The sequence below is a fragment of the Fontibacillus forbon genome, assembly GCF_046559655.1.
Taxonomy (GTDB): Bacteria; Bacillota; Bacilli; order Paenibacillales; family Paenibacillaceae; genus Fontibacillus.
In genome coordinates this window covers 1,267,102-1,324,772 of the sequence record NZ_JBKGFV010000001.1, presented here as the reverse complement: position 1 = coordinate 1,324,772, position 57,671 = coordinate 1,267,102, and the positions used below count along the sequence as shown (strand labels likewise).

55 protein-coding genes and 2 pseudogenes (2 of these 57 only partly in view) are annotated in these 57,671 nt (G+C 47.8%); 46 read left to right on the top strand and 11 right to left on the bottom strand.

Annotation, left to right across the window (positions count from 1 at the left end; all coding sequences use genetic code 11):
• Positions 1 to 13, top strand: partial view of a hypothetical protein gene (locus ACLB09_RS06130; protein WP_410768863.1) — the 3' end only. Its footprint begins 785 nt before the window's first position; the window shows 13 of its 798 coding nt (coding positions 786–798); its start codon lies off the left edge, out of view; the stop codon is at positions 11 to 13.
• Between the two features lie 77 nt (positions 14 to 90).
• A complete protein-coding gene (locus tag ACLB09_RS06125; RefSeq protein ID WP_410768862.1) occupies positions 91 to 2,361 on the top strand; it encodes a hypothetical protein in 2,271 nt (756 codons plus the stop codon).
• 293 nt (positions 2,362 to 2,654) lie between these two features.
• Here ACLB09_RS06125 and ACLB09_RS06120 read toward each other — a convergent pair whose 3' ends face one another.
• A complete protein-coding gene (locus ACLB09_RS06120) occupies positions 2,655 to 3,374 on the bottom strand; it encodes a hypothetical protein (RefSeq protein WP_410768861.1) in 720 nt (239 codons plus the stop codon).
• Positions 3,375 to 3,534: 160 nt separating this feature from the next.
• Between ACLB09_RS06120 and ACLB09_RS06115 the strand changes: the two genes are divergently transcribed.
• The 3 genes from ACLB09_RS06115 to ACLB09_RS06105 all read left to right on the top strand — a co-directional run bounded on the left by ACLB09_RS06115 (position 3,535) and on the right by ACLB09_RS06105 (position 6,853).
• On the top strand, positions 3,535 to 4,089 hold the full coding sequence (locus tag ACLB09_RS06115) for an ankyrin repeat domain-containing protein (protein WP_410768860.1): 555 nt from the start codon (positions 3,535 to 3,537) through the stop codon (positions 4,087 to 4,089).
• A 33-nt stretch (positions 4,090 to 4,122) separates the two neighbouring features.
• Complete coding sequence (locus tag ACLB09_RS06110) at positions 4,123 to 5,787, top strand: DUF6138 family protein (RefSeq protein ID WP_410768859.1); 1,665 nt, start codon at positions 4,123 to 4,125, stop codon at positions 5,785 to 5,787.
• Between the two features lie 217 nt (positions 5,788 to 6,004).
• Positions 6,005 to 6,853 (top strand): copper amine oxidase N-terminal domain-containing protein, encoded by an 849-nt coding sequence (locus tag ACLB09_RS06105; RefSeq protein WP_410768858.1) that lies wholly within the window; start codon positions 6,005 to 6,007, stop codon positions 6,851 to 6,853.
• An 89-nt stretch (positions 6,854 to 6,942) separates the two neighbouring features.
• On the opposite strand, the pseudogene ACLB09_RS06100 reads toward ACLB09_RS06105, so the two are convergent.
• Positions 6,943 to 8,352: pseudogene (locus ACLB09_RS06100) on the bottom strand (glycoside hydrolase family 1 protein).
• An 87-nt stretch (positions 8,353 to 8,439) separates the two neighbouring features.
• Complete coding sequence (locus ACLB09_RS06095) at positions 8,440 to 9,312, bottom strand: YitT family protein (protein WP_410768857.1); 873 nt, start codon at positions 9,310 to 9,312, stop codon at positions 8,440 to 8,442.
• A gap of 189 nt (positions 9,313 to 9,501) precedes the next feature.
• Between ACLB09_RS06095 and ACLB09_RS06090 the strand changes: the two genes are divergently transcribed.
• The 4 genes from ACLB09_RS06090 to ACLB09_RS06075 all read left to right on the top strand — a co-directional run bounded on the left by ACLB09_RS06090 (position 9,502) and on the right by ACLB09_RS06075 (position 11,129).
• Positions 9,502 to 10,035 carry a TetR/AcrR family transcriptional regulator gene (locus tag ACLB09_RS06090; RefSeq protein WP_410768856.1) on the top strand — a complete coding sequence of 178 codons (534 nt, stop codon included), beginning with the start codon at positions 9,502 to 9,504 and terminating at the stop codon, positions 10,033 to 10,035.
• Positions 10,036 to 10,063: 28 nt separating this feature from the next.
• Positions 10,064 to 10,390, top strand: coding sequence for a DMT family transporter (locus tag ACLB09_RS06085; protein WP_410768855.1), 327 nt, complete (start codon positions 10,064 to 10,066; stop codon positions 10,388 to 10,390).
• A 17-nt stretch (positions 10,391 to 10,407) separates the two neighbouring features.
• On the top strand, positions 10,408 to 10,758 hold the full coding sequence (locus ACLB09_RS06080; protein ID WP_410768854.1) for a DMT family transporter: 351 nt from the start codon (positions 10,408 to 10,410) through the stop codon (positions 10,756 to 10,758).
• 98 nt (positions 10,759 to 10,856) lie between these two features.
• Positions 10,857 to 11,129, top strand: a complete 273-nt coding sequence (locus ACLB09_RS06075; protein ID WP_410768853.1) for a hypothetical protein — start codon at positions 10,857 to 10,859, stop codon at positions 11,127 to 11,129.
• A 42-nt stretch (positions 11,130 to 11,171) separates the two neighbouring features.
• Here ACLB09_RS06075 and ACLB09_RS06070 read toward each other — a convergent pair.
• Positions 11,172 to 11,506: pseudogene (locus ACLB09_RS06070) on the bottom strand (cupin domain-containing protein); the annotation flags it as partial.
• A 173-nt stretch (positions 11,507 to 11,679) separates the two neighbouring features.
• Between ACLB09_RS06070 and ACLB09_RS06065 the strand changes: the two are divergent.
• From ACLB09_RS06065 to ACLB09_RS06005, 13 genes are all read left to right on the top strand, one after another.
• On the top strand, positions 11,680 to 12,075 hold the full coding sequence (locus ACLB09_RS06065) for a MerR family transcriptional regulator (protein ID WP_410769015.1): 396 nt from the start codon (positions 11,680 to 11,682) through the stop codon (positions 12,073 to 12,075).
• 80 nt (positions 12,076 to 12,155) lie between these two features.
• The gene (locus tag ACLB09_RS06060) at positions 12,156 to 13,136 is read left to right on the top strand and encodes an aldo/keto reductase (protein ID WP_410768852.1); all 981 of its coding nucleotides are present in this window, start codon (positions 12,156 to 12,158) and stop codon (positions 13,134 to 13,136) included.
• Positions 13,137 to 13,297: 161 nt separating this feature from the next.
• The gene (locus tag ACLB09_RS06055; RefSeq protein ID WP_410768851.1) at positions 13,298 to 14,290 is read left to right on the top strand and encodes a phage baseplate protein; all 993 of its coding nucleotides are present in this window, start codon (positions 13,298 to 13,300) and stop codon (positions 14,288 to 14,290) included.
• A gap of 381 nt (positions 14,291 to 14,671) precedes the next feature.
• Positions 14,672 to 14,944, top strand: a complete 273-nt coding sequence (locus tag ACLB09_RS06050; protein ID WP_410768850.1) for a hypothetical protein — start codon at positions 14,672 to 14,674, stop codon at positions 14,942 to 14,944.
• 105 nt (positions 14,945 to 15,049) lie between these two features.
• On the top strand, positions 15,050 to 15,454 hold the full coding sequence (locus ACLB09_RS06045) for a hypothetical protein (protein WP_410768849.1): 405 nt from the start codon (positions 15,050 to 15,052) through the stop codon (positions 15,452 to 15,454).
• 90 nt (positions 15,455 to 15,544) lie between these two features.
• On the top strand, positions 15,545 to 16,444 hold the full coding sequence (locus ACLB09_RS06040) for a hypothetical protein (protein WP_410768848.1): 900 nt from the start codon (positions 15,545 to 15,547) through the stop codon (positions 16,442 to 16,444).
• 465 nt (positions 16,445 to 16,909) lie between these two features.
• Complete coding sequence (locus ACLB09_RS06035; protein WP_410768847.1) at positions 16,910 to 19,057, top strand: peptide ABC transporter substrate-binding protein; 2,148 nt, start codon at positions 16,910 to 16,912, stop codon at positions 19,055 to 19,057.
• A 74-nt stretch (positions 19,058 to 19,131) separates the two neighbouring features.
• Entirely contained in the window at positions 19,132 to 20,094 is a 963-nt protein-coding gene (locus ACLB09_RS06030) for an ABC transporter permease (RefSeq protein WP_410768846.1), read from the top strand.
• A gap of 38 nt (positions 20,095 to 20,132) precedes the next feature.
• Positions 20,133 to 21,035 carry an ABC transporter permease gene (locus ACLB09_RS06025; RefSeq protein ID WP_410768845.1) on the top strand — a complete coding sequence of 301 codons (903 nt, stop codon included), beginning with the start codon at positions 20,133 to 20,135 and terminating at the stop codon, positions 21,033 to 21,035.
• Between the two features lies 1 nt (position 21,036).
• On the top strand, positions 21,037 to 22,023 hold the full coding sequence (locus ACLB09_RS06020) for an ABC transporter ATP-binding protein (RefSeq protein WP_410768844.1): 987 nt from the start codon (positions 21,037 to 21,039) through the stop codon (positions 22,021 to 22,023).
• Positions 22,013 to 22,969 (top strand): ABC transporter ATP-binding protein, encoded by a 957-nt coding sequence (locus ACLB09_RS06015; RefSeq protein ID WP_410768842.1) that lies wholly within the window; start codon positions 22,013 to 22,015, stop codon positions 22,967 to 22,969. Before ACLB09_RS06020 ends, ACLB09_RS06015 begins: the two co-directional genes overlap by 11 nt.
• 230 nt (positions 22,970 to 23,199) lie before the next feature.
• Complete coding sequence (locus ACLB09_RS06010) at positions 23,200 to 24,225, top strand: ABC transporter substrate-binding protein (protein ID WP_410768841.1); 1,026 nt, start codon at positions 23,200 to 23,202, stop codon at positions 24,223 to 24,225.
• A 10-nt stretch (positions 24,226 to 24,235) separates the two neighbouring features.
• The gene (locus ACLB09_RS06005) at positions 24,236 to 26,299 is read left to right on the top strand and encodes an iron ABC transporter permease (protein WP_410768840.1); all 2,064 of its coding nucleotides are present in this window, start codon (positions 24,236 to 24,238) and stop codon (positions 26,297 to 26,299) included.
• 78 nt (positions 26,300 to 26,377) lie between these two features.
• Here ACLB09_RS06005 and ACLB09_RS06000 read toward each other — a convergent pair whose 3' ends face one another.
• The gene (locus ACLB09_RS06000) at positions 26,378 to 27,508 is read right to left on the bottom strand and encodes a glycosyltransferase family 61 protein (RefSeq protein WP_410768839.1); all 1,131 of its coding nucleotides are present in this window, start codon (positions 27,506 to 27,508) and stop codon (positions 26,378 to 26,380) included.
• Positions 27,509 to 27,924: 416 nt separating this feature from the next.
• On the opposite strand from ACLB09_RS06000, the gene ACLB09_RS05995 reads away from it, so the two are divergent.
• Positions 27,925 to 28,839 carry a tyrosine-type recombinase/integrase gene (locus ACLB09_RS05995; RefSeq protein ID WP_410768838.1) on the top strand — a complete coding sequence of 305 codons (915 nt, stop codon included), beginning with the start codon at positions 27,925 to 27,927 and terminating at the stop codon, positions 28,837 to 28,839.
• Between the two features lie 16 nt (positions 28,840 to 28,855).
• On the opposite strand, the gene ACLB09_RS05990 is transcribed toward ACLB09_RS05995, so the two are convergent.
• Genes ACLB09_RS05990 through ACLB09_RS05980 form a run of 3 tightly spaced genes read right to left on the bottom strand, consistent with a single transcriptional unit; the run spans position 28,856 to position 32,852 of the window.
• Positions 28,856 to 30,055 carry a Ger(x)C family spore germination protein gene (locus ACLB09_RS05990; protein ID WP_410768837.1) on the bottom strand — a complete coding sequence of 400 codons (1,200 nt, stop codon included), beginning with the start codon at positions 30,053 to 30,055 and terminating at the stop codon, positions 28,856 to 28,858.
• The gene (locus ACLB09_RS05985; RefSeq protein ID WP_410768836.1) at positions 30,052 to 31,161 is read right to left on the bottom strand and encodes a spore germination protein; all 1,110 of its coding nucleotides are present in this window, start codon (positions 31,159 to 31,161) and stop codon (positions 30,052 to 30,054) included. Before ACLB09_RS05985 ends, ACLB09_RS05990 begins: the two co-directional genes overlap by 4 nt.
• 35 nt (positions 31,162 to 31,196) lie before the next feature.
• Positions 31,197 to 32,852 (bottom strand): spore germination protein, encoded by a 1,656-nt coding sequence (locus ACLB09_RS05980; protein ID WP_410768835.1) that lies wholly within the window; start codon positions 32,850 to 32,852, stop codon positions 31,197 to 31,199.
• Positions 32,853 to 33,087: 235 nt separating this feature from the next.
• Between ACLB09_RS05980 and ACLB09_RS05975 the strand changes: the two genes are divergently transcribed.
• The 3 genes from ACLB09_RS05975 (at position 33,088) to ACLB09_RS05965 (ending at position 34,892) form a co-directional block, all read left to right on the top strand.
• Positions 33,088 to 33,657: a TetR/AcrR family transcriptional regulator gene (locus ACLB09_RS05975; RefSeq protein WP_410768834.1), complete on the top strand. Its 570-nt coding sequence runs from the start codon at positions 33,088 to 33,090 to the stop codon at positions 33,655 to 33,657.
• Positions 33,658 to 33,891: 234 nt separating this feature from the next.
• The gene (locus tag ACLB09_RS05970; RefSeq protein WP_410768833.1) at positions 33,892 to 34,236 is read left to right on the top strand and encodes an Asp23/Gls24 family envelope stress response protein; all 345 of its coding nucleotides are present in this window, start codon (positions 33,892 to 33,894) and stop codon (positions 34,234 to 34,236) included.
• The gene (locus ACLB09_RS05965; protein WP_410768832.1) at positions 34,233 to 34,892 is read left to right on the top strand and encodes a GNAT family N-acetyltransferase; all 660 of its coding nucleotides are present in this window, start codon (positions 34,233 to 34,235) and stop codon (positions 34,890 to 34,892) included. The genes ACLB09_RS05970 and ACLB09_RS05965 overlap by 4 nt, the downstream gene beginning before the upstream one ends.
• Here ACLB09_RS05965 and ACLB09_RS05960 read toward each other — a convergent pair.
• Together ACLB09_RS05960 and ACLB09_RS05955 are read right to left on the bottom strand one after the other, a co-directional pair.
• Positions 34,871 to 35,356 carry a hypothetical protein gene (locus tag ACLB09_RS05960; RefSeq protein ID WP_410768831.1) on the bottom strand — a complete coding sequence of 162 codons (486 nt, stop codon included), beginning with the start codon at positions 35,354 to 35,356 and terminating at the stop codon, positions 34,871 to 34,873. The genes ACLB09_RS05965 and ACLB09_RS05960 overlap by 22 nt on opposite strands.
• Positions 35,349 to 35,870: a hypothetical protein gene (locus ACLB09_RS05955; protein ID WP_410768830.1), complete on the bottom strand. Its 522-nt coding sequence runs from the start codon at positions 35,868 to 35,870 to the stop codon at positions 35,349 to 35,351. The genes ACLB09_RS05960 and ACLB09_RS05955 overlap by 8 nt, the downstream gene beginning before the upstream one ends.
• A 398-nt stretch (positions 35,871 to 36,268) precedes the next feature.
• Here ACLB09_RS05955 and ACLB09_RS05950 point away from each other — a divergent pair, with 398 nt between their 5' ends.
• From ACLB09_RS05950 to ACLB09_RS05855, 20 genes are all read left to right on the top strand, one after another.
• Positions 36,269 to 38,968 carry a DUF4118 domain-containing protein gene (locus ACLB09_RS05950; protein WP_410768829.1) on the top strand — a complete coding sequence of 900 codons (2,700 nt, stop codon included), beginning with the start codon at positions 36,269 to 36,271 and terminating at the stop codon, positions 38,966 to 38,968.
• Complete coding sequence (locus ACLB09_RS05945) at positions 38,961 to 39,668, top strand: response regulator (protein ID WP_410768828.1); 708 nt, start codon at positions 38,961 to 38,963, stop codon at positions 39,666 to 39,668. Before ACLB09_RS05950 ends, ACLB09_RS05945 begins: the two co-directional genes overlap by 8 nt.
• A gap of 261 nt (positions 39,669 to 39,929) precedes the next feature.
• Entirely contained in the window at positions 39,930 to 40,301 is a 372-nt protein-coding gene (locus ACLB09_RS05940; RefSeq protein WP_410768827.1) for a hypothetical protein, read from the top strand.
• A gap of 137 nt (positions 40,302 to 40,438) precedes the next feature.
• Positions 40,439 to 40,516, top strand: coding sequence for a K(+)-transporting ATPase subunit F (gene kdpF / locus ACLB09_RS05935; RefSeq protein WP_074083653.1), 78 nt, complete (start codon positions 40,439 to 40,441; stop codon positions 40,514 to 40,516).
• 76 nt (positions 40,517 to 40,592) lie between these two features.
• Positions 40,593 to 42,269 (top strand): potassium-transporting ATPase subunit KdpA, encoded by a 1,677-nt coding sequence (gene kdpA, locus ACLB09_RS05930; protein WP_410768826.1) that lies wholly within the window; start codon positions 40,593 to 40,595, stop codon positions 42,267 to 42,269.
• Between the two features lie 17 nt (positions 42,270 to 42,286).
• Positions 42,287 to 44,320 carry a potassium-transporting ATPase subunit KdpB gene (kdpB, locus tag ACLB09_RS05925; protein ID WP_410768825.1) on the top strand — a complete coding sequence of 678 codons (2,034 nt, stop codon included), beginning with the start codon at positions 42,287 to 42,289 and terminating at the stop codon, positions 44,318 to 44,320.
• Between the two features lie 52 nt (positions 44,321 to 44,372).
• Positions 44,373 to 44,984, top strand: a complete 612-nt coding sequence (gene kdpC, locus ACLB09_RS05920) for a potassium-transporting ATPase subunit KdpC (RefSeq protein ID WP_410769014.1) — start codon at positions 44,373 to 44,375, stop codon at positions 44,982 to 44,984.
• Between the two features lie 87 nt (positions 44,985 to 45,071).
• Positions 45,072 to 45,917, top strand: a complete 846-nt coding sequence (locus tag ACLB09_RS05915) for an alpha/beta fold hydrolase (RefSeq protein WP_410768824.1) — start codon at positions 45,072 to 45,074, stop codon at positions 45,915 to 45,917.
• Complete coding sequence (locus ACLB09_RS05910; RefSeq protein ID WP_410768823.1) at positions 45,889 to 48,222, top strand: histidine kinase; 2,334 nt, start codon at positions 45,889 to 45,891, stop codon at positions 48,220 to 48,222. Before ACLB09_RS05915 ends, ACLB09_RS05910 begins: the two co-directional genes overlap by 29 nt.
• A 123-nt stretch (positions 48,223 to 48,345) precedes the next feature.
• A complete protein-coding gene (locus tag ACLB09_RS05905; protein ID WP_410768822.1) occupies positions 48,346 to 49,296 on the top strand; it encodes a helix-turn-helix transcriptional regulator in 951 nt (316 codons plus the stop codon).
• A 68-nt stretch (positions 49,297 to 49,364) separates the two neighbouring features.
• Positions 49,365 to 49,904, top strand: a complete 540-nt coding sequence (locus ACLB09_RS05900) for a DinB family protein (protein ID WP_410768821.1) — start codon at positions 49,365 to 49,367, stop codon at positions 49,902 to 49,904.
• A gap of 169 nt (positions 49,905 to 50,073) precedes the next feature.
• Complete coding sequence (locus ACLB09_RS05895) at positions 50,074 to 51,729, top strand: ABC transporter substrate-binding protein (protein ID WP_410768820.1); 1,656 nt, start codon at positions 50,074 to 50,076, stop codon at positions 51,727 to 51,729.
• Entirely contained in the window at positions 51,726 to 52,694 is a 969-nt protein-coding gene (locus ACLB09_RS05890; protein ID WP_410768819.1) for an ABC transporter permease, read from the top strand. The genes ACLB09_RS05895 and ACLB09_RS05890 overlap by 4 nt, the downstream gene beginning before the upstream one ends.
• Position 52,695: 1 nt before the next feature.
• Positions 52,696 to 53,532 carry an ABC transporter permease gene (locus ACLB09_RS05885; RefSeq protein WP_410768818.1) on the top strand — a complete coding sequence of 279 codons (837 nt, stop codon included), beginning with the start codon at positions 52,696 to 52,698 and terminating at the stop codon, positions 53,530 to 53,532.
• Between the two features lie 12 nt (positions 53,533 to 53,544).
• Positions 53,545 to 54,375, top strand: coding sequence for an ATP-binding cassette domain-containing protein (locus ACLB09_RS05880; RefSeq protein ID WP_410768817.1), 831 nt, complete (start codon positions 53,545 to 53,547; stop codon positions 54,373 to 54,375).
• The gene (locus ACLB09_RS05875) at positions 54,366 to 54,974 is read left to right on the top strand and encodes an ABC transporter ATP-binding protein (RefSeq protein WP_410768816.1); all 609 of its coding nucleotides are present in this window, start codon (positions 54,366 to 54,368) and stop codon (positions 54,972 to 54,974) included. The genes ACLB09_RS05880 and ACLB09_RS05875 overlap by 10 nt, the downstream gene beginning before the upstream one ends.
• A gap of 282 nt (positions 54,975 to 55,256) precedes the next feature.
• Complete coding sequence (locus ACLB09_RS05870) at positions 55,257 to 55,838, top strand: TetR/AcrR family transcriptional regulator (RefSeq protein ID WP_410768815.1); 582 nt, start codon at positions 55,257 to 55,259, stop codon at positions 55,836 to 55,838.
• A gap of 83 nt (positions 55,839 to 55,921) precedes the next feature.
• On the top strand, positions 55,922 to 56,230 hold the full coding sequence (locus tag ACLB09_RS05865; RefSeq protein WP_410768814.1) for a hypothetical protein: 309 nt from the start codon (positions 55,922 to 55,924) through the stop codon (positions 56,228 to 56,230).
• Between the two features lie 13 nt (positions 56,231 to 56,243).
• The gene (locus ACLB09_RS05860; RefSeq protein WP_410768813.1) at positions 56,244 to 56,699 is read left to right on the top strand and encodes an FMN-binding protein; all 456 of its coding nucleotides are present in this window, start codon (positions 56,244 to 56,246) and stop codon (positions 56,697 to 56,699) included.
• A gap of 19 nt (positions 56,700 to 56,718) precedes the next feature.
• Positions 56,719 to 57,249, top strand: a complete 531-nt coding sequence (locus tag ACLB09_RS05855) for a flavodoxin family protein (protein WP_410768811.1) — start codon at positions 56,719 to 56,721, stop codon at positions 57,247 to 57,249.
• 192 nt (positions 57,250 to 57,441) lie between these two features.
• On the opposite strand, the gene ACLB09_RS05850 is transcribed toward ACLB09_RS05855, so the two are convergent.
• A protein-coding gene (locus ACLB09_RS05850) for an ABC transporter ATP-binding protein (RefSeq protein ID WP_410768810.1) crosses the window boundary here: on the bottom strand, positions 57,442 to 57,671 show its end. It continues 1,531 nt past the right edge of the window; the window shows 230 of its 1,761 coding nt (coding positions 1,532–1,761); its start codon lies beyond the right edge, outside the window; the stop codon is at positions 57,442 to 57,444.

Below are 57,671 nucleotides of genomic sequence, written 5' to 3'. Positions count from 1 at the left end.
CGAGTATTTATGAGATCCCATGCTTGAGAATGATTTATTTAATCCGTAGGAAAGTTTGCGGTTTTGTGCTTTGGTGGAGGAGGAGAGAGAGTGAAAAAAATACGATCCCTAATTATTGCCAACCTGGTCTTTTTTATTCCGGCAATCATTTTAAGCGGTCTGGTTTGGAAAGATTACAGAGGTTATATCCGCAATATTGATGACCATCTTCCATCCCTGGCCGGCATTTATATGATAGACGAGGGAAAAAGGCTGGTTGGGGTATCCGATAATAACGACGGAGGTTATACCACGGCTTATTTGTTTGATGCGGCATCCGCGACATTCATCAAAAAGGTGAAATTGCGCACCAATATTCACGGGGAACTGGGGGCTGTGTCTTATCAGCAGAACGGGGTGATCATTCCGGCTTATGACGACAGCTTGGGCCTCCAGCTCAATTATTTTACGCGGTCAGGCGAAATGGAGGAGCTCGCTCAAGGCAGTCTTCATATTCCTGCATTTTTGAGCTCGGGCACGTATGAATGGCGCGGAAGATTGATTATTTCGGGTGAAGCGCCGGAGTCCGGCTTGTACATAGCCCAAGTGAAAGCCGGGCAGCTTGAAACGGTACCTTTGAATACCCCTTCTTTGCTTCCGGCCCGGCCTGTCCATGTCATGGAGGTCCATGGGAGCTTTGAGAACGATAAGGCGGTTCCTATGTTTGAAATAGACTTAAAAGACGATAGAACCGCATTCGTCAGCGGAATTTTCGACAAGACCAACCTGCCGTCCGTGGTCGTGAAGAACGAGGAGGAGGGTTCGTTTGATGCAGAGGATCGAGCCGCCGCCTTGTTCGCCAAGCAATTTGGAATCGATAACTCCAGGTTGATCCGGGAAGATTCCGATTATCCGGGCAAAGCCAAATTTTACGATGCCAATGAGAGCAATTGGGGAGCAGAAGTCCCTACGCCCAAACCTGTTTATCAAGCACGCGTATTCCTGCTGAATGATCAGGAGGTGCTGATCGCCGGATCGACGACGGAAGATGAATTGAACGGTACCGTGCTGGGCTATCTGTATAATGAGAAGACCGGGAAATCCATCGATGTTACTGGTCTTCTGGGCCAGCTTAAGCATGAAGATTTAAAAAATGAAGAAACCTCGTTTTTCAAGGAACCGGAAAGCAACATGCTCTACTTCGCGATACGGGAACAAGCCGCTTCCGGCTCGCTCAATTTGGATACCCAAGACGTCATGATACTGACGGGAGAACAGGTTGAAGGTTGGCTGATCGGGAAAGGCGAGGATGTCATGTCGCCGCAGAGCTTCTGGAATTACGTCAAAGAGGGAGGTCCGCTCATTCTCAATTGGATGATATGGCTTCTTATCCCGATATTGTCCATCCTTGCGTTCGTCATGCTCCCTATGATAGCGATGAAATCGAATGCCCGAAAGATCTCCCAGGGGCGGCAGCTTCCGGGTACGATACTTCGGATGGATGAGACGGGCACGTACGTGAACGAATTGCCGCTGGTAAGGTTTACCGTCCGGTTTGAGGATGAGGGACAGATGAAAGAAGTGTCGATCAAGAAGGTCATTTCATTCTTGAATGACGTTAAAGTCGGTGATTCTGTACTCATCAGCTATAACCGGAAGAAGCACAAAGCCGTGTTTGTAACCGGGGACAACGTTCAAGAGCAACCGAAGCCGGATCTCATCAAAGACGCGGTGTTGAGCCGCATCGAGACTTTGGGAGCAGTTAACCGAGGTCAGGCGCTGCAGCTGCATTTTAAGGCCGAAGTCCGCGAATACGCCGTTCCGGTCGTGCAGCCTCCCGGGTTTGAATACCGCGTCGGCGAAAGAGCGAACCTGATGTTGGTACAAGGGATGGCGAGAATTTATAGCTATGGGAAGGTTAGCGCCGGTTTGGCGGAGTCGGAGCAAATTACGCTGGAAGGCGAAGTGATTGCCGCCGAGGAATACCCGGTGACGGTCGGGGGTCGGCAGCTTATGCTCCTGGAGATTATGATATCCGAGGGAGCGGGGGCCGTCCGCAAGGTCAACAGCTTGTTTGTGCCCAAAGGGCTGCCCGTGAAAGCCGGATTGGTCATCCCGGTTACCATGAGAAAGGACGACTACAGGAAGGAGCTTAGGCTGCAAAAAGGAAAGCAGGGAGCGGCAAAAGTCGTTTCCGTTGAATTCTCCGGAACGCTTGGCGAACGGCCGCTGGCGGAGATCACCGCAGAGCGGTCTGGCATCGCGTACCGGATCAACCAGACGATAGAGCCGGTTTACGGAGTCGAGCCGGGCGATGAATTGTGGATAGCTTACGACGAAGTTAACAGGGAAGCGATCATTTTGAACTATGCATCGAAGTGAAGAAGTTCGCTATTTATTTAATGTGATGGCTGTACCGAAAATGAAATTGCATCTATTATGCAGGAATTTCGGTTACTACAAGATAGCGAACTCCAAATTAATGCGAATGTGCAGGAATTCCGTTAATTTTCATTAAAAATAAGAATTTTCTAACCTAAAACCTGTAATTTTGCAGTATTTTAGCATGCTTTAGCCGTATATCGATAAAAAATCCTGTATTTTTGCAGGAATGGAGTCGGGAGGCAAACTCCTCAAACGGGCCGGATGAGGATGAATATGGACGAATTATGCCTTTATCCTCGCCGGTGCGTACTCATTTTGAGCCAATAATAGCGGTGAAGATCCATAATAAAATGAAAGAGTACGAAAGTAAGCAGGGTATAAACGCACATAAGCACCACGGCAACCGTTTGTCGAGTAGCAAAACCCAGAGAAAGATTGGCTACTAGGCAGCCCAATCCCGCAGCGGCTGAACTTGCTGAAGCAGTGGAATAGCCGTTCCTGCGAGTGGTTTGGTTTTTCCTGAAATCGGGCGGCGACTTCAGTTTTTGAATATGTGCCTTGGCATAACAAAAAAAGCCGATGAAACAAAGTGCAAAGGACAGAATCCCATACCAGGGGCTTTGCAAGCCTAGCATGCCGTAGGCAAACTTTAGATTCGTAATTATGAAACTAAGCACAGCCGTTATGCCGAAGATCCCGCGGAACAATACGTAATTCAGCTGCAAGCGGCGAGGCTGCAAGATAAGCGCCAAGGCCCAAATATTCATGGCTGCCAGGGGCGGTACCAAGATGTATGCGTATAGAGGATGATACGGATTTCCCAAGACCGGAATTATTACGAAAATATTCAACATGAAGCACACCAGTATGGCCGTATTGAAGCGGATGGAGGTTACCGGATATAACTTTAAATACATCGAGAATGCATCCGGGTTATACCCTGTTTTGTCGTAGGCGGCAGGGAACTCGGGTGGAAAGTTCGAAACACGTTTCTTTCTGTGTCGGGACATGTTTGATACTCCTTTTCTGCTGATGCTGAACTCATTTTAATAGATGGATCGCTGATCCTCAAGGCTGCTAATGAGGGATTGAAGATAAGGTAGGCAAGATAGTTAATATAGTTAACGTTTCTTGATTATAACGCGGATTTGCAAAAGGAGGGAACAGGTTGTGAATTGGACGGAGATCAGCAGGTCGAAAGACATTGAAGCCGTTCGAATCGCCGTGACCCAGTTGGATGTAAATGAGCGGGATGAACGTGGACGGACGCCTTTGATGCTGTTTTTGACGAATCGAATGCCTATTCAAGCGATAGAACTTTTAATTAGAGAAGGAGCAAACTTGCAGGCAGAAGATAAACTAGGAGATACTGCGCTCAATAAGGCGGTCAAGTTCAAGCAAAAGGAGGCCATCGTAAGGCTGCTTGAAGCGGGAGTCAAGCTGGATTCGCCGCAAGGCATTTTGGCAACGGCTTGGAATGCGGCCCGCGGGAACAAGGAAATCGCCGACATGCTGCTCGAAACCAAAGGTTCGTTGCGCCTTTCTTTAACACCGGAAGAGGACGAGATTGTTGATGATATTTTATATGATGAATTGCAGGAAAGCAGGTGCGAGAAAATCGTCTCCCTGGACTCCCCGGAGCTCACTGAAACGCCGGAGAGAAAACTTTGGAAGGAGCTTGCCGCAGGGTTAAAGGAAAGATTGGATCAGATACATCCAGCTTAATGCTTCGCTTATATTGAACAGGAGGTTTTGATTATGAACCAGGTTTCGGAAGTTTTTTTGAAAGACATATGGGATGAAGTCATGGGGATTTACGCCAAGGAGAGCAAAAGAATACGCGAACTGAAGAATCAAAGCAGGCTACAGGCTGGAATCATGAATTATCTTCGGGTGGCCTGGCGAAAAGGTAAGACGAACTGGTCGCAAGGGCGGATTCATATCGATGTTTACGAACCTTTCTCCTGGAGCGACGACTCGTATAAAATCGAAGCAGGGCCATATATCGCGGATTTGACTGACGAACAGCTGACGGAGGAGGTATTTCCTGCTTTGTGCGAACGGATGGATCAACTGTTCAGGTCGGAGGAGCTCGGTCCGCTTTTTTTTGATTACCGGTTTGAAGTTGTGTTTGAATTTGAGCGGGAGCAATCCCGGATTTCCCTTCAACGCGATTTGTTAAATGAAGCTAAACTGCACCAACTCAAACAGTCGCTGGAGCATTTTATTCAGACCAAGGTTCTTTCCGATCCTCCGGTGCTACCGAATGATAATGACATGTTCTTCTTCGCCCGTCATTTGATCAATCCGGATTTGATGAAACAGGAAGAGGAAGTTATTGAGCCCTTGATCGGGCGGCTTTCGGACAAACTGAATATGAACCAAAAACGTAAGAACGAGTGGATCAGGCAGTATGCCTCAGCCTTCAACGCCTGGGCTCGAGAACATTTTCTGCCGCAGCATTTTGCGTCTTCCGGTGATTATGGGTTCGATTGGATTCTAAAAGAGGAGAAGGATCGCCGATCCGTTGATAAAAGGGAACTGGATTTCTTCCTCTACGTCGCTTTAAAGGTCGGATTTACCGAACCGGATAACCGTAAAAAGTATCTCGAACTTGCAGTCAAGCTGGGTTCACAGCGGGCGGCGGATTATCTGAAGATCGGCAGCGGTAAGTTTGAGGGCGCATTGCGTACCGAGCGGGTGGAATGCAGTAACAACGATGTCACGCAGTTGATCGAAGTCCGGATTCTTTCCGAAGAAGAAGCGGCATACAGGGAAGCGTTGGAATATATCATCAACCTTTTGCACCAAGGGTTCTCTAAAAGCTACAGCTTGAAGCTGAAAAGCAGCCAAAAGCACTTTCTCCCTTTGAGAAAGCTGGCGAAGTCGAAGCTCCATCAGTTTTTCGCTAATGCGCTCACTTACCCGGCTCTGTTTCCCAAGCTTGCGGAATATGCGGATACCGTCATGGAAGAGTTCGCGTGGTACGGGGATGTGGAGTCTGGAGAAAAATCAGTAACGCCGGGAACATATGCAGTGATGGGCCTCGGTTTATACAGCGAATCATATTTTCCGTTAGTGTGCCGCTATATGGAACTGGTGGATACAGAGCATCAAATGGTGCAGGATGATTATGCGGAGGCATTTATAGAGGCTCACGGTCTTAAAGCGGAGAATATGCCGGTGCTGGTTTCCATTTTACTGGGTGGCAACGAGGAAGGTAAATATGTGAAAAATGCAACCATCGACCGTCCCGAGCTTGCCGGCGCGCTTGTCGAGGCGCTGAAGGTTAGGGAGGACCATGAACGCGAGCTGGTACTGTATCGGTTGTTCAAGAGTGCGGACAAGCTTGCCGGAGCAGCACGAAAGTCACAGCCGCCCTTAAAGGAAGAATTGGAACAACTCCTGGCACTTTGGGGTTGATGTATATAGACTAAGTAAGCCCCGCGTTCGGCGGGCTTTCGGTTTTAATTTCACATCAATATAATCCAAGCGGCGGCGCCGCCCGTGATCGTGAAGATGACTCCGCTTTGGGCATCATTTCGAGCGCATACTGAAGTGGCCTGTATATGGTATAATTTGAGAGTTACAAATATCTCTCGCCTTACCATAAAAATACATGAAGTAAGGAGTGGTCGTTTTGAAGAAACTGATCACAGCAATTGCTGTGCTGAGCGTGATGATTTTCGCATCATCCGCGTACGCCGCCGGACCCGTGAAACTACTTATGAAAAATCAAATTGATGGCGCATCGATTGCGATTTCCTCCGATGTAAGTCCTGAAATGAAGAACAACCGAACCATGGTACCCCTGCGTGTTATCAGTGAAAATTTAGGAGCTAAGGTCAAGTGGTCGGATTCGGAAGTCGTGCTCACTAAAAGTAATGTGGAGGTAATATTACAACTGAATAGCAATACAGCAGTGAAAAATGGAAAAACGGTGCTGTTTGATGCCAAACCCTATCTAAAGAATAATCGGATCATGGTTCCACTTCGTTTTATTGCAGAGACGTTTGGGTGCAATGTCAGTTACAGCAACTTTGCAGTAACTGTCGAAACCAAGCCATTGGTCATCGATGGTGTAAAGGTGAAAGCTTTGCAACAAGAATACCACATGACTATGGGTGGCGTAGTAAATCAAATTCATGGGGATACCTATAATGAAGCAATATATAATATTTTTGTAGAAAACAAAGGCAAGAAGGTTGAAGCACCTTCCAATTACTCCTGGTATGGTCATCCTAATATTGGCGACTACTATAAAGGTGGACAATATGACTTTTTAGACCAAGAAGGGAACAGCATAAAACGTTTTGACATTTATTCCTTAGTTCAATTGATGGATAATGACCCCGTGGTTTTGATTCATGAAGCGAATGAAAACCAATGGTATAGGTTTAACCGCAAAGCAGTTCTAGATATATTGCAGTTAATTGATACAGCTGCAAAGAACGGTTTTCTAACGGAGATCAGTAATACCGTTCCGTAAAGGGTTACCAAAACAGCGGCAGTCAAAGACTTTATTTATCCAGTCTTGGTATGCCGCTGCTTTTTTTAAAAGTTTATTTTGCCAAACAGCTAACGCTGTAAACTTTGACCGTTGGTAGCAATGACTTCCTTGTACCAATGAAAGGATTTCTTGCGGGAACGCTCCAGGCTGCCGGAATGATCGTCGTTGCGGTCCACGTAAATGAAGCCGTAACGTTTGCTCATTTGCGCGCTAGAGGCGCTCACCAAGTCGATACAACCCCATGAAGTATACCCTATAACTTCAACGCCGTCTTTGATCGCTTCACCAACCTGAACCAGGTGATCGTTAAAGTATTTGATCCGGTAGTCGTCATGGACGGTCAGCTCGCCATCGTCACCCCTAATTAACTCATCTTTGGCGCCAAGTCCATTCTCGACTACGAAGAGCGGCTTTTGGTAGCGGTCGTAAAACATGTTGAGTACGTAGCGCAGGCCTTGCGGATCAATTTGCCAGCCCCAATCGCTTGTCTCCAGGTAAGGGTTGGGCACGCCGCCGAACAGGTCGGTTGGCTTGCGATTGCTTTTATCCGACGATTCACAGATGCTTACATAATAACTGAAGGAGATGAAATCTACCGTGTGCTTAAGAATTTCAGTATCTTCAGGTTCCATTTGAATTCGGATGCCGTGTTCTCGAAAAAAACGCTTCATGTAGCCAGGATAAGCACCTCTGACGTGTACATCAGCAAAAAAGTAGTTCTTATGCTCCGCCTCCATGGCGGCAATGACGTCATCCGGATTGGGAGTGAGGGGATAAGTCGGCATGCTCAGAACCATGCACCCAATTTGAGCCTGTGGGTTGATCTCATGTCCGATTTTCACGGCCAGCGCACTTGCAACGAACTCATGGTGAATAGCTTGATAGAGGTCTTGTTTGCTTAACTCCTGTTTCGGAGTGAAGATTCCGCCGCTCATGAACGGCTCTTCAAGAATGGAATTGATCTCATTAAAGGTTAGCCAATATTATACTTTATTCTTGTAGCGTGTATATATCGTTCTTGCAAAACGCTCATAAAAACCTATTAATTTTCTGTTGACCCAGCCGTTATAGTGTTTGGACAAATGTAAAGGGGTTTCATAGTGAGAAATGGTAACGAGCGGCTCAATTCCGTATTTGCGGCACTCGTTAAACAGATCATCATAGAATTGCAAGCCTTTCTCATTTGGTTCAGGTTCATCGCCATTCGGGAAGATCCTTGACCAGGCAATCGAGGTGCGGAATACCTTGAACCCCATTTCGGCAAATAACTTAATATCATCTTTATAGCGATGGTAAAAATCAATACCAATCAGCTTCAAATTATCATCGGTTGGAACTTCGGTGATGGGGCCTCTGATCCCTTGTGGAGCAACGTCCTGAGTGGACCAGCCTTTGCCATCCTCTTCATATGCGCCTTCACACTGGTTTGCCGCTACGGCGCCGCCCCATAAGAAACCTTCAGGGAAAATTACGCTCATGTACATTCCGCCTTTGAATGTTATTGGATGCATGGCTTGTTGTTATCCATACGGTGTCATACAGAAGTATTCCCCAAACAGTAAGACCTAAATTTTCGGCCGAGCAAAACGTCCGACAATTTCGGTGCATTGCACCACATTCATAAAAGCGCCAGGGTCGGTTTGCACTACCGTCTTCCGGACGGCCGCCAGTTCATAACGGGTCGTTACGGTCATGAGCGTGTAGTTTTCTTGCTCGCTGTAACCGCCCTCGGAATGGATGCATGTGATTCCATGATGCAGCTTCCTCAACTGACAAAGCATCTTGTCTTTTTCCTTAGTAATGATGAAGCAGGTAACCTTGATATGCCCGACATGAATCATGTCGACCACTTTGCCTTTGACGAACGTGGACAGCATGGAGTAAAGCGCCAGATCCCAACTGCGGAAAAAGCCGAGCGCCAAAATTACGATGCCGTTCATTAGGAACAGGATGTTTCCCATTGCCACGTCCCGGTTACGGGTTACGATGGAGCCGAGGATATCGAATCCGCCTGTAGAACCGCCGACCCGAAGCGAGAAACCGATGCCTCCCGCAGAGATGATTCCGCCGAATACCGCAGCAAGAATAGGATCTTTGGTTACTTGAATGACAGGAATAATGGCCATAAACCAAGTAGTGCCGACGACCGAGATGCAGCTATAAACAATATATCTCCGTCCGACCGCCTTCCAGCCCCAGATGATGAGCGGGACATTAAGCAAGAAATACACAAGGGAAATATTCCAACCGGTGATATATCCGATGATGGACGCTACCCCCGTAACCCCGCCGGACAAAAGCTGATGGGGAATCAGGAACAGATTAAGACCAGCCGCCACTAGCAGGGCGGACAAGAGAATTACTCCAACCTCTTGTGCAGGTTTGAGTGAAGCTTTGATCGGTTTACCGATGAGTGCTGCGTATGGATTTCGATTCATCTCCGAGCCTTCTTTTCTCATGTTTTAGTTATAAAAAAATATTATCGGTTTAAATTATCTTTTTTATCGATGGTTCAGACTATGACAAATGATATATATTGTAAAAAATCTATTTTCACCCCTGGATCGTTTGAATAATACTTGATTAACAACCGTCCAGACGGTATAGTAAATTAGGGGGTGAATCACTTGAATAGCAATTCTAAACGTAATCAGTTACTGGCCGCTGCTTTATTAATCGTAAAAACTCAGGGTGTCGAAAAACTGACGCTGGAGTCCGTTGCAAAAGAGGCGGGAATCAGTAAAGGAGGATTGCTTCACCACTTTCCCAATAAACAAGCTTTAATAAATGCGATGGTGGAAGAAACAACAAACCGATATTTTTCTGATATTCATGAACGAGCAACTAACGATTCAAACGAGGTGGGTAAATGGAGCCGGGCTTACATACATGCGACTTTCGACGAGAAACAAGAGGATAATGGAGTTAACGCAGCCCTTATCGCTTCGCTCTTTGCCAATCCCGACTTATTGAGCAAACTGAAGAATCATTATTCATTTTGGCAAGCAAAGATTGAGAATGATGGAATCGATCAAGTAAAAGCAACTATCGTTCGGTTAGCCGTCGATGGTCTGTGGTTTTCGGATATATTCGGGGTTGGGGATTTGAATGATGATTTGAAGCAACAAGTTATTGACTATTTATCAGAAATGTCCCAATGATTTAATAATATTAAAGTGAGGATGAACCATGGTCGCATACTTGTTTTTAACAATTGCTATTCTTAGCGAAGGTTTTGCGAGTTCGATGCTAAAGTTATCCCAGGGCTTCAAAAAAATATGGCCTACAATAAGTGTAATTGTTGGTTACGGAGTGGCTTTTTATTCACTCTCCTTAGCCTTGAAGTCTATCGAACTTGGTACGGCATATGCCATCTGGGCCGGCGTCGGGACCGCATTGACGACGATGATTGGAGTTTTATTCTACAAGGAAGCATTCGGCTTTAAAAGGGCAATCGGGATATTCCTGATCATATTTGGCGTAGTTCTAATGAAATTAGCTGGCAGTGCACATTAATCGACGGGGGATTGGCAATGAAAGGCTATGCAGCATTAGTTATCGCCATCGTTAGCGAAATATTTGGAACAAACATGTTGAAGATGTCGGACGGGTTCTCGATCCTGCTTCCTTCGATCGGAGTTATTGCGGGGTTCGGTTTGTCATTTTACTTCTTATCGGTTTCTTTAAAAACCTTGCCTCTAAGCATCGCTTATGGAATATGGTCCGGGGTTGGAACGGCCATAACCGCAATGATCGGGATCTTCCTGTGGGGCGAACCCTTTCATATTTTGATTGCAGTAGGTCTTATAGCGATTATTGGTGGGGTCGTCTTACTAAACTCGCCGCAAAAACAAAAGGCAACATCAAACAAGGAGTTCATTTGATAGCCGCAGATTATGCGGCTTTTTTTGTTCTTAACACGCAAATTCGATGAATAAGACAACTTTCGCCAATCATATTGCTTTGTGAGGGGTGGAGAAATATGAGAATATTGCGTGGAAATAAAGTGCTGATTTACACCGTAAAGGGGAAGACGATCAAAAACCTTGTCCTTATAGATCTTTTGCTCGGAACAGGAATTTATTTTGTCATAAAAATCATCGGTTCAAGCATAATTTTCGCATCCATAGGGAGTATGGTTTGCAGTGAAGGCGTTAAGTGGAAGATAAAGGGGCCTAAGCTAAGGGTGATCGACATTAATAAATTCAGGGCGGGAAAGAAGAACACGGATATATTAAGTATGCAAAAGTGGTAAAAGAAATAACGCATCGAATCGGCCGATTCGATGCGTTATTTTTTATAATCGGTTGTACGTTTCGTCATCGACAGGTTCTAACCAGTCCGTTTCTCCCGGCGAATGGCTAAGTGAACAAACCAACTTTCTCTTGTCGCACCATGCCGATGTTTTACATTCTCCGGAATATTCACTACATCTCCGGTTTTAAGGAGTTGAGCCGCTTTTCCTTCTTCCTGATACCAGCCCTCACCGCCAGTAACCAATAAAACTTGTCCTATTTTATGAGAATGCCAGTTGTTGCGAGCTCCTGGAGCGAACGTTACATTCCCGATAGGGGCATTAAGGGGCGTTGCATCGGTAAACACCATTTGTAAGAAAGCATCGCCGATAAAAAAGTGTCATTCCTCCATCCCTATTTTGTTGAGGGTAAGTATAAACCTTAAAGCTGACTTTAATGCAAGTAATTAAACATGGACTAAATATCTTAAACTTGGGAAGCTTATTCCTTGACTTAAAGTTAACTTTAAGTGATAGTTTGGATATATGAAGGATGGCGAGGGTGAAGAAAATGAATATTTCACAGGTAGCGAAGCAGTTTGGACTCACAGCAGCAACACTCAGATATTACGAACAGGTAGGCTTGATTCCTCCGGTAAACCGAAACGAAAGCGGTATCCGGAATTATGATGAAGACGACATCAAATGGATTGAATTTATAAAATGTATGCGTAATGCCGGTTTGACGATCGAGTCGCTGATCGAATATACCTCATTGTTCATCGAAGGAGATCGTACTATAGGAGCTCGCAAAAATATCCTGATGGATGAAAGAGATAAACTGATCGCGAAACGAAAAGAGATTGACGAAACCATACAGAGATTAGAAATGAAAATCATGGGCTATGACGGGAAATTGCTTGAAAAAGAGAATGAGCTCAAAAGTAGGCACACAACGGTAAATTAAATCAAAGTTAAGCGGCATTACCGCGGTTTTGCCTATGTCGTTAATAAGTACAGACTCATTTGAAAGCGAGGAATTAAGTGATGGAGTATGTGAAACTTGGAAATACAGGTTTGGATGTGTCCCGGCTATGTCTTGGTTGCATGGGTTTTGGGGTAGCAGATCGGTGGGTGCATCCATGGGTGATTGATGAAGATAGCAGCCGTCCGATCCTAAAAAAAGCATTGGAGCTGGGCATTAATTTTTTTGATACGGCAAACGTCTATTCAGACGGAACGAGTGAAGAAATTGTGGGAAGAGCTTTAAAGGATTACGCCAACCGGGATGAAATCGTTCTCGCGACAAAGGTTCATTTCCGCATGCATCAAGGTCCGAATGGCGCCGGTCTTTCCCGGAAAGCCATCATGAGCGAAATCGATAAGAGCCTGAAGAGACTGGGAACGGATTACGTGGATCTGTATCAAATTCACCGATGGGATTACAATACTCCCATTGAAGAGACGATGGAAGCGCTGCATGATGTGGTAAAGGCAGGGAAAGCACGATACATCGGTGCATCCGCCATGTACGCATGGCAATTTTTAAAAGCGATCCATGTAGCTGAGAAGAATGGATGGACAAGATTTGTTTCAATGCAAAATCATCTTAATCTAATTTACCGTGAAGAAGAGAGGGAGATGCTGCCTCTTTGCAAAGAAGAGAAGATCGGCGTGATACCCTATAGCCCGCTTGCATCAGGAAGACTGACCCGAGATTGGGCGGAAACGACGTATCGCTCCGAAACGGACCAGGTCCAGAAATCGAAATACGACGCGACTGCAAATGCCGATCGGTTGATCGTAGAGCAGGTTGCGTCCATTGCAAAGAAGCGGGGCGTTCCCCGCGTTCAAATCGCACTGGCCTGGTTGCTCCAAAAACAACCGGTAACGGCTCCCATTATCGGTGCAACCAAAATATCGCACTTAGAAGATGCGGTAGCCGCGCTTTCGATTCATCTGACGCCTGAAGAAGTGGAGTCGTTGGAAGCGCCATATGTGCCTCATCCTGTTGTGGGCCCGCAGTAAACCCTCTACGACTGAACGCAAGAATATAAATAATGAAAAGCCGATTTCCTCTTTGGGAGATCGGCTTTTTTTATATTTTCGTGTATTATTTTGCGAAAACGGGTAAAGTTTCTATACTTAGCAATAATACCAGTAATAGTTTATTTAGGGAGGTATTCCTTATGTTTCAGGGTCAAGTATTGAGCCCAATTAATAGGCAATTCAAAATACTCTCGTCTGTAGTACTGGCTGTTCTAGTTATGGGTACATATGTAATGCCTGCATTTGCGGCAACTCCGGAGAAAACCGTAAACGCTTCTGCAAAACTCGCTTACAATCTCAAAGGACTGAATCACAACCTGGCTGTTCAGAAAGCATACATCGCCGATAAGTATCTTTACGTAACTCAGCGGTCCGCAGGAAAGGTTTATCTTTCTAGATTGCTTATTAACGGTAGCAACGCCACCTATATCGACGAAATGACCATCACCAATTCCGGTCATGGGCAAACCCTGGATATGTACACCTATAACGGTGAGAATTACTTTTATTTTAGCTCGAAAGCGGATCCTTCAACATTACAATTCTGGTCGCTGCAGGTAGCAAGACTTCAATATTCGCCAGGCGAGACAACGGATTATCGTGATACTCACAGGTTCACTTACATGAATTACGCAAATAAGACCGGCATTCGATTAGGGGAGACCTACCGTGTTGATGGCGGCGGCAACAGTACCCATACCATTTTCCGCGTACAAACTGCTGAAGGGACCGTAACCTGGTCCATTTATGACACAGCCGCATTGAATAAGCTTCTTGACGGCAATAAGCAGGTGAGAATGGACGGTGCTTCGGCGGTAAGCGCATGCGTTACCAGCTTTACGCAGTCGGGAAATGACATAATCAGACCGAACGGATCATTCCAGGGGGCCGATCTGCTCGGTAAAACGGAAATCTACACTTCAGGCGGCGCTGAAGGAGAAATACCGCAAATAGCCATGATGACGAATACTGGAACGTACCAAACCCTTGTTAAAATTACGAATGTGGGACCTCATGAAATCGAAGGCGTACAGACCAAAAACGGGAACGTTTATTTTAATATAGTTACAGACCCGGTTGATAAAAAAAATACGCAGAAAGTTTATTACCTTTCGGATAGCGTTTTTAAATAGGCGTCAATCTTCTGCCGAAACTTGCTGAGAAACTGGTTGCGCAGCTCTTTTTTGCTTTTTCCCATGGCATAATTCACATGGATATCAATGACGTTTTTTTGATGTGTCTTCAGAGATAGATATGGACACCGTTTTCGATCTCCGAAATTTCACTTAACGGCTCTACGATCACTGACTTTACCTCTTTGATGCGTTCCTCTTCATACAATACTTGTAAAACGGATTCAGGATTCCTCCTAATTATTCGCCTGCATGGATATAGCACTAATATATATAACCCATAATTTATAAAAGGCCTACCCAATTTCATGCCTTCATCCGCATTCATAGTCGTGTGATAGACTAATTCAGAAAGCTTTGTTGGAAGGGAGGATGAATGCTATGGTAAAAAGACGGCAAAAAAAGACCAGAACAAAAAGCGGATTCGCTCCATTCTGGTTGATTTTTTTAAAGTTCCTCGGCTTTATAATTTTAGCTGGCCTATTGCTGCTGTATTGGGATTCTGCCAGGCTCTCATCGATCATATCAAACGCGCGTCCGGTCACTCAGGTGACTCCAGATACGAACGGTATCATACGGCTCGTCGGTAGAGTCGATGCAGTAGCCGCTGTGACCGATGAGGGTAAGCTTCGGAATCGGTATGCATTGCTGTAAAAGGAAAAATTTCTATGGGAATGCAGCAAAAGCGGCTGCGATTACAAACGGACCGAAGAACGTCGCCCGATCGTTTCGGGAAGCTTCAACATAGATGGTGTTAACGTGCAGGCTGAATGGTTCCGTTTCTACTCGAACTGGCTTCCTCTGGATTTCAACACCGTGGAAGAGGAACAATTGGCTAATATTTATGAAGGAGGATCATCCCGGCCGCTATTGGTGGAAATCCCGAAAGAAACGGCATACGGCTACTATGCCGTGACGCCCGGGGAACAAGTCACAGTCATCGGCCGGGCTGTAAACGGTCGACTGAAGTCGTTCGACTTACCCGGCAAGGAAGAGCAAAGCATGATTTTGATCGGACCAAGCGTTGAGGTGATGTTGACGGAGGAAAGGAAAGCGCGGATCGGATATGCCATCGTCTCCGGAATTGCTCTTTTGTTTCTGCTTCCCACAATCGTAGGCTGGATCCGGAGAATAATTCGTAGAATTCAAGAACCGAAACTTTAATGCTCTCATAAAGGAATTATCTTCCGGTCCATTTTTCGATGGAATCTTGGTAAGGTAGAGGATAGCCATTTATGAGAGGTGATGAGTGTAATGATTAAGAAACGCTGTTTGTTCTGCGATCAGATTGTCCCTACAAATCAAGAAGGCGATTACGATAGATACTTAGGCTGTGCCTGTTCGCCTGGCGGATTTTATAGTATACGGAAAGACAGTTACGAACCTATCCATTCGTTCCCGCACCAAAAGAAACGGGAGCTATTTCATTTGATATCGGCATATATCCGGGAGCTTACAGATTGTGGTGAAAAGGTCACTCTAGCCATCGACGATTTGGAATCCATTGCAAATTCCCCGAAAATCCCTGTGACTGTGGACGATAAAGGAAATCGCTTGCTGCAATATATGCAGAGACATGTCAATGTCCCTGGGGAACCGATTATCATTCATCCACTTTCCGGCAACTATAATCTGACGTATTCTCCTAATCAGCAAGAATTGGTCTATATTATTGATATGCTAAGAGGCGAGGAGCTTCTAATCAGGGAGGGCATGTCCTTTCAGCTTACGGAAAAAGGATGGACACGTGCGACGGCAAGTTTAGGAGGACAAAAATTAAAGCCATGCTTCGTACTCGTTGCGGATGAAGAGATTATGCGCACGGAGTGGCAGGAAATGCTGTTGCCAAAAATCGAACAGTTAGGTTATCAGCCTCGCATGCTATCACATACGGAAACGGATTGCGGTGAAAAATATTCTTTAGAACTTATAGCGGACAGTAAACTGATTATCGCCGATTTAACCGGTCAATCCCCCGAGGTATATTTTGCGGCGGGATATGCGCTCGGTTTGAACATCCCGGTAATATGGACCGTGAACAGCCTTGATGCCGATATCCTTCATGTACAAATAAAAGATATCCGTCCGATAGTGTGGAATTCAACTGAAGAATTGGGAGTCATGCTTCAACAGAAGTTTAGTGTTTTAGAATAACCACAAGATATGACGCGGAAAACGAAGTCAATGGAATAACAGACGCCTTTCTATAAATGAGGGCGTCTGTTCGGCATGACTTCACATAATTTTACTAGTAGAAAGCTCTTTGTTATTTTCCGGACTGTGTAATTTATGGATATTATGCTAAATTAATTATTCTAAAATATCCGCTTTTGAATATCATGTTATAGATAACATAAATAATTTTCCTAACAAATCCACAAATCAACAATATACTCTATTGACATAAAATGTATCGGAAACTAAAATGAAAGCGATTACTTATTGTATTAGCTCAATATTTTACTTTTATAGGAAATTATTAGGTTTGATATACTACCTAACGATTTTCTGATTTTACTTGGAGGTGAACGAATATTGGTTACATAAAAATAACTTATATAATAACAAATTATAACTTGTTAGGTGAATAATCGATGAATAACGGGGGGCTGTTTGAGGATGAAAAGGAAGAAGGCAATTTTGGCTTTGATTCTGTCATGTGTTCTGTTATCCATGTCTGCTTGTAGTGGCAATTCCTCCAATAATGCTAATGCCAACAATGGGAACGAAGCGAATAAAAGCAACAATGCGACCAACACCACAAACAATTTAGGGCAGCAGTCGCCTAAGAACAAAAACACATCCGATCCTGAAATTAAGCCGGGAAGTACGGTAACCGTTTTCAATCCGAAGATGCCGACCTTGGATCCGACGCAATGGCAGGGACAAATTCTCGTAGGGCAAGGGACTTTGCTTGAAGGACTTTATGGATACAATCAAGACAATGAAATCGTACCGAAAATCGCGACTGGGTATACCGTCTCCGAGGATAAAAACACTTGGACGTTTACATTGAGAAAAGATGCCAAATGGTCTAATGGCGATCCGGTAACGGCGCATGATTTCTATTATTCTTATATGTACCAAATGGATCCGGCCAATACGACCGGGCAGCTATGGCTTAGCGTACTCAATTTCGTGAAGAACAGTTACGCATATCATGCCGGTGCTGTAAGTAAAGAAGAAGTTGGGTTGAAAGTTATCGATGACTATACGCTGGAAATCACAACGACATTGCCTCATGCGCTATTGGGAAGTCTGGTACTTGCCGGTTCGATGCCGATGAATCAAAAGAATGCCGAAGCGCATCCGGGCAAATGGTTTGAGCCGGAAAATTTCGTCGGTAACGGTCCTTACATGGTGAAATCGTTTATTCCTAACGGCGAACTTGTCATGGTAAGTAATCCTAATTATGTCGGTGTCGAGGGTCAACTCAATCACGGAAACGTCGAGACGATCCGCGTGCTTCCGGCGACCACGGTTCCGGTTCAAGACTACATGTCGGGTCAGGCGGATTTTGTTCTCGTTCAGACCGCTTCGGATTTACAATACGTGAAGACAACGGACCTAAAATCTCAGGTTTATTCGGCGCCGAACTATTCCATCAGATATTTGGCGTGGAGCAATCCGCTTACAGAATCCCCTTATGATAAAAAAGAAGTACGTCAGGCTATCGCCAAAGCGGTTCAGCGCGCTCCGATCGTAGATTCGGTATTGAACGGCATGGGAGGAGCAACGAACATATTTTCCACGCCGGGTTGGCCGACAGAAGAGCTGCTGAAGGGAATTGACGAAGACCTAGAAGGCGCCAAGCAGCTGTTGAAGGATGCCGGTTACGAGGGAGGCAAAGGCCTGCCGACACTAACGCTTTATTTTGGCGTAAAACAAGTCGACCCTCAGGGTGAGCAAATCGCCTTGGCGCTTGGTCAACTATTGCAGCAAAATTTGGGAATCACTACGGAAGTCACGGTGTTGAACGAAGCGCAATTTAATGCTTACCAGTACAGCGGACCGCAAGCCGATGCGAAACCAGGCTTTATCCTGTCATCCGGCGCTACGAACTGGAGCGAACCGGGAACCTTGGATATGGGGGCCACCCAACAACTATATTCCATAGGAACGTTGGACGCTCCGCTCGAGGCTACGCAAAAATTCGTAGACTGGAGCAAAGAGGTCTATTATAAACCTGCCATCGAACAATACGGCAATCCGGAAGATCCGAAAGCAGGCGTGGAATGGAGCGATTGGGCCGCTTTAGTAAAGTCGGCTGAAGAGAATATTGCCTTCCATGATAAGTGGGTTACCGAACAACCGGCAGAATGGCAGCCTTATTTGAAGCAAGAGGGAGTGCCGACGCTTACCGAGCAATGGGAACAAATCGTGAACGTATGGAAAAACGCCAAGACCAACGACGAGAAACATGCCGCTTTTGTAACGGCATGGACCTTCGTAGCGCCGAATGCGCCAGGGGGTAAACTCAATCCAAACGCCCTGGATGTTCTGGTTTATTATGACAAAATCACATCGGAATCGGAGAAATTACGGGATCAGAGAATGTGGCAAGCTCAATTCGTGAATGGCTTGACTGTCGAAGAATCCGCTCCGATTGCCGCCAAGCTTGTCAATACGCTGTTGGATGACGCTTATGACATCCCGCTGTTTTATCAAATGCAGTATTACCTTGTAAAACCGGGTATTACCGGGGCGCAGTCGAATCCTTGGGCCTGGGGTAACTTCTATAATCTTCACTTCCTGAATGTAGAATAATTATACTAACTTGAATAATTACCAGTCGCGGGCACCTATTCTGGTGCCCTCGAATTGGTAAAGGAGGCTCGATAATGGCCATATTGAAATTTATCTCGAAGCGCATCGTCCAAATCATTATCACCTTAATTTTGGTCATTTCGGTTAGCTATATCATGATGTATTTTTCGCCGGGCGGTTTTATGAATACCAGTACAATGGCAACGGCGCTGGCCCCATTGCAAGGTCAAAACCCTGTCCTTTATCAGGAAGTCATGGAACAATTCCAAAGTCGTTACGGACTGAATTTGCCTTTATATCAGCAGATTCTGAAGTATGTATGGCATGAATTAACTTTTGATTTCGGAAACTCGATGCAAAATCCGTCCTTGTCCATAGCATCGCAGCTGCAACGGACCTTACCGGTTAGCACCATCTTAGCCTTCGGATCTGTTCTTCTGTCTGTTGTCATCGGAGTTCCGCTAGGCATTATTGCCGCGCTTAAAAGGAATACCTGGGTCGATTATCTCGTCAGTACCGTCTCCTTGGCGGGTCAAGCGATTCCGGCGTTTGTGCTTGCGGTTATCTTGGTTTTGTTATTCGGCGTTGTTTTTCAAGGGATATTGCCGATAACCGGTTGGGGACATTGGAAGGAAGCGGTCTTGCCCATAATTTGTTTATCCGCCGCGAACATCGGCGTGGTTGCCAGGTATATGCGCGGAAGCTTGATTGAAACCCTGAGGTCCGATTACATTCGTACGGCAAAAGCTAAGGGAGTCAAATATTGGCCGATGATCATGAAACATGGAGTCAAAAACTCACTGACCGCGATGATCACCGTCATTGGACCGCAATTTGCTTTTACCGTAATGGGAACGATCTGGGTAGAACAAATTTTTGCAATTCCGGGGCTTGGACAGGTAATGCAAACGGCATTCACCAGCTTCGATTTCCCGCTTGCCATCACATCCGTGTTTCTGCTGGGATCCATGATTATGATCATGAATTTATTGGTCGACATCATATATGCCTTTATTGATCCGCGCATCAAATTATAATCAACAAAGCATTTATACGATCATAGGAGGGGGAGCAATTGGCAGGCACAGTTGCAAAAACTCATTCAGACGTTGTCCTAAAGAAAAAGAAAAATATTCGCAGATCACAGTTTTATCAAGGTTGGAAGCGCTTTAAAAATCATCGCCTTGCCGTTATTGGTCTGGTTTGGGTTGCTATTTTTTGCCTGGCCGGTATCATCGGGCCTTGGGTGGCCCCGCATGATTACCGCACGGGCGATTTTCTAGCCATTAATCAAGCACCTTCATGGAAGTATATTTTTGGTACGGATAATGTGGGGCATGACATGTTTAGCCAAATCCTGTACAGTATCCGCAGCGCACTGATTATCGCTTTGGGAGCAACGTTAGTCAGCTTTGTTATCGGCGTTATATTGGGATTATGGGCAGGCCTACGCGGTGGAATCGCGGACATGATTATTATGCGTGCCGTAGATTTCATGATGACGCTGCCGGGCTTTCTGTTTGCCTTGATCCTGGTTATTATGTTAGGCCGCGGTTATTTATCGCTGATATTGGCTATCGGGATACCGGGCTGGGCGGGTTATGCGAGATTGATCCGAAGTTTAGTGCTAAGTATGCGGGACAGCGAGATGGTGGAAGCAGCAAGAGCCTTAGGTGCTTCACAGGCGCATATTGCCAGACGTTATATGTTGCCGAATGTTATTGGCAGCATGGGAGTCGCGCTTGCTTTCGGCATTCCCGGCGATCTCGTTCAGATTGCCGGCTTAAGTATTTTTGGCATGGGGCTTCAGCCGCCGATTCCTTCATTCGGGAGCATGATTGCCCAAGCCAGCGAGAATATTCTCGGATTCCCATGGCTGTTATATTTCCCGGCGGGCATCTTTGCGATCACGTTGCTTTCCTTTCTTTTTGTAGCAGACGGTCTCCAGGAAGCATTCAGTCCGAAGGGGGGCAATTAACATGAGTGAACCGCTGCTTTCGATTGAGAACCTTCAGGTCAAGTTCTCCAGAAGCGAAGATGAAGTATATGCCGTAAACGACGTTAGTTTTTCAATTAATGAAAATGAAGCGCTTGGCATTGTCGGTGAAAGTGGTTCAGGCAAATCCGTCACATTAATGTCTTCGATCGGACTGCTGCGCGAAAACGGAAAAATTACGTCGGGCAAGGCCATCTTTCAAGGTAAAGATTTGCTCAAATTACGTCCAAAGCAGTTGGAAGACATTCGCGGGCGCGACATCGGCGTTGTGTTTCAAGATCCGATGACCAGTTTGAACCCGATTATGCGGATTGGGGATCAGATAATGGAAGCCATGCTGACGCATCAATACGCTAGTCGGAAAGAAGCTTTTGACCGCACAATTCAGCTTTTGCAGGAAATGGGGATTCCGGACCCGCACTCCCGGTTCAAGAGTTATCCTCATGAATTTTCCGGGGGAATGCGCCAGCGCATCATGATTGCAATTGCCTTGGCTTGTGAACCCCAGTTATTGATTGCCGACGAACCGACGACGGCACTTGACGTGACTGTCCAAATGCAAATCCTCGCACTTCTGCAGGAGCTGCGCAGAAAGCGCGGGATGAGCGTGGTCATGGTGACGCACGACTTTGGTTTAGCCACCAACTTTTGCGACAAGATTATCGTGATGTACGGAGGCCAAATCATGGAGATGGCGAAGACGGATCAGTTCATTCGTGAGTCGACGCATCCGTATTCCATCGGGTTAAAACGCTCCATCATTGAAGTCGGTCACAAAGGCAAAGAGATTATGCCTATTCCAGGGACTGCAAAGACACTAACGGAAGCGCCGGCCGGTTGCCCCTTTGCCGAACGCTGCCCGTTTAAAAGAGAGCGTTGCCTTAGCGATGTGCCCGAACTGCGCACCTATGGGTTAGATCATTATATTGCCTGTCATTATGCAGAGGAGGTCGCTTCCTATGCAGTCTAATCCGCTTTTGCAAGTAGAAAATGTCTCGAAAACCTTCCGTGTCCAAGGTAAAAAGCTTCATGCCGTCGAGAATGTTTCTTTTACCCTGGAGGCGGGGAAAACGCTGGGAATCGTGGGTGAAAGCGGTTCTGGAAAATCAACGCTAGGGCGGATGGTCCTGCGCTTGTTGGAATCGGACAAGGGCAAGATCCTTTTTGATGGAATCGATCTATCTAATGTCAAGAAAAAGGAACTGCGCGCTTTGCGTCAGAATATGCAAATTATTTTTCAAGATCCCAGAGCGAGCTTGAACCCGAGAATGACGGTAGGCGATGCTATTGAAGACGCGATGGCGATTCATAAAATAGGAACGAAAGCGAGCCGGCGTGAACGTGTCATTGAACTGCTTGAGCGTGTCGGCTTACCATATGAAATACAATATGCCTACCCGCATGAGCTGTCCGGGGGACAATTGCAACGCGTGGGCATCGCCAGGGCATTGTCGCTTAATCCGAAGCTGATTATTTGCGATGAACCGGTATCCGCGCTTGATGTATCCATTCAGGTTCAGGTCATTCAATTACTGCGTGATCTGCAGGATGATTTTAATCTTACGTATATATTTATTTCGCACAATTTGGCGGTCGTCGAATATTTAAGTGACGAGATTGCCGTGCTCTATCTGGGAGAAGTGGTTGAGCAAGCGCCAGCGGATGTGTTGTTCCAAGCGCCGACCCATCCTTATACGCAAGTGTTGCTCAATTCTATTCTAAAGATTCCGGAAACGCCCGAGCAAAAACAAGAGATGCTGTCGATTCAAGGTGAGGTGCCTTCGCCGCTGAACCCGCCGAAAGGTTGCACGTTTCATCCGCGTTGTCCTTTTGCCATGGATCAATGCAAAACCGTTAAACCAGAGAAGAAACCAGTTTCCGAGGGCCATTATGTAACTTGTCATCTCGTAAAATAAATTCAAAATGAAGTTGTGTCAAAGAGCGGTCACTCTTAAATAGAGGGAACCGCTCTTTTTTTGATGAGTTTGATGGGAGATCAAAGTAGTTATATCAAAATTTTATTTAATCTTTGACTTTTCATGAATTTGCATATATGATTTCTAATATAATTGGAATGATAATCATTATCATTTATACGATAATAATTATTATTAAGAACTCATATCGAAATTCAGGGGGAAGAGAGATGCACAAAAGAATATGGAGTTTATTCCTGGTTGCCGCGATCGTACTGGTGGTGGCAGGATGTGGATCGAATCAAACGAACGGCCAAGGATCAAGCGGGAATGCCGATGCCGCCAATGAAGGTGCCGCAAATGCCGGCAATGAAGCAGCGGCCGGACCTATTGTCCTGAAAGACGCCAAAGGCGAGATTACGTTGGATAAGCCTGCGGAAAAAGTCGTCGTGCTGGAGTGGACCTATACCGAAGACATTATCGCACTTGGTATGCAGCCTGTGGGGAACGCCGATAACGAAAACTATGGCATCTATGTAACTTCCGAAGCTCCATTGGATGCAAACGTGACGGACGTCGGTACGCGCGACGAGCCGAATCTTGAGACGATTGCCGCGCTGCAGCCGGATTTGATTATCGGCGTTTCCGATAGTCATGATCCGATTTATGATCAATTAAAGGGCATAGCGCCGACGCTGCTGTTCGACCTGTATCCAAAGGAAGGTCAAGGCGATCAGTATACGATTATGGAGGATACCTTCAAAACGATTGCGGCAGCTGTAGGGAAAACGGCGGAAGGCGAAAAGGTTCTAGCCGATCTGGATGCTCATTATGCCGAAGCAAAGGAGAAGCTGGCCGCCGCCGGCAAGGACGGATTGAATTATGTGCTGACCCAGGCGTTTAGTTACCAGAATGCGGCGACGCTGCGCCTGTTCATGGATAACTCGCTTGCCGTACAAACGCTGGATCGGGTCGGTTTGAAGAACGACTGGAAGCCCACTAACTTTGAGGCTTACGGATTTACTTCTTCAACCGTTGAAGCATTGCCAGCCGTTCAGGATTCGAATCTGTTATATATCGTCCAAGAAGATGATAATGTCTTCTCCAGAGAACTCAAGGATAATGCGGTTTGGAACGGTCTTAATTTTGTCAAAGAGAACCGTACCTACGCTTTGGACAGCACGACCTGGGTCTTTGGCGGTCCGGTTTCCTCCAAAGTGATCGTGGATGAAGTTGTAAAAACATTGACGAAATGAGTGCTTGTTGATGAATGGAAAGAGTAGCGGCGATACAGCCTCAATCGGAATGACTTGGCGTCTAATCTTAATATTTGGGGGCGGCTTTGCCGCCCTTTTCGTTCTTTTTACTGTGAGCCTCGGATTTGGAGAAGCCAACATCCCGGCGGCCACCGTGGTGGATGGACTTCTGCATCGCCGAGATGTAATGGAACACAATCTGCTTTGGGGAATTCGCATGCCGCGTACGGTGATCGGCATCCTGGCCGGGGCGGCTCTTGCCGCGGCCGGCGCCTTGTTGCAGACCATAACGAAGAACCCGCTCGCTGCCTCGGATACACTGGGCATCAACGCCGGAGCTTATTTTATGGTGGTCCTGGGCATGGTTGCCTTTCCGGTCGCACAGCAGCAGTTTCCGTTTTTGCTGGCGGTAGTAGGCGGACTTTTGGCTGCGCTTGTGGCTTATCTCTTAGGCGGAGGCCGGGCGTCCACGCCGGTCCGGCTGGCATTATCGGGTATGATCGTATCTATGGTGCTCGGAGCGTTTACTTCGGCCCTACATATTTTCAATCAAACCAAAACGCAAAATTTATTTCTTTGGGGCGCCGGTTCCCTGATTCAGCTGGATTGGGACGGCGTCGTGTTTGCCTGGCCGTTTGTCCTTGCACTGCTCGTGGCGGCGATATTACTGGGCAGACAGTTCGATATGCTGGAGCTTGATGAGTCGACCGCCCGCTCGCTCGGTCAGCGGGTGGGTCTTGCCCGGGCGGTGGGCCTCGGCATATCGGTCCTGCTGGCCGCGATTGTCGTCAGCGTCGTCGGCCCGATCGGCTTTGTCGGTCTGGTGGCGCCGCATCTTGTCCGGCTCAGCGGCATCCGCAAGCATCGCTTACTGATCCCCGCAAGCGCTTTGTGGGGCGCGCTGCTCATTACGGCCGCCGATACGCTGGCGCGCATGGTTCGGAGCAGTGTGGGGGAGATGCCGGTCGGGGCGGTCATGGCGGTCATTGGAGCGCCGTGGCTCATTTGGCTGGTGCTCACTAAGGTTAAAAATATATCCGGCTCGGGCGAAGGGCAGTCGTCCATGAGTATAGGAGGAGCCGCCGCCAAGCATATGCGGTTTGCTCCGCTGGCGTTATTAATGGCCGTGCTGCTCCTGGTTACCATTATTGTAAGCATGTCGTTCGGGGGAACGAGAATACCAGTCAGCGAACTGCTGGCCGGTATTACCGGCGGGGGAGAGCAAAAATATTCCGTTTTGATGAATATCCGGCTTCCGCGTACCCTTGTGGCTGCGGCAGCCGGGATCGCACTTGCCGTCGGCGGCGTATTGATTCAAAGCGCCGTGCGCAATCCGCTGGCGGACGCCTCGATTATCGGCGTGACTTCGGGTGCCGGGTTTTGCGCGATGATCGCCATGGTCATTTGGCCGGGACTAACGATCGTCGCAGTGCCGTTCGCGGCCATCGCGGGCGGGATTATCGCGGCCGCCTTCGTATTTTTCCTGGCCTGGCGCAAAGCTTTGAATCCTTCCGTGCTCATTCTGCTCGGAATCGCCATCTCGGCTATCGGTTCTGCCGGGATCCAGGTCATGATCGTCAAAGCAAGTCTTTGGAGCAACAGTTCCTATATTTGGCTGACCGGCTCGACCTACGGCCGGAGTTGGAACCAGCTTTATACCCTGCTTCTTTTTCTGCTTGTGCTTCTGCCGCTGGCTTATTATTTGGGACGAAAATTCGATCTGCTGGCGTTTGGCGACGAGAGCTCGACCGGTTTCGGGTTGGAGGTCCGGGGCACGCGATTGTTCGCGATGATTCTCGGCGTTCTGCTTGCGGCGGGAGCCGTAGCCTGCGTAGGAACGATCGGATTTCTTGGACTGATGGCGCCGCATGCGGTGCGGATGATGATCGGACATCACACGCGGCGGTCGATCATTTTGTCGGGACTGCTCGGCGGATTGCTGCTTGTCCTGGCCGATACGGTCGGAAGAACCGTGATGGCGCCTACGGAGATCCCGTCAGGTCTGTTCATCACGCTGATCGGAGCTCCATACTTCTTGTTCCTGATGTACCGCTCGCTGGAAAAAAAAGGGTAGAGGGATTTGAAATGTAAATCAGAGATCAAAATGATAGAAACAACCGTTTCGCTGATCGCGAAACGGTTGTTTTTTTCTTCAAAGCTCCGCCAACTGCAGCGTACGCTTCAGGCGCTCCGTATCCACGTATATATCCTCAAGGCCTTTAAAACGAATGGCGGGATCAGGACATCCCCTTCCGTAAAGCATGTAATAATCCAATGCATTATGGTTGCTGATCATCCAGTACGTCGGAACAATATGCTCGTTATGAAACAGCTCGATGATCCGGGTTCCCGGAGAGCAAAAAGCAAGATTGGCCAGTCCGGCACCGTGCGGTCCCACAATCGCCTTGGCCGCGGCGAACAGTTGGATTTGCTCGGCAACTGTATATTCCTCAAGGCAAACCGATGCAAAGCCGTACTCTTCCAGACAGCGGATCACCTGATCTTCATTGACTATTCGCCGCGTGTCGGCTTTGCTGCGCGAAATATAAATACGCTCGGGGACGGTAAGCCCCGTATCTCTAAACGGTAGCATTAATCTTCGCAGTGTCTGCGTGGCCCAAGGAGGATAATGGGAATTCATCATCAAGGACGGGACGACCAACCGCTTGGGCCGGATGTACAACTCGGGGCTTGCCCGAATGACCATGTCGCCGGATATGCCCAACATCGACCAGGTTTGCTCCACGAAAGGTCCGTAAGGATTCGGATTCATAATGATAGCGGAATAAGGAACCGGGCTCGCCTGAAGCATCGCGAATCTGGGGAGAACATCATACAGCCAGTGAAAATAATTATAGCTTCCGCAAAACGTTAAAACGGCCGCCGTCCCGTTCAAATCCTGAAGCTCCGGCTCGTTCCAACGGTGAAACACCGGATGTTCTTCAGCTTCCAGCATTCTGTATTGCTTAGCGTCATATTCCTGCGACAGATCAAAGATTAGCTTTCTCTCAGACGACAATATCGCACCTGAAGAGCCCCATACCTTACCGCCCGGAATGATCGCCAAATATCCACCGAACGTTCGCAGACGGTAAGGCGTCAGATCGGGGTGGAGGTACGTTTCAATACTTTTGGGCGCCGCAAACTCCGCTACCCCGCCGAAATCAAACGGAATTACTTCCCCGTATTCACCATGCGTTCCTTCCCGTTCCGCTGACAGATCCCATTCGGAAATGTCACGATAATAATCTTTAGGTGGATGTCCGTTTGCCAATAAAATCATCGCTTCACCTCTTGCGCCAGAAAGTGCTCAAACCGCCATTACGCTATTCTATGAAATGAAAAGCCCGAGGACACGATTTCTGAAGAAAAGGGTGAATGAACAGAGGCAGGGCATATGAAGCGAAACTCTTATTTGTTGACGTAATTCACGGGGGTAATCCCGTGGGGATAAAATACAGAAGCTGCAGCCGCAGCGTCGATGAGCATGTAAGATCCTTAAAACCTTTCAATAAACAGTAAATCTGTTTATCGAAAGGTTTTTTATTTCTGCAAATTAGGTGCTATAATAAGTACGCCAAACACGTATTTTGCGCACTTTCGGTTCAGATCGATTTGTTCCGATGAGAATGGATAAGTGCCTGTTATTATTAGCATACATATAAAGGTATTTAAGATAATATTTAACGGGGGATTCCATTGAGAAATAAATATGACATCGAAGAAGCCTATTCAGAACCCATTCAAGCCTTTACGATTTGGATGAAACAGTCGGGTTATACCGAGACCACGAGAAAAGAATACATGAGAGAGGTTTATGATTATTTATCCTCCCTGGATGATTTGCCCGTGCAACAGGCTGGTAAATTGAATGTCGTCAGCTTTCTGGTGTCCAAACAAGAATCGGCCGGCGATAGAACGAGGAACCGGACGCTTTCGGCAATCCGGTCGTTTTATGCGTCATTGATCGATTTTGAGCTTGCCACAAGAAACCCTGCCTTAGAGGTTAAGAAATCAAAGACCGAGAAAAATAAAATTCCGGTCTATTTGGAGGAAACGGAGCTAAAACAAGTACTTACCTATGTGGAGGGCCGGTTTCGAAATAGAAATTTAGCCGTTTTTCTATTAATGGGGTATTGCGGCTTGCGCGTTGGTGAAGTACACCGAATGAATATTACACATTTTAAAAAAGAAAAGGGAACGCTCGAAGTGTTAGGCAAAGGCCGGAAATGGAATGAGATTCCACTTCCTGAATTAGTCGTTGATTATCTGGCCAAAGTGACTGAGGAACGCATTCAGCCTTATAGTTCGAAAGAAGAAGCGTTTTTTGTGTCTCAGAAAGGGAGAAGATTATCGATCCGTCAGATTCAAAAGATTGCGGCGCAAGTCTTTAAAGCTTTTAAGCAGGATCATCCCCATATGACCGATATGAAATTATCCTGCCATAAGCTGCGGCACTCCTTTGCCACGCTGTTGTTGAATAACAACGTCGACATCCGTGTCGTCAAAGAGTTGCTGGGCCATGCTTCGATCGAAACGACAATGATCTATACGCATATCAATGACGAGCAGAAGCGCAGCGCCATGACAACGATCGAGGTGCCGAAGGTTTGAGTTGCTGATTAGATGGTCAGTCCGTGGAGGATCCGAAGTCCGTTATTTTCATGTCTACTTCATAAGTAATCGGAATGCTGCTGAAGGTTTCATCCCAATCCTCCTTGACCCGGTTCCAAACTTTTGGGTATTTGATGCGAAGTTGCTCGTTGAAGCCTCCGACGTCCACGCGATATACTTGCTGCATTTTGTGCAGTACCTGTTGGATCTGTTTGCGGGCTTGTTTTTCAAATTGTACTTCCAACTTGTGCATGTACTTTTCGGTAGAAGGAATTTCCGGAAAACTCCAATCCTCGATTAAACGCCCTTCGGAGGAAACTTTGATATGAAACGATATGTCGTTACCTTCGACCTTGGGGATGATCTTGCTTTTGGAATTTTTCGGCTCATATGTAATCGTATATCCTTCTGTTGCGTAGGTCTTGATCGCCCCGCCTTTGACGTCGGCCGAAAACCACGATAACCCTTCCAGATCGTACTGGCTCAGTTCACCGATCCACTTTTTGGTGCTGCCTTTAAAAATACCGGCTCCCGAAAATTTGTGCTCGCTTTCCGCAGTCACTACATTTTGCAGTAAAAAGCTGGAGCCGGACTGCATCGCACTGTCCAGTTTGATCAGTGTCACTGGAGGAATGATTTTACTGGACCTGTACCTATTATCAACAAGTCCGGCGAGATATAAGGCGGGAATTTCACCAGGCTCGTTCGAGCTTAGTGCCTCGCTGGCGTTCCGATGGCTAACCAACACAAGGCAACTGGGCCGGATATCATTATCTCGCAGAATAAAATCGAAAATCTGTTCGAGGCTGTACCGCTTGGCCAATTCGGAGGAAACGACAATCACTTTGAGATGATGTCCAATCAGCGGACGGTCTCTTCGCAGCGCGAACTGCCGGAAAATTTGGATGATGGAATCTCCCGTCAGTTTTTCATTCTGATAAGGCTGGCCAGGAATCGACGAACCGCCGCCTTGCTTCTGGCCTTTGCCCGTGATCGGGGGGGCGATTTGAACCGTTGCTGTCAGTATTTTTTTCTTCGGATACGTCGACCCTTGATTTTCGATATCCCGCTCGAATTTTGACTCCTCGGCTACATCCAGCCCAAGTCCAATATAAACGCTGACATCTTCAATTTCATTGCTGCTCCAGCAGCCGGTATTCAACACCAGCAACACGGCAACGGCCATCCGCACCAAGAAGTGGAGGTATCGCTTCAATTCGGTTTCACTCCTTTCTTGCGGAGGATACTAATGAACAGCAAGATCAGCGGTACGCCTCCGAACAAATAGACGGAGACATTGCCGAACATATCACCGAGTTTGAATGCCTGATTAATGTCTTTAGGAATCATGGCGATCAAGTAGATGACAGGGAGCATGGCGAACAGGAAAGGCCGGATATTTTTTTTGAACATTTGCGACCAGCCTAGAGCGGCTGCATAATGCGTAACCGTAAACGTCGAGAAAATCTGCATGATCCAAATCACCAGCAGCAGGGATTCGAAGCGTTCGAAGATGAGTCCTTGCACCTCGAAACTTCTCATCAGGTCCAGGGTAGGCCAGGTTCTCTTTTCCAGTCCATTGATGGACATGCCTCCGATGACCATAAAGACGGTGATCAAATAAATGACGACAGGCACCGCAACTCCGGCCACCATGGCTTTATTGGCTTTACCGGGATTCTTCATATAAGCCAAAGCGACGAGCATGATTTCATAACCCGTAAAGGACAACAGCGAAGGCTTGATTCCTTTCAGTACCGGCATGATGCCCGATCCCAGTACCGGCCTTAAATTATCGATGTCGAATATACGGCTGCTGAGCAGGATTGCTATCAGGAAAAACACAAGCGTTATCGGCAAAATGATTTCGTAAAGACGGGCGATGCAGTTGATGCCGCCCAAAATCAAATACAGACCGATCCACATGAACGTCATCACGATGGCCCAGGCAGGCGTGCCTTCCAACAGATAAAAACCGGTCACTTCCGCCATAATCCGGATTTCAAAGGCGGAAATCGCCAGAAAATAACTGATGATCACTAAACTTATGATGAACGCGATTCCTCTTCCCGTTATCTCGGGCAAGAATTGGAACAAAGTCCGCCCTTGAAATCGGCTGCACAGCTTCACGATGATCCAACCGGATGCCAAAATGATTATCCCGGAAATAAGGATGGATATCCAAACATCAGGTGTCTTGGCTGCTTCCACCATCGTTCTGGGAAGGGTAAGGATTCCGGCACCCAGCATATAGTTAATGATCATGACGGCAGTCTGCGAAGTGGTGATCTGGTCTTTTTGGCTATTGTTCGTGCCGCTCATGTTTCCCGACCTCTTTCCGGATTACATCCATCACTCTAATTTCTTCGATCATTATCCTTTGCATTAAACATGACTGGACGTTTCTTCATGATTTTCAACGGAACGCGAACAAACAAATCCTTCCAGTCGCTAAATCCGTAAGGCACCATAGGGGTTACGTAAGGGACGCCGAAGCTCTTTAGCCGCACGAGATGGCTGCAAATCAACAGGAAGAACATGACCACGCCGAACAGTCCTAACGTGGCGGCGCAGAACATTCCGGTAAACCGGAGGATGCGCAGCGTGAGCCCGGCGCTATATACCGGAATGGTAAAGGAGGATATCGCGGTTACCGCAACGACGATTACGAGAAAGGGACTGACGATGCCGGCGTTAACCGCCGCATCGCCGATGATCAGACCTCCGACGATGCCCATCGCGGGTCCGATCGGCTTCGGAAGCCGGATGCCTGCTTCTCGTAATATCTCGATGGAGACCTCCATGATCAGCGCTTCAATAAACGAGGGGAACGGCACGCCCTGCCGCGTCTCTATAATGGAGAGCGCCAACTTTGTGGGAATAAGTCCCGGGTTAAACGAGATGAACGAAATATACAGCGCCGGAGCGAGCAACGCCAAGAGGGCGGCCAGAAAACGCAGAAGGCGCATAAATGATCCCGGAAGCCAACGTTCATAATAATCTTCCGGAGATTGCAGCAGCATGCTGAAGGTCACCGGCATAACAAGGGCAAAAGGCGTGCCGTCCAGCAAAATGGCTACCCGTCCTTCCAGCAATCCGGCAATGACCCGGTCGGGCCGTTCCGTATTTTGCAATTGCTGGAACGGGCTTAACACATTGTCTTCGATTAACTGTTCGATATAACCCGACTCGAGCGGATCGTCGATTTCGATTTTTTGAATACGGGTCGTGACCTCTTCCACCAGTTTCGGGTCCGCGATATCCCGCATATAGGCTAAAATCAGTTCCTTCTTCACGCGGCCCCCAATCTCTAACTTGGTCAGGATGAGACTGCTGTTCTGACCATGCCTTCGCAGCAAGCCCGTGTTATCGCTGATCCGCTCCGTGAACCCTGTTCGCGGCCCTCGCAGAAGAGCTTCGGACATGGGCTCTTCGAGGCTCCTGCTTTTGCCTTTGGCGGCTCCGATTAGAAGCATTTCTTGCAGACCTTCCGCAAGAAGCCCGGTTTGGCCGAACAAAACCCCCTCCGCAAAGGTTTGGAACGAGGAAGTTTGTTGGACTTCGCTGACAGGAATAAGCCGTTCTTTTAAATAAGCGCTCAAGGAATCGAGGAAGCTGGCGTGATCTTCTTCCGATACGCCCCGGAGCATTAACGGCGTTATCAGATGGGAATCGATCAAATCGCTATCCGTCAAACCTTCAACATAGATAAGGGCGGCACGGGTTTGTGTTCCGCGAATCACGATTTCCCGGATCCGGACATCCGCTTGGTCACCGATCGTATTTCGGACCGCTTCGATATCGGAATCGTACAATCCCGTTATGGGTACGTTGGCCAAGCCGTTTTCGATTTGGGGTAAGGAAGGGCGGTCAGGTTTTAAAGCGTAAGTGGTGATTACGGATTTCCGGATCGCTTTTGACACGATAAGCAACAAAACCGGGATAGCCAGGAGTAAAAATGCCTGTATGACCAGGTTCCAATTCGGCATTAAGGACAAAAAGTCGGACCACATTTTAATTCACCCCGGGATCGTTGGAATCATTGGTTATGGATGAGGATCAAGTGTATTTTTACCAGATGAAGCATATCTAATTCCGAAGATTAAAAATATGGCGCTTTCTGATCAAGGATTACATTCCACGATGGGAACCTATAGTTATGGTAGGGAGGGGGGAACGATATGATATACTATCAAATGATAGACAACAAAAGAAATGAAGACCAACTCTCTTTAAGAGGTGCCATAGATGAAAAAGGAACTGACATCCATCAAACAAACCAGATTGAACGCGATACTGGACGAAGCGACCAAATTGTTAATCGATAAGCCGAATGCTTCCATGCATGAAATTGCCGAATCAGCCGGAATCGGTGTCGCCACTTTGCACCGGTATGTGGAGAGCCGGGAGCAATTAATGATTTACCTGGGCTTTCGTGCCATTGAGGTCGTAAGCCAAACGATGGCAAACGTCCGGCTGAATGAGGAGAATTGTGAGAGTTATATTCCTGAACTGATCGAAGCCCTGATTCCTCTTGGAGACAAAATATATTTTCTTGCCCATGATGCTACCGTCAATTACAACAAGGAGATTGAAGAGGAGTACCAAAAGCTTCAGGAGCCTGTACTGAATGCGATCCGCTTGCTCCAGCAGAAGGGGTATTTTCGGCAGGATCTCGATCGAACCTGGATGGTTAACGTTCTGTATTCGCTTCTTTTCTTAACCTGGCAACAGGTGATAGAAGGGCATATAGCCGGAAAATCCGCTGCCGGATTGGTGGTGGATACATTTTACAATGGTTTTAAAGTTAAGGACTAACACCATTGAATTCCCATGTGATAACTTACAAGTCTGTTCGATTCTTTCGGACAGGCTTTTTTGAGGTTTCGGATTCGGATTTTTATCGTTGGTGTCCAACGAAGAAGAAATTTGACTGGGGTATACACGTGATATAATATTAAATCATATGATACATGTATCTATCATTTTTATGATTTACAGGTTAGACATTAGTTCTAACATGCTCAATCCAAGTAAAGAGGGGGGATTTACATGTTCATTGAAAATCCGATGGGAAAGATCAAAATTTCGAAGGAAGTTATTTATAAAATTGTCGGAAAAGCAGTAATTTCGACCAGTGGGATAGCCAAAATGTCATCCGGAATTGTGGAAGGCCTGGCCAACTGGATTAACGGTAAAAGCGTACAAAATGGGATCGAATTAAAAGAAGCGGATCGGGGACTTGATATCCGTTTAAGCGTGGTCATCCAGTATCGGACAAAGATATCGGATGTGCTTCAAGCGCTGCAGAATAATGTCCGGGAGGCTGTCGCGGGTGTTACCGGATTAAACATCGGTTCGATAAACGTCATAGTGGAAGGGATATCCGTAAAATGATGCCGGACACAAAACCAATATGGATCGTCAAGGCGGATGCCCGATCCTCCATAGGTGCCAGACTCAATCAGCTCGCGTTACATGATATGGCGTACACCTTAGCGGGTTCCGAAAAAAAGAGCATCATTTTAAGCACGTTTCGTAAGTTGTGGAAGTCGGAAGATAACCGCTTCAGCCACCAATTTGCTTTTGAAGCCAGACTAGGGAATCAGACATTGGGCATGGTCACCTGTTATCCGGTTAAGTTGTTAAAACGCCTTGCTTGGCCAACTTTCAAACAACTGCTTATTCACCGTAAGCTTGGCCTTATCGGCTATAATCTTCAGCATCTCAAATTACTGTATTCAATCGTTACCTTGAAAGAAGGAGAAAATGACGAATTCCATATTGGAACTATCGCTACCTTGCCGGAAAGCAGGGGACTGGGAATCGGTACGCGCCTTCTTGAGTTTGCGGAGAAACAAGCCTTATCGCATGGCTTTACCAAATGTTCTCTAACGGTAAGGAAAGAGAACAGGCTTGCGTTTAAATTGTATGAACGTATGGGTTACCGGATTACCGGCGAAATCAATAAGCCGGCTTTTTCGTTATATAGAATGGCTAAGGTCCTCGATGGAACCGAATCCAGGAAATCTTACGACAATATGGAGAAATAAGAAACCGATTCTTCAATCAATCGGGATAAACTCAAATCTCCGGCCCGCCGGTTTAAGAGATAAGATGTCCAGGCCATACGGGGAATGGAGCTGGTTACTTCATACTCTTGGCCCGCAGAACCGACTGCGATTTTAAACCGGTGGCTCCAAGGTTGCTGCAATCCGGATAAGGCGGATTGCAGCAATTCAAGTTGGCTTGTTGTCCATTCCCGTTCATGGAAACGCACCGCCATGAATCCTTCCTCAGGTGTAGAAAAGTGAATGCATCTCAAAAACGCTCCCCACTTGATTAAATCCATTCCGTTATCCTTCTTGGGAACCAAGCATTCCCCATAAGAGATTTGTTCTCCGCAGCTCAGTCGCAAAACCAGATAAAGACATCCGGATTGTAGCGGCTTTTTAGTAAACGAAGGCTTTGCGTCAAATGCGAAGAGCTCAATTCGTGAAATCCTGGCACTATTCATAGGCGTTGCCTCCTTGGATTATAGGTTTAATGGAGACCAGCCCGTGGGCTTGTTTAGCCTTAGCTATATACTCCATAAGCTCGGCTTCATTCTCGCAAACCGCCGAATGCTCCAGCCAAACGCCATATTTTTTTCGGCGCACAACGGACAAATGAAGCGGAAACCGGTTGCGGGATTGCAGAATATACCAGCCCTCATCCATATTCCTCCAGGGTTCTTTAAAGGCGGACAGTAACGAAAGCCTTTTACGCATCGACCAATCTAGGGCTTGCTGTTTATCTCTGATGCTTCTGTAAATATCGTAAATCACCTGCTGATCGGTGCATGTAAAGTAGGCTGAAGATTTGCAAAATTGAGACAGCTTGTCGATCTGGCTTGCGCCATATCCATAACCGACGATATACCGTCGCTTGTCTTTTTCATACCAAAACGCTCCAAAGTTGGTATACTCCAGACTTGCCGGTTCCAGCACATGAGGATGGGTTCCAAAATAATAGGGTATCGGTTCCTGCATTTCTGCCACTCCTTACCGGGGTACAAAACGGCGTTGCGCATCTCCCGGGATTCACTTGGATATATGGTAAGAATCATACTCGGTGATGTTTCGTTTGTAAAAAGGGATTCCGTCCCTAAAAGTTAAATGCAGCCCATATGTAGGCGAAAAATGATAAATATCCTACGAATGCTCGTTGTTACCGTTGTTTTTCTATGGAAAACTCTTGTTTATTCCGTTCTTAACAGCATCTTAATTGAAGGGTAAACACTCTAATGTCCCTCTTATTATTTTCAGCAAAATCTTTATGCGATCTTAATGCTATAGCCGAAGTTATAACACGATGCTGATATAGCTCATGATATACTTACAGATAAGAAAGCCGTATAAAATAAAGAACATGGAAAGCAGGCTTGAGGATGGCAACGACACCGATTCGATCCGGGTCCACGCCGGAACAGATTAACGTGAATACGACCGTAAAAAAACGGGGAAAACTGAAGATTTTTCTCGGTTACGCACCGGGAGCCGGCACGACTAGCACCATGCTGAGAAACGCTCATATTGCGCAATTTGATGGACTGGACGTCGTTGCGGGACATATCAACCCCCGTAGCCGACCCGATACGGCAGCTCTTCTCAAAGGGTTGGAGATGTTGCCCCATACGAGAAATTCAAGCGATGACCGCAGCTATATAGAATTAGACCTGGACCATGCCCTTCAAAGAAAACCAGGGCTCATACTGGTTGACGATCTGGCCCATACCAATGCGGCAGGAAACCGGCACAAAAAAAGATACCAGGACGTTGAGGAACTTCTTCGTGCCGGGATCGATGTATACACAACTTTGAACATTCAGCAGATTGAGAGCTTGGCGGATATCGTCTCTTCCATAACCGGGATGTCCGTGCATGACCGCATACCGGACAGCGTATTCGATAGCGCCGAGCTGGTGGAATTCGTCGATATCGAGCCTGACACGCTGATAGACCGTTTGAAGAAAGGGAAGATTTATAGCAATCGGGAGACGGAAAGAACACAAGCTCACTTATTTAACAAAGAGAAGCTGAATGCTTTGCGTGAACTTGCACTGCAACGTACCGCAGCCCAGTTTAACCGGATTGCGTCGCAAATCGGTAATCAGCCCGGCAGAAATGATTACGCGACAAAAGACCATATCTTAGTTTGCCTCTCGCCGGCCGCTTCCAACAAAAAAGTGATCCGGACAGCAGCAAGGATGGCCGAGGTTTTCCACGGTCTATTCACGGCTCTGTTTGTGGAGACACCCGATACCAAAGCCGTAACGGAAAAAGGCAAGGCCGGACTAAGAGAAAATATGAGACTAGCCGAGCAGCTGGGCGCCCAGATTGCAACGGTGTACGGAGACGACGTACCCGGACAAATCGCGGAATACGCCAAAACGAGCCATGTATCCAAGATCGTATTAGGCCGCTCCCCCCGCCAAAGGAGAGGGTTGTCCAAATCGACGGTGGTTGATAAATTGATCGACTTGGTCCCGAATATCGAAACCTACATTATTCCGTATTCCGAGCCTCCGATTTATAAAAAATCGCCGCTTTACCTGAAATCCCCCGTATTATCTTTGACCGATATGGTCAAAACGGTTTCTATTCTGACGGCATGTACTCTCGTAGGAGCCTGGTTCGATCAACTGGGATTCAGAGAGGCGAACATTATCACGGTATATATTCTCGGCGTTCTTCTAAATGCAACGGTCACCCAAGGAAGGATATACAGCGCGATTTGCTCGGTTATGAGCGTGATCGTATTCAATTTCTTCTTTACCGAGCCCTACTATTCATTAAAGGCGACCGATCCCGGTTATCCGGTTACCTTTCTGGTGATGCTTGTGGCTTCCTTCATCATGAGCACGCTGACCATGAGGGTAAGGGAACAGGCCCTACAATCCGCACAGAAAGCCTATCGTACAGAGGTGCTTCTGGAGACAAGCCGGAAATTGCAGCAGGCAAAAGACTTCTCGGCCATCATGGATGAAACGGCGAATCAAATGGTGAAGCTGCTGGACAGAACGATCATCTTCTACTCCATTCATCAAGACGCACTGAGTGAGCCGCTTATTTATCCGAAGAAAGGGTCGGCGGTCGTTCCGCAGGTTTATACCGAAGAAAATGAGCATGCGGTAGCGGATTGGGTGTTCAGAAACAATAAACGGGCTGGAGCAACCACGGACACTTTTTCCGATGCTCATTGTTTGTATCATGCGGTGCGTGGAGGGGATACCGTTTTTGCGATCGCGGCGATTGTGATGGATCGTGAGGAGCCTTTGGAGGTTTTTGAAAAAAGCCTGATGATTGCCATGCTGGGAGAATGTGCGCTTGCCATGGAGAAAGAACGCCTGAATGAACAACAGCAGGAAATTTTCATGCAAATCCGGCAGGAGCAGCTTCGCGCCAACTTGCTTCGGCAGATTTCCCATGATTTGCGGACGCCCCTGACCAGTATTTCCGGCAACGCGGGAATTTTGATCGGTAACCCCGAAGTGCTCAGTGAAGACCAGAAAAAGAGCCTGTACAGAGACATCTACGACGATTCCATGTGGCTGATTCTTTTGGTAGAGAACCTGCTTTCCATCAGCCGAATCGAGAACGGCACAATAAATCTGAACTTACAGGCCGAATTAATGGAGGAGGTCATCGCCGAAGCCTTGCTCCATGTGAATCGTAATAGCGAGAAGCATATGATTCAAACGGTTTTGGAAGACGAATGGATTATGGCCCGGATGGATACCCGACTGATAGTTCAGGTTCTGATCAATCTGGTGGATAATGCGATCAAGTATACGCATACCGGATCCCACATTACGATTTCGGCAAAACGCGACAAGCATATGGTGGTCGTGGAAGTTTCCGATGATGGTCCGGGGATTGCCGAAGATACGAAGGCCAGATTGTTCGATATGTTTTATACGGCGAATAATGTGCGCGGGGACGGGCATCGCGGCTTGGGGCTGGGACTATCTCTGTGCAAATCGATCGTGAATGCGCATGGCGGTATGATCGGGGTCAGAGACCATATCCCGCAGGGGACCGTTTTTTATTTCACGTTGCAGGCGGAGGAGGTAAGCGTTTATGAATAGCCCTTTTATTCTTGTGGTGGAGGATGACAAGCCCATCCGCAAACTGATCACGACCACATTGGAGACGCAAGGATACCGGTATCACGCGGTCGAAACGGGCGAAGGCTCCATTCTTGAGGCGGTGTCCAGGCAACCGGATATCATGATCCTCGATTTAGGGCTGCCGGACATGGACGGAGTGGATATCATAAAAAAAGTGCGGGAATGGTCCAATCTCCCCATTATTGTCGTCAGTGCGCGCAGCGAGGACCGGGATAAAATCGAGGCGCTGGATGCCGGGGCGGACGATTATTTGACCAAGCCGTTCAGCGTGGAAGAACTGCTCGCAAGACTGCGAGTCAGTTTGCGGCGGGCCCGGTATGACAGTGACAAGCTCCAGAAGGAAGCTTCCCAATTCGTTAACGGCAAGCTGAAAATCGATTACGCCGCGGGATGCGTGTGGCTGGATGAGGAAGAAGTTCATCTGACGCCAAGCGAATATAAGCTTTTATGCTTGCTGGCCAAAAATGTAGGCAAGGTGTTGACCCATAATCACATCCTGCACGAGATTTGGGGCAATCATCCTTACGATGTATCGGCGCTGCGGGTTTTTATGGCAACCTTGCGCAAAAAAATAGAAGAACCCTCCTCACAGGCAAAATATATACAAACGCATATCGGGATCGGTTACCGGATGCTGCAAGTCAGCGATGAAGGTTAAGCCGTTCGTATTCCGTTAACTGCAACCATGCTCCCCTAGGAGCATGGTTTTTTTGCGTTATTTTAAATCTTTAGATGATCTTAATCCTTTGCCCCAAACCCTAATCCTAAACTTATGGGGGGAGTGTTAAGCTGATTTCAGACGCAGAAAGGATTTGCCGGTGAGGGAGATGGAGTATGGAGATGATCAGAAATCTAGCGGATAAAGAAATGCCATGAATATGGAAAGGGGAGTTATCCCGGAAAGAAAGAAGGGAGCGAAATGAAGCATCATGACATGGTGCTGGTGTTTGCACCCAATCAGGCGGGTGAGCGATTTGTAAAGTATTTGAGCGAGGGTGGAGGAGCTTTTACCGTTATCGCATGCGACTCTGCCGAACAACTATCCGAAAAAGATGAGAAAACCTCGGTAATACCGCAGGGAGCGGAATTCTATAAAGCTTACATTTTTGAAGAAGAACTCGATCAATGCTGTAAAGTGCTTGATATCCTGACCGAATGGAAGTGCGGGACCGTTTATGTCATTACAAGAAAACACTATCCGCAAATGATTTATAGAGCGCTTGGCGCCGATTACGTAATTCGAACAACTAGTACCGATTTATCTTTTCTAATTGAAAAGGGAGTACATTAAGCCGTGTTTTTGGAGAGGAGAGTCAAGAAAATGATGGATTTGTACATGGTAGCGGCATTGGCTTTGATATTCGGCCTGTTCTATGTCTTTGCAGGATGGTGCGAACGCGTTGTTGACGATAAAGGAGGGAAAGACCAATGACTGTGGTTATTGCGGCAACCTTGTTATTGTTTCTCTATCTGGTCTATGCCTTGATCCACCCGGAGAAATTCTAGGCAACATATGGAGAGCATGAATCAAAAGAAACCATTGGGCAGGTGAAAGCTTGCCTAAATCAAGGAGGAGCCATTCGTGGGAATTGTGCAAATCGTCGCAGTTATCGTTATACTGCTTCTGCTCGTTAAACCGCTCGGAACTTATTTGTATTCTGTTTTTTCCAATGAGCCGAACCGGAGTGATCGCATCTTTGGGGGTATCGAGCGAGGAATATTTAAATTAGGCGGCTTGAAAAGACTTGAAGGCATGTCCTGGAAGAAGTATGCCCTCAGTTTTCTATCGACCAATATTGTGCTTGTAGCGTTTGGCTATTTGATTCTCCGCCTGCAGGGCGCACTTCCGCTGAACCCGAACGGAATCGGCGAGATGGAGCAGAGCCTTACGTTTAATACTGTGATCAGTTTTATTACCAACACCAATTTGCAGCATTACAGCGGGGAAACGGGACTTTCCTATTTCTCGCAAATGGCCGTTATCACCATGTTGATGTTCACTTCCGCGGCGAGCGGATTATCTGTGGCCGTTGCTTTTGTTAGAGGCATTACGGGGAGAAGGACCCTAGGAAACTTTTTCCAAGACTTCGTTAAATCGCACACGCGGGTGTTTCTGCCGCTTGCTTTGTTCGTTACGCTAATCCTTGTGGCCCTGCAAGTGCCGCAGACGCTGCAACCCACACTCGAGGTCCCGACACTGGAAGGACAGAGTCAGCAGATTGCGATCGGACCGGTTGCTTCCCTGGAATCCATCAAGCATCTCGGAACGAATGGCGGCGGATTCTTTGGAGCCAACTCTTCACACCCGTTTGAAAATCCGTCGCCGCTAACCAATGTGATTGAAATGCTGTCGATGTGGATGCTGCCTGCATCTCTTCCTTACATGTATGGATTGTTTGCCAAGAACAAACGGCAAGGTTGGGGGATTTTCAGCGCCATGATGATCCTGTTCGTCCTGCTGCTATCGTTGAACTTCTACGCGGAAAGCAAAGGCAATCCGGCGATCAACGCCATGGGAATCGATGCTTCTCAAGGCAGCATGGAGGGGAAGGAAGTGCGTTTCGGCATTCCGCAATCTTCCTTGTTTACTACGGTGACCACAGCAGCGACAACCGGCAGTGTCAACAACATGCATGACACTCAGACCCCGCTCGGGCAAATTACTCCGCTGGCGCTGATGATGCTGAATAATGTCTTCGGAGGCAAGGGCGTAGGGCTGATCAATATGTTAATGTACGCCATCCTCGCAGTGTTTTTATGCGGACTGATGGTAGGGCGGACGCCGGAATTCCTCGGCCGTAAAATCGAGGCGAGGGAGATGAAGCTAATTGCGATCGCGATTCTGATTCATCCGCTGATTATTCTGGCGCCGACGGCTGTGTCCTTCCTGACGGATCTCGGCCAAGGCTCGATCAGCAATCCGGGTTATCACGGATTGACGCAAGTCCTTTACGAATACGCCTCATCCGCCGCCAACAACGGCTCAGGCTTTGAAGGACTGGCTGATAATAATACGTTCTGGAATATGATGACCGGGCTTGTCATGCTGCTGGGACGCTATGTTTCCATGATAGCTATGCTGGCCGTAGCCGGTTCCTTACTCCGCAAGCAGCCCGTTCCGGAAACGATCGGCACCTTCCGTACGGACAACGGCCTCTTTACCGGAATCTTGATCGGTACGGTTTTGATCATTGGCGCGTTGACGTTCTTGCCGGTTATTGTGCTGGGGCCGATCGCGGAACATTTGACACTACGGTAGAGAGAGGGATAGAAGATATGAGTACGTTACAAAAGAAGCGGCTGCTGAGCGGCCCGATCATACGAAGTGCTGTCAAAGACAGTTTTCTTAAACTGAACCCGATCTCTTTAATCAAAAATCCGGTTATGTTCGTGGTCGAAATGGGGACGATTCTGGTCTTGCTGATGGTCCTGGCCCCGGGGTATTTCGGGGCGGAGGAATCGGTGGGTTTCAATATTGCAGTGTTTGTCATCCTGCTGGTAACGGTATTATTCGCCAACTTTGCGGAAGCACTCGCGGAAGGCCGCGGTAAAGCACAAGCAGATACGCTTAAGCGAACGAAGCAAGATATTACCGCAAACAAGCTGGTAGGCGAAGCTATCAAGACGGTCGCCTCCTCGGAACTGCGCAAAGGCGATGTCGTCCTCGTATCTCAAGGGGAATTGATTCCCGGGGACGGAGAAGTAATTGAAGGGCTGGCGTCGGTAGACGAATCGGCGATCACGGGGGAATCGGCACCCGTCATTAAAGAAGCGGGTGGAGACTTCAATTCCGTCACCGGCGGCACGAGAGTGGTCAGCGACGAGATCAAGGTGCGGATTACAAGCGATCCCGGCGAATCCTTCCTGGACCGGATGATTTCTTTGGTCGAAGGAGCCAAGCGGCAGAAAACGCCGAACGAAATCGCCCTCAACACGCTATTGATCAGCTTAACGATCATCTTCCTGATTGTCGTCGTTACGCTTCGCCCGATTGCCTCTTATCTTGGAGTAAATCTGGATATTCCTGTTCTGATTGCGCTGTTGGTATGCTTGATCCCCACGACTATCGGCGGATTGTTGTCCGCTATCGGGATCGCGGGTATGGATCGGGTCACTCAATTCAACGTTCTGGCGATGTCCGGGAAAGCGGTAGAAGCAGCGGGAGATATCAACACGATGATTCTCGACAAAACCGGCACGATCACGTTCGGGAATCGGATGGCCAGCGAATTTGTTCCCGTAGGTAAAGAAAGTGAGCAGGAGTTAGCCGCATGGGCGGCGATCAGCTCGCTGAAGGATGAGACGCCGGAAGGGCGTTCCGTAATCGAACTGGTCAAGAAGCTGGGATACGGCTATGAATCAGGGATTGATGCGGATGGAGAATTTATCGAGTTCCGGGCCGAGACCCGGATGAGCGGGCTGGATTTGAAAGACGGCCGGAAGATCCGCAAAGGGGCCGTGGATTCCGTGAAGCGTTGGGTGCAGACTCAAGGAGGCCAGATTCCCGACAGCCTGGACAAAAAGTCGAACGAGATCGCAGGCAAAGGCGGTACTCCGCTCGCGGTGGCCGTAGATAACCGGATTTACGGGCTGATCTATCTGAAAGATACGGTCAAACCCGGAATGAAGGAACGCTTTGACGAATTGCGCAAAATGGGCATCAAAACCATCATGTGTACGGGGGATAACCCTTTGACGGCGGCGACCATAGCGGCAGAAGCCGGTGTTGACGGCTTTATTGCCGAAAGCACGCCGGAGAATAAAATTGAAGTCATCCGCCGCGAACAAAGCGAAGGTAAGCTTGTTGCCATGACAGGCGACGGCACGAACGATGCTCCCGCCCTGGCACAGGCCGATGTGGGTCTGGCGATGAACAGCGGCACCTCCGCCGCCAAGGAAGCGGCCAACATGGTCGATCTGGATTCCGATCCGTCCAAGATCATTGAAGTTGTAGCGATCGGCAAGCAGCTTTTGATGACGCGCGGAGCATTAACGACCTTCAGCATCGCCAATGATATTGCGAAATATTTTGCCATTATCCCTGCCATGTTCACCTTGGCTATCCCCGAAATGGAATTGCTGAACGTGATGGGGCTGGGCTCGCCAAGCTCCGCGATTATTTCGGCGCTGATCTTTAATGCCATTATAATCCCCCTATTAATCCCGCTGGCGATGAGAGGGGTATCGTATAAACCGATGAGTTCAGTGAAGCTGTTGCGGCGAAACATATTTGTCTACGGCTTTGGAGGAATCCTTGTTCCTTTCCTTGGCATTAAAGCGATCGATCTGATCGTCAGCCTATGGATTTAAACGAAGCGTACGGCAATTGCGATTGAAGAGAGGATGATAGAAATTGAAGCATATACATGAGGAAATTACGGAAGCGAAGCCGGAATCCAAAGGTACTTACTTTTTAAGCGTGGTGAGACTCAGCGCAGTACTCATCATCCTTTGCGGTATCGTATACCCGCTGGCCTCCACGGCCCTTGCCCAGGTGTTCATGCCTTCCCAGGCCAATGGAAGTTTGCTGAAGAACGGGGAAGGGAAGGTGGTCGGTTCTGAGCTGATCGGCCAAAATTTCAGTAATCCGGCAATGTTCCATGGCCGCGTATCCAGTATTGAATACAAAGCGGAGGCTTCCGGATCAAATAACTACGGCCCGTCCAATCTCGACATGCTCCAGCGTACAAGCGACTTTATCGCCCGGTGGAAAAGAGATAATCCCGAGGTTCCCGTTAACGAACTCCCGATAGACCTGGTTACGAACTCGGGATCAGGTCTGGACCCGCATATTTCTCCGGCGTCGGCGCTGGTACAGGTTCCTAGAATTAGCGGATTAACCGGCATTTCAGCCGATACGCTGAGAGATCTCGTAAAAGAACACACCGAAGGACGCGACCTTGGATTGTTCGGCGAAGAACGGGTCAATGTCCTGAAGCTGAATATGGCTTTAATGGAGCTGTCGGCGAAATAACGCGGCTCATACCCTGTTCGTGCATTGTTGCGGGCAGGGTTATTACAGTTTGAAACTTCCATGTTTTTAACTTATGAGGTGGTTATTATGCCTGTAGCTCATCTAAATGGAACAACGCTTTACTACGAGATGCAAGGAAAAGGAATGCCGATTTTATTCGTTCACGGGCATGGTTTGACCCATACGATGTTTAAACCCCAGATGGATTACTTCTCGGAGAAATATAAGGTGATTGTATGCGATTTGCGCGGTAACGGAAAATCGGGCAAGTTGTCGCAAGCAACAAGGGATATTATGAAGACGCAATGCGCGGATCTGATCATGCTGTTGAACGGACTTCATTTACGGGACGCGGTGTTTGTCGGTCTGTCCTATGGCGGCCTCCTTGTGCAGCAAATCGCCCTTGAATATCCCGAGCGGATCAGGGCTATGGTTGTGGCTGACAGCTACGGCGGGGAAGAGAATTCCGCCATGATGCGAGCTTTGCAATCGGCGGCAGCTTATTGCAGTTGGCTGACCTATTATGCTCCATCGGCATGGATACTTCCCGCTATCCGTTTATCCTATCAACCTTGGAATAAGGCGTATCGGATCATCAGGAGAAGTATGGCGGAGAAACGTCCGGGTGAGTTATATAAGCAGAGGATGGCGATGAACGGATGGAGCAGTTCCGGTCAACTGCATCGGGTTACCCTTCCATCTCTTTGTTTGGCGGGCGACCGTGGAGAATATACCGCTCACCGAATGAAAGAAATGGCTGCCCGATTGCCGGATGCGCATTTTGCACTCATCCCGGATTCCGTGTCTCCCTGCAATTTATGTCAACCGGAGATCTTCAATCTCCTCCTTGAGCGGTTTCTGGAAGCCAATTTATCTATTGAGAGCGGAAGAAGGAGGGTAAGCATTGGCACCGTACAAACGAAAGACGCCTGAAGAAATTTTATATTCCATCTATCGATTGCATCGGGGCAAATTGAAGATCATTATCGGTTCTGTCAGCGGATCGGGCAAAACCTATCATATGCTGCAAGAAGGACGTCTATTAAAAAAGCAAGGCATCGATGTGGTGTGCAGCGCCGTGTCGACCATGCAACGGGAGGAGACCGTCCAACAGCTTGAGGAGCTGGAGCGCATCCCCAGCATCCATTGGTGGAGAGAGGGCAAGGAACAGAAGGACCTTCCTCTGGAAGATTTGCTGGAACGAAATCCCGAGGTATTGCTGGTGGATGGACTGGCCCATCGGAATCGCGACGGTGCGCTTTTTCCCACGCGTCTGGAGGATATCCGGTATTTGATGGATCACGGGATCAGCGTGATTACGACGATCAACGTTTACGAACTGGCGGGAGTAGGAGAACAAATTTTTCAAATGACAGGGATTCGAGCGGAAGAAACGGTACCCATGAATACCTTGGAACTAGCGGATGAAGTGCGATTAATCGATGTATCGCCGGAAACCATTTTAAAGCGAATCGAGGAGGGGGTACTTGGCGATGTGACCCATCCGGCGATGTCCACTCGCGGGAATCTGGGCGTGCTTCGTGAAGTGTCCTTGCGGCTTGTCGCGGAGGGAGTCAATGATTCTCTGGAGAAACACCGGGAAGAACTTGGACTTATCGGCCCTTCCGGTGCCACGGAACGAATCCTGGTTTCCGCCCAATATCACTGGAACGGTTCGCTATATGTAAGAAGAGGGCAACAAATCGCCAAGCGGTTGAACGGCGACCTGATGGTTGTGACATTTGTCGTGCGTGGCCGGTCAATGACAAAGGAACAGCTCACCTTTAAACGCTCCATCGTTAAATTGGTCGAACGCGTGAACGCCAATTTTGAAGAGCTTAGTCTAATGCGCTTGCGTCAGCTTCCTTCCGTATTGGTGAACTATGCCATACAGAATAAGGTAACCCGGATCGTCATGGGACACTCCCAAAAAAGCCGTTGGCAGGAAAAATGGCAGGGCTCCATCGCGAACCGCGTATTAAGAAAAACTCGAAACATCGATATTTTTCTGATGGCCGATCGCTCCGAGCAAGAGGGGGAGCGGATTTTGCCCATCAGGCCGAATGAACAGGGAAGTGAAGAATCTTTCCACCGGTTGACCACCATGGAGATGGAAAAGAAGATCCAAACCATGCAGCGGGGATCCTTTAAAGTCTATATCGGTGCCGCACCCGGCGTAGGCAAGACCTATAAAATGCTGCAGGAGGGCAATCTGTTGCTGAACAGAAGGATCGATGTCGTGATCGGTCTTCTGGAAACCCATGGGCGGGAGGAAACCAGGGAACAAATCGGCAGGTTATCGACGATCCCGCGAATGAAAATTCAATACCAATCGACAACTTTGGAAGAAATGGATACGGATGCGATTATAGCCCGTCATCCGGAGGTGGTGCTGGTCGATGAACTGGCCCACACCAACGTCCCGGGCAGCAAAACCCGAAAACGATACGAGGATGTTATCACCTTGTTGGAACACGGCATCTCTGTCATTACAACCGTGAATGTGCAGCACCTCGAAAGCCTGAATGATGCGGTGGCACAATTAACCGGCGTAAGGGTCAGGGAAACGGTGCCCGACGCGATCTTGAAAATGGCGGGGGAAGTAGAGCTGATCGACGTTACGCCGCAAATGCTGCAGGAACGGATGCGGGCAGGGAAAATATACGCGTCCGAAAAGGTAAACCAGGCGCTGGAATCCTTTTTTAAGATCGGCAATTTGATCGCGCTTCGTGAGCTGGCCCTTCGGGAAATCGCCGACGATGTGGACGAACGGCTGGAAGCCTGGGATCGGGATGTCGCCTTGCGCGGGCCGTGGAGCCGCCGTGAAGTCATTTTCGTATGCGTCGATCTGGAGCCGAGAGGGGAACGTTTGATTCGCCGCGGCTTCCGGATCGCGCATCGGCTGAAGGCGGAATGGTTCGTGCATTATGTGCATTGCGGAGCGGCGCTGGCGCCGGAACAGCAGAAGCGGCTGGAAGCGCTCCGGCAATTAACCGAACGGCTCGGCGGAAAAATGGAAGTGGCTGAAGAGACCCGCACCCGTAACATTCATCGCCACCTTCTGGACAGAATGAACGGCGTGAAGACGACACAGCTTATCATTGGACAGTCCAGAAAACCTTTGTGGCGAACCTGGTTAAAAGAAAGCTTTGTCCACTATCTGCTGAGAAACGCCAGGCACATGGATATGCTGATTGTGGCCGATTTCGACCCGAATGTTAACGAATCGGGAAGATGATGTTTGTAGCCCCCGTGGAAGTATTTTCTCGGTTTTGAGATAATGGTGAAGGGCTCCGGCAATCCATTCGGACACGAGTGGAATTGGAAGAACGACGACAGTTAGCAGGTGGGGGAAAAGAGAATGAACAAAACCGAACGACAGCTCGCCATCACCCTTGAACTCCAGCGGAGCAAGGTACTCCGGGCGGAAGATCTGGCAGCTCAATTCGAGACGAGCATGCGGACGATTTACCGCGACATTCAAGCGCTTAGCGAAGCCGGAGTTCCGATTGTAGGGGCTCCAGGTCAAGGATATTCCCTGATGGAAGGGTATTTCCTGCCGCCGGTAGGTTTTACGGCGGAAGAGGCCGTCGCCCTGCTAATGGGAGCGGATTTTATCGAACAACGGCTCGATTCCGATTTTGGCAAGGTGGCCAAGACAGCCAGACGCAAAATTGAAGCGATTCTGCCGGAAACGGTACGCGACGCGTCGACGCTCGTACGGAAAACGATGACCCTTCTTCACACCGAAGCACCGGTAACCGGCAAGAAGGAAAAGGATTATCTTGGCATAACCCGGCGCGCGATTCTGGAGCGCCGTAAATTAAGCTTTACCTATTTGAAAAAAATACAGGAACCGGACGGCAATCGGAAAAGCAAGCGGGAGGTTGACCCCTATGGACTGGCTTTCGTTCAGGGGAATTGGATTTTGATCGCACGTTGCGGCCTCCGGCAGGAACTCCGCCATTTCCGCTTGTCGCGGATGACGGAGCTTGCCGTGTTGGACGAGCGCTTTCACTTGCCGCCCGGGTTTAACCTGAGCCGTTACCGCCAGCCCGATGAACGGAACTTGCGGGTACTGGTCCTGGCGAATCCCGATATTGCCGACAAAATCGCCGAGACCGGGAATTTTTATATGGAAGGGACTGAGGAACGGGAGGGTGGTCAATTCGTCGTCACCTTTCGCGTCCGACAGTTGGAGGAGCTATTGCCTTATGTCCTCGGCTGGGGAAGGCATGTTGAGGTGCTGGAACCGGAATCCTTCCGCCGCATGATTCGGGAAGAAACCGAAAAAATTTTAAAACACTACTGACACGACGTTGTCAGTAGCGTTTTTTTATATTGGATTATATCCAAGAGGGTAGAGGAGTTGTTTTCATAATGAGAAGTACAACGGAAGCGTTACATGAATTTGAAGAAACGGTAGGAAGGTATTTGGCAGAATTGGAGCATCTCGATATGGAGCACTTGCATAAAAAATCAGATGAGGAAGAGTGGTCCATCGGGCAAATGTATATGCATTTGATTCAATCGGCGCAATTCATGCATCTGGACTATGTTGACCAATGTTTGGCCGGAAGCGAAGCAGCGCTTGCCCAAAAAGGCGAAAAAACGGAGCAGGGCAGAGCGGCATTCGAGCGGGGAAGTTTTCCGCCCGTAAGGATTCGGGTTCCGGCTTCCCCGCAATACACCCCGCAGCAACCGGAGAGCAAGGAGCAGTTGAGGGAAGGACTCCACAATATCAAGGAACGAATGCAACGTACCGAACCCGCGTTAGCCCAGGCTCCTGAAGAAAATAAGCTGATTCATCCCGGATTCGGCGCGTTAAACGCCAAGGAGTGGTTTTTGCTGGTCGACATGCATTATCGGCATCATTTATCGCAGTTGGATCGCTTAAAGAGCGAGTTGAGTTTGGGTTAACATATACAATTTTAAGACGCCCTTCCGAATTCGGAGGGGCGTTTGTACGTCAAATATCAAAGAAAAAGATTGACATTGATAATCTTTACCCATACAATCGTAAACGTTAATAGTAATAATTACGATTTAGGAAACGTGTTGGATCTTAACACGAATGGGGAGGATTGTTATGAAATCAAAGGATACCTTGATTGTTTTAAGAAAGACTTTATCGCTATTTTTAATTGCATCGTTAGGGCTTTTGCTCTTGGCCGGTTGCGGATCAAATTCCGCGGCTTCGAAAAATTCATCCGATACGGGGAACCGGACAACGGCAAAAGAGGAACTTGTGCTTGCCGTAGGCAAAACCGACGTCGGTATGTTTGACCCCAAGAAAGGCTGGGGAACGCACGCCCAAATCCGGCTGACCCACAGCTCGCTCCTGACTTTTGATGCAGAGCTCAACTTTGTCGGAGATCTGGCGAAATCCTATCAAGTCAGCGAAGACGCCCTCGTGTGGACCTTTCCGCTGCGTGATGACGTTAAATTCTCGACGGGAGAGCCGGTAACGGCCGAGGATGTCAAATTTACATACGAAATGCTCAAGGAAGACGGCATCAAATTCGATCTGTCTTTTGTCAAATCGATAGAAGTTAGGGACCCCGACACCGTTGTTATCATGCTTCATGAACCTCGTTCCACCTTCGTAAGCCAGCTTACGGAAATCGGCATCGTTCCTAAGGAATTGTACGACGACAATTACTCCAGCAACCCCGTTGGTTCCGGTCCGTATAAAGTAGTCCAGTACGACGACGGACAGCAGATTATCATGGAATACAACCCCTATTGGTACGGTAACGAACCACAGTTCAAAAAGCTGACTTTCTTGCTCCTGGAAGAGGATGCTGGGCTTGCTGCCGCCAAGGCGGGCGAAGCCGACATTGTTTACGTACCGCCGACCTTTGCGGAGCAAAGAGTGCCGGGAATGACGCTCCGGGCTTACGAAAGCATAGACTCCCGCGGCATTTCGATGCCGACGCAGAAAAAGGGCGGAAAAGGGAAAATCAATGATAATGAAGTGGAGGTAGGCAATGATGTTACTTCCGATTTGGCAATTCGGAAAGCATTGAGCATCGGCCTTAGTCGTCAAGGAATCTTGGATGTGGCCCTGGATGGCTATGGTCAAGCGGCTTACTCGCTAAGCGATCACTTGCCCTGGTTTAATGAAGAAACGGTCGTGAAAGACGGGAATATCCAGGAAGCCAAGAAAATACTGGCCGGCGCAGGTTGGGCGGATACCGATAACGACGGAATCTTGGAAAAAGACGGGACGAAAGCGGAATTCGATCTTTACTTCAGTTCCAGCGATCAGCTTCGCAGCGACCTGTCCTTGGCCGTGGCCGATATGGCCCGGGAATTCGGCATCAAAATAAATACCGTAGGCGCTACCTGGGATGAGATTTACGTAAAAGGAAAAGCCAACGCGGTGATGTGGGGAGGCGGACGTCATCATGCCCACCAGGTGTACACCATGTATTCTTCCAAAGCTATCGATCAAGGGTACAACAACATGCCGGTGTATCGAAATGCCGTAGTGGACGAATACCTGGATAAAGCCATGCATGCGGCTACCCAGGAAGAAGCCAACAAGTATTGGAAGCTTGCCCAATGGGACGGAACAACGGGTTTTAGCGCTCTGGGCGATATTCCGATCATTTGGCTGGCCCGCGTGGATCATTTGTATCTGGCTAATGAAAGGCTGGATCTGGGTAAACAACCTATACATTCGCATGGGCATGAATGGGCATTGTTCGGCAACATCACGGAATGGACATGGGACAAATGACAAGAAAAATACTTGTTCGCTTGATCCGCGTCGTAACCTTATTAATCGGATTGTCCGTTCTTACTTTTTCCCTTATCCATATGTCTCCCATGGACCCTGTGAACGCCTATGTGGGCGGGGATAGTTCGGCTTCCCCGGAACAAATCGAGAGAATCAAAGAATACTGGGGCGTAGATAAAAGCCCTGTAGAGCAGTATTTTTCCTGGATGGGATCATTGCTGCAAGGTAACTTCGGGATATCCAAACTGTATCGTGCCCCGGTTATCGACATCATCCAAAGCCGCTTTGCCGCTTCCTTTGCGCTAATGGGATTTGCCTGGGTCTTTTCCGGCATCTTCGGTTATCTTTTGGGAGTCGTTTCCGCCATGAATCGCGGCAAAACCGCGGATAAACTGATCAAATGGTACAGCTACACCCTGGTATCGACACCCGTTTTTTGGTTGGGACTCATGTTGCTGATCGTTTTTGCCGTATGGCTTAAGTGGTTTCCCGTGGGGCTCGCGGTACCGGCCGGCGTATTGGAGAGCGATGTTCACTTCATGGACCGGGTGCGTCATTTTATGCTTCCGGCGATGACTTTGAGCATTCTCGGAGTTGCCAACGTCGCGATGCATACCCGGGAAAAAATGATCGATATCCTGAATACGGAATATATCGTCTTCGCGAAAGCCAGAGGCGAAAGCAAATGGCAGATTTTCAAAAATCACGGTTTCCGCAATTCCGTCATTCCGGCCGTTACTTTGCAGTTTGCTTATTTTGGGGAGTTGTTCGGCGGTTCGGTACTGGCGGAGCAAGTTTTTGCTTATCCGGGACTGGGCAGTACTTTGACCGCAGCCGGGTTAAAGGGCGATCTTCCGTTAATGCTGGGAATTATCCTCATCAGCTCTTTATTCGTCTTTATCGGGAATTTTATTGCCGATATTTTAAATACCGTCGTCGATCCGCGCATGAAGGGGGTCAGTTAAGATGCAGAATTTACAAGAAGGCCCGAATGCCAGAAAAAGAATGGTGTGGATGGTTGGGTTTTCCTCGGTCCTATTACTCACCATACTTGCGCTCAGCTTTATTCTGAGTAATGAACATCTTCGCCTCAGCGCGGCCAATAAGAATTTGGCACCGAATTTGGACCATCTGTTCGGAACCGATTGGCTTGGAAGGGATATGTTTACCCGGACGATCAAAGGGTTACGCCTCTCCCTGGCGGTCGGAGCCTTCGCCTCGGTCATTAGCGTTCTTGTGGCCACGGTAATGGGAATTTGCGCAGCGGCCTTCGGGAAGACCGTGGACGCCGTAATCTCGTGGATTATCGATTTATTTATCGGCATGCCGCATTTGGTATTCATGCTTCTGATTTCCTTTATCGTTGGAGGAGGCATCCACGGCATTGTGCTTGGCGTTTCTTTGACCCACTGGATGTCGCTGGCAAGAGTGGTTCGCTCCGAAGTTTTGCAAATCAAACAGTCGGAATACATTCAAATCTCCAAGAGTTATGGAAAATCCCCCTGGTATATTGCTTGGAAGCACATCTTGCCCGGCGTGTTTCCGCAAATTATGATCGGATTTTTGCTGATGTTTCCGCATGTGATTCTGCATGAAGCGGCGCTGACGTTTCTGGGCTTCGGTCTTTCCCCGCAAACCCCCGCGATCGGTATCATTCTTTCCGAGGCCATGAGCCATATTTCAACGGGGAAATTGTGGCTGGTTATTTTTCCCGGCGCCTTGTTGGTCGTCGTCATCAAAAGCTTTGACAATATCGGCGAGCAGCTCCGTATCCTGATGGAGCCCGCGAGTTCCAATGAATAGGGGGAATACAAGATGAGCAGCGCACAGGGAAAGCCGTTATTGCAGGTGGAAAATCTCTCGATTCGTTTTTCGCAATATTTTAAGGGTACGGAGAAACGCATTATTCAACCGATAAGTGATCTCCACGTGGATATTAAAGAAGGGGAAATCGTTGCCGTGGTTGGAGCCAGCGGATCGGGCAAAAGCTTGCTGGCACATGCCGTGCTTGGAATCCTTCCAGGCAATGCGGTTTGTAGCGGGAAGATGGTTTATCAGGGAGAAGAACTGACGGAGAAAAAGAAAGAGATGCTAAGAGGCCGCGAAATCTCCTTCATTCCTCAATCCGTGAATTATCTTGATCCCCTTATGCGCGTGGGAAAGCAGGTTCAGATCGGTTTGAACAGGCAAACGGCAAAGCAGAAGCAGGCTAAATTGTTTGCGCAATATGATCTGAAGGAAAGCGACGGCCGGTTATACCCGTTTGAGTTGTCGGGAGGCATGCTGCGCAGGGTAATGTTCGCCACCAGCGTCCGTGACGGAGTGCGGCTCGTCATTGCCGATGAGCCGACGCCGGGCATTCATCCCCAGGCCCTGTCCGAAATCCTGAGACAGCTCAAACAATTTGCCGAGGAGGGGGCGGGCGTCATGCTCATTACCCATGACATTATGGCAGCGCTGGAAATAGCCGACAGGGTGGCCGTGATTAAGGACGGTCGCACCGTGGAAATTTCGGAAGTATCCGCATTTGAAGGCAAAGGCGAGCGGCTTAAACATGAATATACCCAAAGGTTGTGGAGAGCGTTGCCTCAGCATGATTTTGATCTTGAATTTTCGGAAAAGGACGGGAGCGCGCCATGTCTTTGATCGGGAAAAATTTAGGATATTACTATATTAAGGACCGCTGGATCTTCGAGGATGTGAACATTTCCGTAGCTCCCGGGGAGGTGCTTGGTTTATCCGGCTATAGCGGGTGCGGGAAAACGACATTGTCCCGGATTCTGGCAGGATACGTAACTCCTCGTGAAGGTGATGTGACCGTGGACCGGCAGGGGATGGACGAGTCGGCATTTCGTCCGGTTCAATTGATTTACCAGCACCCGGAAAAAGCGATGAACCCCAAATGGCGTATGCGCGAAATCTTGACGGAATCATACACTCCTTCACAAGACCTATTGGATGCTTTTGAAATCAAGGAGGAATGGATGGGCCGTTGGCCGATCGAACTTTCCGGCGGAGAGAAGCAGCGCTTCTGCATCGCACGAGCCTTGAATCCGGCTACAAAATATATTATCGCCGACGAAATGACCACGATGCTGGATTCGATTACTCAGGCAAGCATATGGAATGCTTTTCTCCGTATCTGCAAGAGCAGAGAAATCGGAGTCATCGTCGTCAGTCACGAGGCTAGTCTACTGAATCGGATCTGCGACAATATTTATAAAGTCGTGGAGAATATGCAATAAGTAAAAAGATATTCGGCGCATATAAGGCGACAAAACATATATTATGTTAACTTTAACAAATTCATGGAACTATCGATTGAACACCCTTAACCAGAACGTCGTAATCGAATTCTGAAGCGGAATCAGGAACGATATTCAGGGAGAGGTAGCCAGGGTATCGTTTAGATTAAACGATACCCTGTTTTTTGTGACCATATTGACAACTTATTTTTCATCAGCGATAATGTGAATGAATAAATTAATATTCATTCAAGTTATCGCTGTTTATTTGGAGGTTTACCTGTGGAAGATAAAAAGGCAGTCATTTACGATTGTGCAAAGGAACTGTTCAGCGCAAAGGGATTTAAGGAAACCAACATTTCAGAAATCACTAAAAGGGCCGGTATGGCAGTAGGTACCTTCTATAACTACTATCCCTCCAAAGAAAAGCTCTTTATGGATATTTTTATGGAAGAAAACGCAAAGTTGAAGAAAGCCTGTTTTCAGTCACTTGACCTGGAGCAGAGTCCGGTGGATGTAGTAGGACAGATGCTTAAACTAAACGTAGAAGGGACAAAAGCGAATCCCATTCTGCGGGAATGGTACAACAGAAGCGTATTTGAAAAGCTGGAGCAGGTCTACCGCCAAGAAAACGGCGCCGACAGCGTGGACTTTTTGTATGACAGCTTTTTGGAAATCATAACACTCTGGCAGAAGCAAGGAAAAATGCGAAAAGATCTAGACAGTAAAATGATCATGATGATTTTCGCTGCAATTATCAATGTGGATACACACAAGGAGGAAATCGGGATTGAATATTTTCCGGAGCTCTTGCATCTTATGACGGAGCTTATTATGAAAAGTCTGATGAACTGCTCCGAATAGTCAAAAGGAGCAGTATTTTTTCAACTTAAAGTGAACGAATATAAAATTATTCATTCACATTTTAAATTTAAGGAGGATTTTTTATGGAAAACAAACAGAACATGAAACCCGTTAAGCCTAAGTGGATTCGCATTGAAGTTACCGAGAACGGTGTTAAGACCGCTAATTTGCGTGTTCCGTATTTTATCGTAAAAATAGGGCTGAGATTCGGGCAAATGGCAGACTATTCAAAAAAGAAAGGAAGCGCGGAAAATGAATTGGAACGCCTTAAGGATGTTGATATGGATGCCATTCTCGAATTGCTTGGAAGCGGTGAACTGACTTTGCCTTGCCTGTTGGTGGATGTTAATGAGCCGGATAAAAACCAGCATGTGAAAATTACGCTGGAATGATGGAGGAGCGAATATGTCTGCATTAAAAAAGGGAAGAAGGAAAATCAAAATCCGGCGTATCATTTTGCTTGTTCTAAGCGTAGCTGTGTTGGGAACTGTTATTGCACTTCTTGCGGACGCTCCGGCGCGCAGGGAGCTTCGGTACCTTGCCATCGGGGATGTTGATTTTACAAGGCTGCGGGACGGAACCTATATCGGAGAATATGCCGGAACCAAAGGAAGCTCCAGAAATGCAACGGTTGAAGTCACCATATCCGGCGGCAGGATTACCGAGATAACCATACTGAAAGGCGCTCTGGACAGTGATGGAAACGCTGTGGAATTAACAGACGGAATGACGATTGATGATTTGTTTCAAAAGGTGCTGGAAACCGAATCTTTACAAGTGGATGCAATCAGCGGGGCAACGCTTACCTCCAAGGCCCATCTGAAAGCGTTGGAAAATGCCTTGAAACATGCTCAACATTAATTACTTAGGGGGAAATTTAATGAACATTGCCGTTGTTTCCTATTCTTATACTGGTAACAATGATCTGTTTGCCGCATGCGTAGCAAAGGACTTGTCGGCTACACATATTAAAATTACAACAAAAAAGCCCATGACAATGGGAAGTATTATCACGGACATGATTTTTGCCCGGACACCAAAGATGCAGCCTTCCCCGAAGAATCTTAAGCAATATGATCTGATTCTCTTTTTTGCCCCGATCTGGATGGGGCATATTGCTTCACCACTTCGGGAATATTTGCAACACCTTAAATCAAGTCCTCAAGCATATGGTTTCTTTTCTGTCAGCGGCGGGGCTGACGGTGGAAATCCAAAGCTATTTGCGGAACTTGTAAAACGCACTGGAAAAAAACCGGCCATCGTGCTTGATCAGCACATAAGAGATTTCATTCCTCAGAATTTGAAACCAACCCGCCATGATACCTCCGCATATAAAATTAGCGAAGCGGAGGCCAGCAGGCTCTCGACAAAAGCTGTTAAGGAAATAAATAGGCTCACCACTCATAATTAATCTAATTAATTAAAATCTTAAAATGTCGGACGACAAACCAAAGGAGTGCCTAAAAGCGTATTTTGTATTTTGTATTTAATGATGTTAATTATCGTGGTTAAGCATTCCATTGCAAAAGGGCCACGCTCTTGCCGTTAGCCCGGAACTGGGAGCGTGACCCTTTTCGTATTCGTATTTTTCGAAACCCTAAGATTAGGAAGCTTGTTCGAATTGGCTGTTGTATAGCTCGGCATAGAAGCCGTTCTTGGCAAGCAGTTCGGCGTGGCTGCCGCTTTCCAGAATATCGCCGTCCTTCAGCACGAGAATGACATCGGCATTCTTAATGGTCGAGAGTCGATGCGCAATCACGAAGGAGGTTCTTCCCTCCATAAGCTTATCCATGGCTTGTTGAATCAATAGTTCCGTTCGGGTATCGACCGAAC

What these genes read in the sequence shown, in the direction of transcription:
- ACLB09_RS05905 (WP_410768822.1), top strand. Translation starts at nt 48,346, where the DNA reads ATGAACAAAACCGAACGACAGCTCGCCATCACCCTTGAACTCCAGCGG.
- ACLB09_RS05860 (WP_410768813.1), top strand. Translation starts at nt 56,244, where the DNA reads ATGTCTGCATTAAAAAAGGGAAGAAGGAAAATCAAAATCCGGCGTATC.
- ACLB09_RS05890 (WP_410768819.1), top strand. Translation starts at nt 51,726, where the DNA reads ATGACAAGAAAAATACTTGTTCGCTTGATCCGCGTCGTAACCTTATTA.
- ACLB09_RS06000 (WP_410768839.1), bottom strand. Translation starts at nt 27,508, where the DNA reads ATGATTTTATTGGCAAACGGACATCCACCTAAAGATTATTATCGTGAC.
- ACLB09_RS06035 (WP_410768847.1), top strand. Translation starts at nt 16,910, where the DNA reads ATGAAAAGGAAGAAGGCAATTTTGGCTTTGATTCTGTCATGTGTTCTG.
- ACLB09_RS06110 (WP_410768859.1), top strand. Translation starts at nt 4,123, where the DNA reads ATGAACCAGGTTTCGGAAGTTTTTTTGAAAGACATATGGGATGAAGTC.
- ACLB09_RS05885 (WP_410768818.1), top strand. Translation starts at nt 52,696, where the DNA reads ATGCAGAATTTACAAGAAGGCCCGAATGCCAGAAAAAGAATGGTGTGG.
- kdpF (WP_074083653.1), top strand. Translation starts at nt 40,439, where the DNA reads ATGACTGTGGTTATTGCGGCAACCTTGTTATTGTTTCTCTATCTGGTC.
- ACLB09_RS06040 (WP_410768848.1), top strand. Translation starts at nt 15,545, where the DNA reads ATGATTAAGAAACGCTGTTTGTTCTGCGATCAGATTGTCCCTACAAAT.
- ACLB09_RS05975 (WP_410768834.1), top strand. Translation starts at nt 33,088, where the DNA reads ATGAAAAAGGAACTGACATCCATCAAACAAACCAGATTGAACGCGATA.
- ACLB09_RS06005 (WP_410768840.1), top strand. Translation starts at nt 24,236, where the DNA reads ATGAATGGAAAGAGTAGCGGCGATACAGCCTCAATCGGAATGACTTGG.
- ACLB09_RS05960 (WP_410768831.1), bottom strand. Translation starts at nt 35,356, where the DNA reads ATGAATAGTGCCAGGATTTCACGAATTGAGCTCTTCGCATTTGACGCA.
- ACLB09_RS05985 (WP_410768836.1), bottom strand. Translation starts at nt 31,161, where the DNA reads ATGAGCGGCACGAACAATAGCCAAAAAGACCAGATCACCACTTCGCAG.
- ACLB09_RS05945 (WP_410768828.1), top strand. Translation starts at nt 38,961, where the DNA reads ATGAATAGCCCTTTTATTCTTGTGGTGGAGGATGACAAGCCCATCCGC.
- ACLB09_RS05880 (WP_410768817.1), top strand. Translation starts at nt 53,545, where the DNA reads ATGAGCAGCGCACAGGGAAAGCCGTTATTGCAGGTGGAAAATCTCTCG.
- ACLB09_RS06015 (WP_410768842.1), top strand. Translation starts at nt 22,013, where the DNA reads ATGCAGTCTAATCCGCTTTTGCAAGTAGAAAATGTCTCGAAAACCTTC.
- ACLB09_RS05915 (WP_410768824.1), top strand. Translation starts at nt 45,072, where the DNA reads ATGCCTGTAGCTCATCTAAATGGAACAACGCTTTACTACGAGATGCAA.
- ACLB09_RS06060 (WP_410768852.1), top strand. Translation starts at nt 12,156, where the DNA reads ATGGAGTATGTGAAACTTGGAAATACAGGTTTGGATGTGTCCCGGCTA.
- ACLB09_RS06075 (WP_410768853.1), top strand. Translation starts at nt 10,857, where the DNA reads ATGAGAATATTGCGTGGAAATAAAGTGCTGATTTACACCGTAAAGGGG.
- ACLB09_RS05855 (WP_410768811.1), top strand. Translation starts at nt 56,719, where the DNA reads ATGAACATTGCCGTTGTTTCCTATTCTTATACTGGTAACAATGATCTG.
- ACLB09_RS06065 (WP_410769015.1), top strand. Translation starts at nt 11,680, where the DNA reads ATGAATATTTCACAGGTAGCGAAGCAGTTTGGACTCACAGCAGCAACA.
- ACLB09_RS05970 (WP_410768833.1), top strand. Translation starts at nt 33,892, where the DNA reads ATGTTCATTGAAAATCCGATGGGAAAGATCAAAATTTCGAAGGAAGTT.
- ACLB09_RS06085 (WP_410768855.1), top strand. Translation starts at nt 10,064, where the DNA reads ATGGTCGCATACTTGTTTTTAACAATTGCTATTCTTAGCGAAGGTTTT.
- ACLB09_RS05900 (WP_410768821.1), top strand. Translation starts at nt 49,365, where the DNA reads ATGAGAAGTACAACGGAAGCGTTACATGAATTTGAAGAAACGGTAGGA.
- ACLB09_RS05950 (WP_410768829.1), top strand. Translation starts at nt 36,269, where the DNA reads ATGGCAACGACACCGATTCGATCCGGGTCCACGCCGGAACAGATTAAC.
- ACLB09_RS06120 (WP_410768861.1), bottom strand. Translation starts at nt 3,374, where the DNA reads ATGTCCCGACACAGAAAGAAACGTGTTTCGAACTTTCCACCCGAGTTC.
- ACLB09_RS05875 (WP_410768816.1), top strand. Translation starts at nt 54,366, where the DNA reads ATGTCTTTGATCGGGAAAAATTTAGGATATTACTATATTAAGGACCGC.
- ACLB09_RS06050 (WP_410768850.1), top strand. Translation starts at nt 14,672, where the DNA reads ATGGTAAAAAGACGGCAAAAAAAGACCAGAACAAAAAGCGGATTCGCT.
- ACLB09_RS05940 (WP_410768827.1), top strand. Translation starts at nt 39,930, where the DNA reads ATGAAGCATCATGACATGGTGCTGGTGTTTGCACCCAATCAGGCGGGT.
- ACLB09_RS05965 (WP_410768832.1), top strand. Translation starts at nt 34,233, where the DNA reads ATGATGCCGGACACAAAACCAATATGGATCGTCAAGGCGGATGCCCGA.
- ACLB09_RS05865 (WP_410768814.1), top strand. Translation starts at nt 55,922, where the DNA reads ATGGAAAACAAACAGAACATGAAACCCGTTAAGCCTAAGTGGATTCGC.
- ACLB09_RS06055 (WP_410768851.1), top strand. Translation starts at nt 13,298, where the DNA reads ATGTTTCAGGGTCAAGTATTGAGCCCAATTAATAGGCAATTCAAAATA.
- ACLB09_RS05980 (WP_410768835.1), bottom strand. Translation starts at nt 32,852, where the DNA reads ATGTGGTCCGACTTTTTGTCCTTAATGCCGAATTGGAACCTGGTCATA.
- kdpB (WP_410768825.1), top strand. Translation starts at nt 42,287, where the DNA reads ATGAGTACGTTACAAAAGAAGCGGCTGCTGAGCGGCCCGATCATACGA.
- ACLB09_RS06095 (WP_410768857.1), bottom strand. Translation starts at nt 9,312, where the DNA reads ATGAATCGAAATCCATACGCAGCACTCATCGGTAAACCGATCAAAGCT.
- ACLB09_RS06020 (WP_410768844.1), top strand. Translation starts at nt 21,037, where the DNA reads ATGAGTGAACCGCTGCTTTCGATTGAGAACCTTCAGGTCAAGTTCTCC.
- ACLB09_RS05955 (WP_410768830.1), bottom strand. Translation starts at nt 35,870, where the DNA reads ATGCAGGAACCGATACCCTATTATTTTGGAACCCATCCTCATGTGCTG.
- ACLB09_RS05895 (WP_410768820.1), top strand. Translation starts at nt 50,074, where the DNA reads ATGAAATCAAAGGATACCTTGATTGTTTTAAGAAAGACTTTATCGCTA.
- ACLB09_RS06080 (WP_410768854.1), top strand. Translation starts at nt 10,408, where the DNA reads ATGAAAGGCTATGCAGCATTAGTTATCGCCATCGTTAGCGAAATATTT.
- ACLB09_RS06010 (WP_410768841.1), top strand. Translation starts at nt 23,200, where the DNA reads ATGCACAAAAGAATATGGAGTTTATTCCTGGTTGCCGCGATCGTACTG.
- ACLB09_RS06030 (WP_410768846.1), top strand. Translation starts at nt 19,132, where the DNA reads ATGGCCATATTGAAATTTATCTCGAAGCGCATCGTCCAAATCATTATC.